This window comes from Candidatus Accumulibacter similis, assembly GCA_013347225.1.
GTDB classification, from domain to species: Bacteria; Pseudomonadota; Gammaproteobacteria; order Burkholderiales; family Rhodocyclaceae; genus Accumulibacter; species Accumulibacter similis.
Genome location: CP054595.1, coordinates 2,649,361 through 2,707,031, shown reverse-complemented (window position 1 = coordinate 2,707,031; position 57,671 = coordinate 2,649,361). Strand labels below are relative to the sequence as shown.

Annotated in this window: 42 protein-coding genes (2 of these 42 only partly in view); 17 read left to right on the top strand and 25 right to left on the bottom strand. The window is 66.3% G+C overall.

Going from position 1 to position 57,671, the window contains the following annotated elements; all coding sequences use genetic code 11:
• From HT579_12225 to HT579_12205, 5 genes are all read right to left on the bottom strand, one after another.
• Positions 1–7,315, bottom strand: partial view of a tandem-95 repeat protein gene (locus HT579_12225; protein QKS29605.1) — the start only. It extends 36,608 nt beyond the left edge of the window; only the first 7,315 of its 43,923 coding nucleotides appear in the window; it begins with the start codon at positions 7,313–7,315; the stop codon falls past the left edge of the window.
• Positions 7,316–7,678: 363 nt separating this feature from the next.
• On the bottom strand, positions 7,679–10,921 hold the full coding sequence (locus HT579_12220; GenBank protein QKS29604.1) for a hypothetical protein: 3,243 nt from the start codon (positions 10,919–10,921) through the stop codon (positions 7,679–7,681).
• A gap of 770 nt (positions 10,922–11,691) precedes the next feature.
• Entirely contained in the window at positions 11,692–12,138 is a 447-nt protein-coding gene (locus HT579_12215; GenBank protein ID QKS31629.1) for a hypothetical protein, read from the bottom strand.
• Between the two features lie 174 nt (positions 12,139–12,312).
• Positions 12,313–12,702, bottom strand: a complete 390-nt coding sequence (locus tag HT579_12210; GenBank protein ID QKS29603.1) for a type II toxin-antitoxin system death-on-curing family toxin — start codon at positions 12,700–12,702, stop codon at positions 12,313–12,315.
• Positions 12,699–12,923, bottom strand: coding sequence for an AbrB/MazE/SpoVT family DNA-binding domain-containing protein (locus tag HT579_12205; protein ID QKS29602.1), 225 nt, complete (start codon positions 12,921–12,923; stop codon positions 12,699–12,701). The genes HT579_12210 and HT579_12205 overlap by 4 nt, the downstream gene beginning before the upstream one ends.
• Positions 12,924–13,481: 558 nt before the next feature.
• Between HT579_12205 and HT579_12200 the strand changes: the two genes are divergently transcribed.
• Positions 13,482–15,668, top strand: a complete 2,187-nt coding sequence (locus HT579_12200) for an ATP-dependent RecD-like DNA helicase (protein ID QKS29601.1) — start codon at positions 13,482–13,484, stop codon at positions 15,666–15,668.
• Positions 15,669–16,019: 351 nt separating this feature from the next.
• On the opposite strand, the gene HT579_12195 is transcribed toward HT579_12200, so the two are convergent.
• The 3 genes from HT579_12195 to HT579_12185 all read right to left on the bottom strand — a co-directional run bounded on the left by HT579_12195 (position 16,020) and on the right by HT579_12185 (position 18,197).
• Complete coding sequence (locus HT579_12195) at positions 16,020–17,420, bottom strand: SEC-C domain-containing protein (protein ID QKS29600.1); 1,401 nt, start codon at positions 17,418–17,420, stop codon at positions 16,020–16,022.
• The gene (locus HT579_12190; GenBank protein QKS29599.1) at positions 17,417–17,701 is read right to left on the bottom strand and encodes an integration host factor subunit beta; all 285 of its coding nucleotides are present in this window, start codon (positions 17,699–17,701) and stop codon (positions 17,417–17,419) included. Before HT579_12190 ends, HT579_12195 begins: the two co-directional genes overlap by 4 nt.
• A gap of 154 nt (positions 17,702–17,855) precedes the next feature.
• Positions 17,856–18,197 (bottom strand): hypothetical protein, encoded by a 342-nt coding sequence (locus tag HT579_12185; protein QKS29598.1) that lies wholly within the window; start codon positions 18,195–18,197, stop codon positions 17,856–17,858.
• Between the two features lie 581 nt (positions 18,198–18,778).
• Between HT579_12185 and HT579_12180 the strand changes: the two genes are divergently transcribed.
• A complete protein-coding gene (locus HT579_12180) occupies positions 18,779–19,423 on the top strand; it encodes a hypothetical protein (GenBank protein ID QKS29597.1) in 645 nt (214 codons plus the stop codon).
• 252 nt (positions 19,424–19,675) lie between these two features.
• Entirely contained in the window at positions 19,676–19,921 is a 246-nt protein-coding gene (locus HT579_12175; GenBank protein QKS29596.1) for a hypothetical protein, read from the top strand.
• Between the two features lie 84 nt (positions 19,922–20,005).
• On the opposite strand, the gene HT579_12170 is transcribed toward HT579_12175, so the two are convergent.
• Genes HT579_12170 through HT579_12100 form a run of 15 tightly spaced genes read right to left on the bottom strand, consistent with a single transcriptional unit; the run spans position 20,006 to position 33,685 of the window.
• On the bottom strand, positions 20,006–22,828 hold the full coding sequence (locus HT579_12170; GenBank protein QKS29595.1) for a conjugal transfer protein TraG N-terminal domain-containing protein: 2,823 nt from the start codon (positions 22,826–22,828) through the stop codon (positions 20,006–20,008).
• A gap of 48 nt (positions 22,829–22,876) precedes the next feature.
• Positions 22,877–24,298: a conjugal transfer protein TraH gene (locus tag HT579_12165; protein ID QKS29594.1), complete on the bottom strand. Its 1,422-nt coding sequence runs from the start codon at positions 24,296–24,298 to the stop codon at positions 22,877–22,879.
• A 7-nt stretch (positions 24,299–24,305) separates the two neighbouring features.
• The gene (locus tag HT579_12160) at positions 24,306–25,088 is read right to left on the bottom strand and encodes a conjugal transfer protein TraF (GenBank protein ID QKS29593.1); all 783 of its coding nucleotides are present in this window, start codon (positions 25,086–25,088) and stop codon (positions 24,306–24,308) included.
• A 3-nt stretch (positions 25,089–25,091) separates the two neighbouring features.
• Positions 25,092–25,481, bottom strand: a complete 390-nt coding sequence (locus tag HT579_12155; GenBank protein QKS29592.1) for a hypothetical protein — start codon at positions 25,479–25,481, stop codon at positions 25,092–25,094.
• A 12-nt stretch (positions 25,482–25,493) separates the two neighbouring features.
• Entirely contained in the window at positions 25,494–28,067 is a 2,574-nt protein-coding gene (gene traC / locus HT579_12150) for a type IV secretion system protein TraC (protein QKS29591.1), read from the bottom strand.
• Positions 28,064–28,621, bottom strand: coding sequence for a TraV family lipoprotein (locus HT579_12145; protein QKS29590.1), 558 nt, complete (start codon positions 28,619–28,621; stop codon positions 28,064–28,066). The genes traC and HT579_12145 overlap by 4 nt, the downstream gene beginning before the upstream one ends.
• Positions 28,618–29,322 (bottom strand): DsbC family protein, encoded by a 705-nt coding sequence (locus tag HT579_12140; protein QKS31628.1) that lies wholly within the window; start codon positions 29,320–29,322, stop codon positions 28,618–28,620. Before HT579_12140 ends, HT579_12145 begins: the two co-directional genes overlap by 4 nt.
• Positions 29,323–29,343: 21 nt before the next feature.
• Positions 29,344–30,621, bottom strand: coding sequence for a conjugal transfer protein TraB (locus HT579_12135; GenBank protein QKS29589.1), 1,278 nt, complete (start codon positions 30,619–30,621; stop codon positions 29,344–29,346).
• The gene (locus HT579_12130) at positions 30,614–31,336 is read right to left on the bottom strand and encodes a type-F conjugative transfer system secretin TraK (protein QKS29588.1); all 723 of its coding nucleotides are present in this window, start codon (positions 31,334–31,336) and stop codon (positions 30,614–30,616) included. The genes HT579_12135 and HT579_12130 overlap by 8 nt, the downstream gene beginning before the upstream one ends.
• Positions 31,272–31,862 (bottom strand): type IV conjugative transfer system protein TraE, encoded by a 591-nt coding sequence (gene traE / locus HT579_12125; GenBank protein ID QKS29587.1) that lies wholly within the window; start codon positions 31,860–31,862, stop codon positions 31,272–31,274. Before traE ends, HT579_12130 begins: the two co-directional genes overlap by 65 nt.
• 3 nt (positions 31,863–31,865) lie before the next feature.
• Positions 31,866–32,156 carry a type IV conjugative transfer system protein TraL gene (gene traL, locus HT579_12120; GenBank protein ID QKS29586.1) on the bottom strand — a complete coding sequence of 97 codons (291 nt, stop codon included), beginning with the start codon at positions 32,154–32,156 and terminating at the stop codon, positions 31,866–31,868.
• A gap of 10 nt (positions 32,157–32,166) precedes the next feature.
• Positions 32,167–32,460: a hypothetical protein gene (locus tag HT579_12115; protein ID QKS29585.1), complete on the bottom strand. Its 294-nt coding sequence runs from the start codon at positions 32,458–32,460 to the stop codon at positions 32,167–32,169.
• Entirely contained in the window at positions 32,444–32,647 is a 204-nt protein-coding gene (locus HT579_12110; protein ID QKS29584.1) for a hypothetical protein, read from the bottom strand. The genes HT579_12115 and HT579_12110 overlap by 17 nt, the downstream gene beginning before the upstream one ends.
• A gap of 1 nt (position 32,648) precedes the next feature.
• Positions 32,649–33,278, bottom strand: coding sequence for an OmpA family protein (locus tag HT579_12105; GenBank protein ID QKS29583.1), 630 nt, complete (start codon positions 33,276–33,278; stop codon positions 32,649–32,651).
• The gene (locus HT579_12100; GenBank protein QKS31627.1) at positions 33,266–33,685 is read right to left on the bottom strand and encodes a lytic transglycosylase domain-containing protein; all 420 of its coding nucleotides are present in this window, start codon (positions 33,683–33,685) and stop codon (positions 33,266–33,268) included. Before HT579_12100 ends, HT579_12105 begins: the two co-directional genes overlap by 13 nt.
• Before the next feature lie 1,067 nt (positions 33,686–34,752).
• Here HT579_12100 and HT579_12095 point away from each other — a divergent pair.
• The 14 genes from HT579_12095 to brxL are packed head-to-tail and all read left to right on the top strand — an operon-like array spanning position 34,753 to position 54,608.
• Complete coding sequence (locus tag HT579_12095; GenBank protein ID QKS29582.1) at positions 34,753–34,959, top strand: helix-turn-helix domain-containing protein; 207 nt, start codon at positions 34,753–34,755, stop codon at positions 34,957–34,959.
• On the top strand, positions 34,956–35,540 hold the full coding sequence (locus HT579_12090) for a BrxE family protein (GenBank protein QKS29581.1): 585 nt from the start codon (positions 34,956–34,958) through the stop codon (positions 35,538–35,540). The genes HT579_12095 and HT579_12090 overlap by 4 nt, the downstream gene beginning before the upstream one ends.
• Complete coding sequence (locus HT579_12085) at positions 35,537–36,316, top strand: DUF1819 family protein (protein ID QKS31626.1); 780 nt, start codon at positions 35,537–35,539, stop codon at positions 36,314–36,316. Before HT579_12090 ends, HT579_12085 begins: the two co-directional genes overlap by 4 nt.
• Positions 36,313–36,891 (top strand): DUF1788 domain-containing protein, encoded by a 579-nt coding sequence (locus HT579_12080; GenBank protein ID QKS29580.1) that lies wholly within the window; start codon positions 36,313–36,315, stop codon positions 36,889–36,891. The genes HT579_12085 and HT579_12080 overlap by 4 nt, the downstream gene beginning before the upstream one ends.
• A gap of 11 nt (positions 36,892–36,902) precedes the next feature.
• The gene (gene brxC / locus HT579_12075) at positions 36,903–40,445 is read left to right on the top strand and encodes a BREX system P-loop protein BrxC (protein QKS29579.1); all 3,543 of its coding nucleotides are present in this window, start codon (positions 36,903–36,905) and stop codon (positions 40,443–40,445) included.
• A gap of 9 nt (positions 40,446–40,454) precedes the next feature.
• Positions 40,455–42,401 carry an Eco57I restriction-modification methylase domain-containing protein gene (locus HT579_12070; GenBank protein QKS29578.1) on the top strand — a complete coding sequence of 649 codons (1,947 nt, stop codon included), beginning with the start codon at positions 40,455–40,457 and terminating at the stop codon, positions 42,399–42,401.
• Positions 42,398–42,808, top strand: coding sequence for an SAM-dependent methyltransferase (locus tag HT579_12065; protein QKS29577.1), 411 nt, complete (start codon positions 42,398–42,400; stop codon positions 42,806–42,808). Before HT579_12070 ends, HT579_12065 begins: the two co-directional genes overlap by 4 nt.
• Positions 42,808–44,112 (top strand): AAA family ATPase, encoded by a 1,305-nt coding sequence (locus HT579_12060; GenBank protein ID QKS29576.1) that lies wholly within the window; start codon positions 42,808–42,810, stop codon positions 44,110–44,112. Before HT579_12065 ends, HT579_12060 begins: the two co-directional genes overlap by 1 nt.
• Positions 44,109–45,746, top strand: coding sequence for a hypothetical protein (locus HT579_12055; protein QKS29575.1), 1,638 nt, complete (start codon positions 44,109–44,111; stop codon positions 45,744–45,746). The genes HT579_12060 and HT579_12055 overlap by 4 nt, the downstream gene beginning before the upstream one ends.
• The gene (locus tag HT579_12050) at positions 45,743–48,154 is read left to right on the top strand and encodes a type II restriction endonuclease subunit M (GenBank protein QKS29574.1); all 2,412 of its coding nucleotides are present in this window, start codon (positions 45,743–45,745) and stop codon (positions 48,152–48,154) included. Before HT579_12055 ends, HT579_12050 begins: the two co-directional genes overlap by 4 nt.
• A 1-nt stretch (position 48,155) precedes the next feature.
• A complete protein-coding gene (locus HT579_12045; GenBank protein ID QKS29573.1) occupies positions 48,156–49,394 on the top strand; it encodes an ATP-binding protein in 1,239 nt (412 codons plus the stop codon).
• Positions 49,395–49,396: 2 nt separating this feature from the next.
• Positions 49,397–49,972 (top strand): hypothetical protein, encoded by a 576-nt coding sequence (locus HT579_12040; GenBank protein QKS29572.1) that lies wholly within the window; start codon positions 49,397–49,399, stop codon positions 49,970–49,972.
• Entirely contained in the window at positions 49,969–52,563 is a 2,595-nt protein-coding gene (locus tag HT579_12035; GenBank protein ID QKS29571.1) for a PglZ domain-containing protein, read from the top strand. The genes HT579_12040 and HT579_12035 overlap by 4 nt, the downstream gene beginning before the upstream one ends.
• Positions 52,564–52,565: 2 nt before the next feature.
• Positions 52,566–54,608 (top strand): protease Lon-related BREX system protein BrxL, encoded by a 2,043-nt coding sequence (gene brxL / locus HT579_12030; GenBank protein ID QKS29570.1) that lies wholly within the window; start codon positions 52,566–52,568, stop codon positions 54,606–54,608.
• A 253-nt stretch (positions 54,609–54,861) separates the two neighbouring features.
• Here the strand turns inward: brxL and HT579_12025 are convergent, their stop codons facing one another.
• The gene (locus HT579_12025) at positions 54,862–57,495 is read right to left on the bottom strand and encodes a DEAD/DEAH box helicase (GenBank protein QKS29569.1); all 2,634 of its coding nucleotides are present in this window, start codon (positions 57,493–57,495) and stop codon (positions 54,862–54,864) included.
• Positions 57,495–57,671, bottom strand: the end of a protein-coding gene (locus tag HT579_12020) for a hypothetical protein (protein QKS29568.1). Its footprint extends 7,380 nt past the window's final position; only the last 177 of its 7,557 coding nucleotides appear in the window; its start codon lies off the right edge, out of view; the stop codon is at positions 57,495–57,497. Before HT579_12020 ends, HT579_12025 begins: the two co-directional genes overlap by 1 nt.

Here is a 57,671-nt window from a genome sequence, read left to right as displayed (position 1 = left end):
TGTTGTCGAGGATTCGGGTGCTGAGGAAGACCGACTCGCCGGCCTTTACCGCACCCAAGTTATAAACATCCTCGTCGGTGTTGCTCCCCGTCGCGGCCATGATCGCTCCGGCCACCGTTGCGGTGCGATGCGTTCCCGTCACCGCTAACGTCAGCGCATTGGCCCCGCCCGTGCTGTCGTTGCTGTAGTTGGGGTCGTACTCCTGCTGGATGCCGCGTGCCCGCTCCACGTGCAGCTCGTAGGGACCGCGGTATTCGCCCACGTAGTAGTTCTTCGACACCACCAGGTAATAGGTGCCGCTGGCCTGCGCCTGGTAGTTGCTGATGAATACGTCGTAATCCGGCCCGTAACCCTGGTTCTGACCGACGTCCCAGGTCACATTGCTGCCCGCCGGGTCGTACAGCCAGATCGCCGGATACAGCTCTCTCTGCGGACTGTCGACGCTGACCGATATCCGGTCGTCTTTCTGCAGCTCGATGCGCCAGACGTCCAGATCGCTGTAGTCGTTGCCGTAGGCCGGATCGAGCCGCCCCAGCGCACGCCCGATCGCCAGCCCGCTGCCCGCCGGATCCTCGTTCAACTGCAACAGCGGCGCCTGCGGCCCGAAGCCGCCCCGCTCGAGCTGGTAGCCCGCCGGCTGCGTCACCGTGAAGTAGCGCCGATAGGCATCACCCCCGGTGCCGTCGCCGTCGCCGTCCACCGCGTTGCCTGCCGGGTCCATGACCGTGGCGGTCACGCTGAAGCGGTAGCTGCCCGGCCCCAGCGTGCCTTCGTTGATGCGCAGCGTCGCCGCCGTGCCCGTGAAGCCGATCTGGCGCACGCTGTAGAGCACGTCGTCGGCCGTGTCGAAGCTGCCGTCAGCCCCCGCCTCGCGCAGATCGAAGGCGTTGGCGGCATTGGCCGGGTACGGGTCCAGGATGTCGGGCAGCCCGTCGGCATCGCTGTCAGCGCCCGCATCGTCGATCTCGATCACCCCCCAGCCGCCGCTGCCCAGGCCGGTGTTGCCGGTGTTGTACCAGAGCGCATTCCAGTTCAGGTACGCGTAGCTGTTGCCATCGGGCTGGCCCGGTCCCCAGTTGGTGTAGCTCACTGCTTCGCCGCTGGACCAGCGCATTCCGCTCGCCGTGCGGCTCATGCCCAGCCAGACGTACCACCCGCCCCAGCCGCCGAAGGTCTCGCTCACCCACGCCTGTTCGGCCGCATCGTTGATCGTCACCAGGTGCCCGCCCAGCCGCTGCGCCTCGGCTTCGGCCTCCGTCCAGCTCATCGAGCGCGGCGTCAGCGTGTAGGTGTGCCCGCCATAGCGCCATACGCCCTGCGTCCCCAGCACCGAGGTCGGGTCCAGCGCTTCGCTGAAATTCAGCCCCAGCGTCGGACCCGCCAGGTCATTGGCCCCCGGCTGCCGGAGGGCCAGCCGCGTCAGCTCGCCACGCGCGTTAGGCCCGCGGGTGACATCGCCAAACCAGACGGAGCTCGTCCCCGAGGACTTCGACATCGCCCCCGTGGCCACCACCGCCCCGTCCACCGACAGGCTGTAGCTGCCATCGGGTGTGCCCGAGAGCACGTAGTCGTGCAGCGCCGTGGTGTCGAGCGCCACCGTCGTGTTGCTCGCTCCGACAAGCAGCAACCCAGTCGCACCGAATTGCAGGTTGACGTAGTCGCTGCCGGTAAAGACGCCAAACGCGAACCCTAGGTGGTCCGAGGCGCTGCCGCCTTCTTCCTGCACCAGGCGCGCCTGCAGCGACAACTCGAAGGGCCGAGAGCCATCGACCACGTCGCTGCGCTGGTAGTACGCGTAGTACCCCCCCGTGCCCAGGCTGTTTTGCCGCAGCATGCTGCCGTCGGCCGTGAAGACGTTGGCCTCGGTCAACCCGTTGCTGGTGTAGGACCAACCCTGCTGGCTGGGCAGCCCGTTGAATGTCAGCCCAATGTCGGGCAAGCCCGTCAGCACCGTCACTCGCGGCGGCACCGGGTCGCTGATGTCGACATCCAGAAGGTATTGCCCGCGCGAGCCCGAACCACTGTTCGACTCGACCCGGGCGTAGATCACGCCATCCTGACTCAGGATCACCTTCGCATGCCCGTCGACGGCGTTGCCGTCCGTGTCGGGAAGCATCTGCCCAGAGGCGTCGAGCAGCACGACTTTCGGCGACAGCGTACCGTCGCCCGGCAGCCTCGTGGACAACTCGATGACGTTGCCCGCATTGAACAGACCGAGGTTATAGACATCCTCATCGGTGTTGCTCCCCGTCGCGGCCATGATCGCTCCGGCCACCGTTGCGGTGCGATGCGTTCCCGTCACCGCTAACGTCAGCGCATTGGCCCCGCCCGTGCTGTCGTTGCTGTAGTTGGGGTCGTACTCCTGCTGGATGCCGCGTGCCCGCTCCACGTGCAGCTCGTAGGGACCGCGGTATTCGCCCACGTAGTAGTTCTTCGACACCACCAGGTAATAGGTGCCGCTGGCCTGCGCCTGGTAGTTGCTGATGAATACGTCGTAATCCGGCCCGTAACCCTGGTTCTGACCGACGTCCCAGGTCACATTGCTGCCCGCCGGGTCGTACAGCCAGATCGCCGGATACAGCTCTCTCTGCGGACTGTCGACGCTGACCGATATCCGGTCGTCTTTCTGCAGCTCGATGCGCCAGACGTCCAGATCGCTGTAGTCGTTGCCGTAGGCCGGATCGAGCCGCCCCAGCGCACGCCCGATCGCCAGCCCGCTGCCCGCCGGATCCTCGTTCAACTGCAACAGCGGCGCCTGCGGCCCGAAGCCGCCCCGCTCGAGCTGGTAGCCCGCCGGCTGCGTCACCGTGAAGTAGCGCCGATAGGCATCACCCCCGGTGCCGTCGCCGTCGCCGTCCACCGCGTTGCCTGCCGGGTCCATGACCGTGGCGGTCACGCTGAAGCGGTAGCTGCCCGGCCCCAGCGTGCCTTCGTTGATGCGCAGCGTCGCCGCCGTGCCCGTGAAGCCGATCTGGCGCACGCTGTAGAGCACGTCGTCGGCCGTGTCGAAGCTGCCGTCAGCCCCCGCCTCGCGCAGATCGAAGGCGTTGGCGGCATTGGCCGGGTACGGGTCCAGGATGTCGGGCAGCCCGTCGGCATCGCTGTCAGCGCCCGCATCGTCGATCTCGATCACCCCCCAGCCGCCGCTGCCCAGGCCGGTGTTGCCGGTGTTGTACCAGAGCGCATTCCAGTTCAGGTACGCGTAGCTGTTGCCATCGGGCTGGCCCGGTCCCCAGTTGGTGTAGCTCACTGCTTCGCCGCTGGACCAGCGCATTCCGCTCGCCGTGCGGCTCATGCCCAGCCAGACGTACCACCCGCCCCAGCCGCCGAAGGTCTCGCTCACCCACGCCTGTTCGGCCGCATCGTTGATCGTCACCAGGTGCCCGCCCAGCCGCTGCGCCTCGGCTTCGGCCTCCGTCCAGCTCATCGAGCGCGGCGTCAGCGTGTAGGTGTGCCCGCCATAGCGCCATACGCCCTGCGTCCCCAGCACCGAGGTCGGGTCCAGCGCTTCGCTGAAATTCAGCCCCAGCGTCGGACCCGCCAGGTCATTGGCCCCCGGCTGCCGGAGGGCCAGCCGCGTCAGCTCGCCACGCGCGTTAGGCCCGCGGGTGACATCGCCAAACCAGACGGAGCTCGTCCCCGAGGACTTCGACATCGCCCCCGTGGCCACCACCGCCCCGTCCACCGACAGGCTGTAGCTGCCATCGGGTGTGCCCGAGAGCACGTAGTCGTGCAGCGCCGTGGTGTCGAGCGCCACCGTCGTGTTGCTCGCTCCGACAAGCAGCAACCCAGTCGCACCGAATTGCAGGTTGACGTAGTCGCTGCCGGTAAAGACGCCAAACGCGAACCCTAGGTGGTCCGAGGCGCTGCCGCCTTCTTCCTGCACCAGGCGCGCCTGCAGCGACAACTCGAAGGGCCGAGAGCCATCGACCACGTCGCTGCGCTGGTAGTACGCGTAGTACCCCCCCGTGCCCAGGCTGTTTTGCCGCAGCATGCTGCCGTCGGCCGTGAAGACGTTGGCCTCGGTCAACCCGTTGCTGGTGTAGGACCAACCCTGCTGGCTGGGCAGCCCGTTGAATGTCAGCCCAATGTCGGGCAAGCCCGTCAGCACCGTCACTCGCGGCGGCACCGGGTCGCTGATGTCGACATCCAGAAGGTATTGCCCGCGCGAGCCCGAACCACTGTTCGACTCGACCCGGGCGTAGATCACGCCATCCTGACTCAGGATCACCTTCGCATGCCCGTCGACGGCGTTGCCGTCCGTGTCGGGAAGCATCTGCCCAGAGGCGTCGAGCAGCACGACTTTCGGCGACAGCGTACCGTCGCCCGGCAGCCTCGTGGACAACTCGATGACGTTGCCCGCATTGAACAGACCGAGGTTATAGACATCCTCATCGGTGTTGCTCCCCGTCGCGGCCATGATCGCTCCGGCCACCGTTGCGGTGCGATGCGTTCCCGTCACCGCTAACGTCAGCGCATTGGCCCCGCCCGTGCTGTCGTTGCTGTAGTTGGGGTCGTACTCCTGCTGGATGCCGCGTGCCCGCTCCACGTGCAGCTCGTAGGGACCGCGGTATTCGCCCACGTAGTAGTTCTTCGACACCACCAGGTAATAGGTGCCGCTGGCCTGCGCCTGGTAGTTGCTGATGAATACGTCGTAATCCGGCCCGTAACCCTGGTTCTGACCGACGTCCCAGGTCACATTGCTGCCCGCCGGGTCGTACAGCCAGATCGCCGGATACAGCTCTCTCTGCGGACTGTCGACGCTGACCGATATCCGGTCGTCTTTCTGCAGCTCGATGCGCCAGACGTCCAGATCGCTGTAGTCGTTGCCGTAGGCCGGATCGAGCCGCCCCAGCGCACGCCCGATCGCCAGCCCGCTGCCCGCCGGATCCTCGTTCAACTGCAACAGCGGCGCCTGCGGCCCGAAGCCGCCCCGCTCGAGCTGGTAGCCCGCCGGCTGCGTCACCGTGAAGTAGCGCCGATAGGCATCACCCCCGGTGCCGTCGCCGTCGCCGTCCACCGCGTTGCCTGCCGGGTCCATGACCGTGGCGGTCACGCTGAAGCGGTAGCTGCCCGGCCCCAGCGTGCCTTCGTTGATGCGCAGCGTCGCCGCCGTGCCCGTGAAGCCGATCTGGCGCACGCTGTAGAGCACGTCGTCGGCCGTGTCGAAGCTGCCGTCAGCCCCCGCCTCGCGCAGATCGAAGGCGTTGGCGGCATTGGCCGGGTACGGGTCCAGGATGTCGGGCAGCCCGTCGGCATCGCTGTCAGCGCCCGCATCGTCGATCTCGATCACCCCCCAGCCGCCGCTGCCCAGGCCGGTGTTGCCGGTGTTGTACCAGAGCGCATTCCAGTTCAGGTACGCGTAGCTGTTGCCATCGGGCTGGCCCGGTCCCCAGTTGGTGTAGCTCACTGCTTCGCCGCTGGACCAGCGCATTCCGCTCGCCGTGCGGCTCATGCCCAGCCAGACGTACCACCCGCCCCAGCCGCCGAAGGTCTCGCTCACCCACGCCTGTTCGGCCGCATCGTTGATCGTCACCAGGTGCCCGCCCAGCCGCTGCGCCTCGGCTTCGGCCTCCGTCCAGCTCATCGAGCGCGGCGTCAGCGTGTAGGTGTGCCCGCCATAGCGCCATACGCCCTGCGTCCCCAGCACCGAGGTCGGGTCCAGCGCTTCGCTGAAATTCAGCCCCAGCGTCGGACCCGCCAGGTCATTGGCCCCCGGCTGCCGGAGGGCCAGCCGCGTCAGCTCGCCACGCGCGTTAGGCCCGCGGGTGACATCGCCAAACCAGACGGAGCTCGTCCCCGAGGACTTCGACATCGCCCCCGTGGCCACCACCGCCCCGTCCACCGACAGGCTGTAGCTGCCATCGGGTGTGCCCGAGAGCACGTAGTCGTGCAGCGCCGTGGTGTCGAGCGCCACCGTCGTGTTGCTCGCTCCGACAAGCAGCAACCCAGTCGCACCGAATTGCAGGTTGACGTAGTCGCTGCCGGTAAAGACGCCAAACGCGAACCCTAGGTGGTCCGAGGCGCTGCCGCCTTCTTCCTGCACCAGGCGCGCCTGCAGCGACAACTCGAAGGGCCGAGAGCCATCGACCACGTCGCTGCGCTGGTAGTACGCGTAGTACCCCCCCGTGCCCAGGCTGTTTTGCCGCAGCATGCTGCCGTCGGCCGTGAAGACGTTGGCCTCGGTCAACCCGTTGCTGGTGTAGGACCAACCCTGCTGGCTGGGCAGCCCGTTGAATGTCAGCCCAATGTCGGGCAAGCCCGTCAGCACCGTCACTCGCGGCGGCACCGGGTCGCTGATGTCGACATCCAGAAGGTATTGCCCGCGCGAGCCCGAACCACTGTTCGACTCGACCCGGGCGTAGATCACGCCATCCTGACTCAGGATCACCTTCGCATGCCCGTCGACGGCGTTGCCGTCCGTGTCGGGAAGCATCTGCCCAGAGGCGTCGAGCAGCACGACTTTCGGCGACAGCGTACCGTCGCCCGGCAGCCTCGTGGACAACTCGATGACGTTGCCCGCATTGAACAGACCGAGGTTATAGACATCCTCATCGGTGTTGCTCCCCGTCGCGGCCATGATCGTCCCGGATACCGTCGCCGTGCGGTGCCCCTGGCCACCTGCCAGGTTGAGGGGGTTCGCACCACCCACCGTGTCATTGCTGTAACTCGCATCCGACTCGTGCTGGACCCCCCGCGTCCGCTCGACGTGCAGTTCGTAGGCACCCGGCGTCGAGCTGTTGCTGTACCGGCCGACCTGGATGTAGTAGACGCCGGTCGCCTGCACCGTGTAGTGACTGATCGACGCGTCGTTGCCTGGGCCACTGTTGTCGTCCGACGTGATGCCGCTGCCGGTGCCGTCGTTCAGCGCGAGGTACGGGTCCATGTCGCTCGCAGGGGTGTCGACGCTGACCGAGATGACATCGCCCTGCTGCAGATCGAGCCGCCACCAGTCTGGATCGGACCAGTAGTCGCCACTCACCGCCGGTTCCTGCCGCCCTTCGGCGCGACCAATGGCGAGTCCGCTGCCCGCCGGGTCTTCGCTCAGGGGCAGCATCGTCGCCGTCAGCAACTGGTTGTTGTCGGGCTCGTTCTCCTGCAGCACGCTGGAGGCCGGCAGGACGCCGCCCGACAGGAGCAGCCGCTGCTCAAGCGCTTCGAAGTGGATCCGCTTGCCGGGCTGCCGCTCCACCGCGGCGCTCGGTTTGGCCTCGCGGCCGAACGGCCATGCGCTGCGCAACGCGTCGCGCAGAGCGCTGGCGACTCGCGAGAGATGGGGAGAGGGGAAGTCAAAAACTGGGGGACGGCGACCCATGACAGTTCCTTTCCAACGACGACGCCGGGCGGCCGGCTCTGCCACCGGCCGCGGGATGTCGCGCAACGACTTGAACCACAGTGAACGGGCTGCTGGAGGAGGTTCGCGCGCCAGCGATCGGCGAGCGTGGCCCGCAACGACACGCAACGGTCGTTTCGACGACATGCACCCGTTTTGCCGACCACATGAACACGACCCCTCCCCTCATTCGGAAGCCGTCCCCCGCGAGAACACGCACAAACGCTCGCAACCTAGCACGGGTCTTCTTACAGATTGCCTACAGGCCGCGGCCTCGCTGCAAAGAGCCCGCTCTGCAAGCCACCGGCAGAACTCGGGCCAGCCAACGGAAGCCCGCTCCGCCGATCACCCGCTGGCCGGTGGATTCGCCGGCCCACCGTGGCGCAGCATGTCGAAGACCGCTTCCGTCTCGCGCGATGGCGTTGCGCCGAGCGTCGAGTGCAGGACCTCCCGGCAGCGTGCATGGACGCGCAGCGCCTCGGCGGTTTCACCCGTCCGTTGCAGCGACACCATCAGGCGCCGATAACACGCTTCCGCCAGGGGATCGATCTCGATGATGCGCCGGTAGAGCCGAATGGCCTCGCGCCAGCGGGCGCCTGTCTCGAGCTGGTGTGCGATTTCGGCGAGCGCTTCGACGACGCGCTGCCGCGAACGCTCTCGTCGGGGCAGCAGCCACGCGTGCGCAGACTCGCGTTCGAGGAAGTCGCCGCGGTAGAGTGCGAGCAGGCTGTCGCTCGTCCTTTCCAACTCGTCGGGTTCAATCGGCACGTGGCGGGCGAGTGCCTCCTCGGTCCTGTTCAGCAGCCGCTCGAAAGACCACAGGTCTACCCAGCAAAGCGTTTCGTTGAGGCTGACCCGACCGCCATCGGTCAGGATGGCATCGTCGTGGCCGAGCAGACGCCGCAAACGCAAGAGACTGGCGTCGAAGGCTCCCCGACCACCGCGACTCTCGGCGTCGGACCACAGGCTGTCGATCAGCCTGCTGATGGCGATGTGTCGGCCTCCGAGCGCGACGATCGCCTGCAGCAGATCGACGGGTTTGTGCTGCTGGCCGGACGGGACCACCGCCCGCCCGTCGACGACGATGCTCAAGCGGCCAAGGGTGTAGATCCGTACCGGCCACGGCCAGCAATCGAGGCCGACGCCGGGCGCCCTGAGGCCACGCCGGCGGATCAGGCAGCGCACGTAGTCGGGCTCGATCTGACGCGCAAGCGCGACGGCACAGAGGCGTGCCATGACGGATGGGCGGAAGCTGTTGTGGTTGAGGTAGCCGTGCGCGGCACCGATACTGAAGGCGCTGCGCAGTGCCCTGACGCCGCCTTCGTCGTCGCCGGAGTCGAGAGCCAGCAGCGCTTCGCAGAGGTCCGCCTGAAAACACAGGATGCCGCTGCGCATCGCGACGCCGATCTCGCGTCCTTCTGCCAGCAGCGGCCACGCTTCCACGGTTCGGCCGGCGGCATGCAGCGCCTGCGCGTAGAGCAGTCTGCCGAGGGCATGCTGTTGCGGGCCGCCATACTGGGTGGCAATGGCATTGGTTGTGTGGCCGTGCCTGACGGCCTGTGCACCGTCGTCGGCGAGCAGCGCGGAGAGACAGGCGAGGTAGTGATGATGGCCGACATCGATCCGGCGTCTCGGGTCGAGACACTTGGCCAGCCGCGCGAGCGCCAGGCGACCGGCCGCCGCGTCGCCCTGATTCAGGTAGGCGTAGGTCTGCAGTGCGCCGAGGAGAAAGTCCCACATCCGCACACCGTGCTGGCGCGCCAGCCGGCTGCCCGTGTCGGCGGCGGCGGCACCCTCCTTCATTTCGCCCCGACTCCAGTGATGCATCGAGCGCTCGGCCCAGAGCAGCGCCTCCACAAAGGGAGCGAGTACGCTGCCCGGTGGTGGCTCGATTGCTGCGGTCAGGCGGTCGAGCAGCGCATTGTCGCCGACGCCCACCGTGTAGTGGAGCTGCAGGTTGCAGGCGAGCAGGATGCGAACCTGGGGATCAGGGCAGTTGTCGATCACGGCCAGCAGTCGCTCGGCCCAGACGTGGATTGCCGGATCCTGTGGCCGGCGAAACAGCAACGCCCCGAACATGCTGGACGTGCAGCGGCCGACGAGTTCACCAGTCGGTGCGCCGAACTCCTGCTGCAGCGAGTCGGCTTCATCGAGCCAGCGATCGAGCTGGCTGAAATCGGACCACTCGAGACAGATCAGGTCGACGACCGCCGACCAGGCGAGACACGACCCATCGCGCGACCTGCACGCGCGGAACAGGCGGTAGGCGTCTTCGAAGCAGGTCTGTGCTGCGGGCGGATCGAACGGCAACCACGCGCTGCCACGCCAGTACTGTAGCCAGGGATTGCTCGCCAGATGGCCGGCGGGAAGGGCATCGAGCCAGGCGGAGAGGGTGCGTTGCCAGCCGCGTTTGATCAGCGGCTGCGCCTGCCCGACGATCAGCGACTCCAGTTCTGGCCAGTGGGCGCCGCCGATCAGCGTGCTGGCGGCCGCGTCGAGCTCGCCCTGTGCCGCCAGCACGGAAGCGGCCAGCAGCTCGATCCGCCGGCGTTCGTCAGGCGGCAGATCAATCCGGGCGCGGACGAGCAGGAATTGCCGCAGCAAGGGATGGAACTCGTACTGCATCTCTCCACCAACTGCGTGCAGGGTGGTGAGCAGGTTGTCGCTGTGCATGGTTGCCAGAATGCGCGAGGCATCGCTGCTCCCGGCAAGCTGGTCGGCCATTGCTGGAGCCATTCTGGGAAGGTAGGCGACGCGCAGCAGAAAGCCGCGAACATTCGGCGACTGGCGATCGAAGATCTCCGTCGCGAGGTACTGGAACAGCGCGCTGTGGCTGGCGCGAACGGTGTCGGGCACGTCCAGCAAAGCGAGGTCCTCGACCTGCGACAGGAGCTTCAACCCCGCCGGCCAACCACAGGTCAACCGGTGCGCCTGGCGCATGTGGTCGAGGCTCCGCCGGCCGCCGCCGGCAGTGCTGAGTTGCTGCAGCGCGATTGATTCGTCTTCGCTCAACAGGAGTTGATCGGGCCCGAGGACGGCGAGGCGGTCCTTGGCACGCAGGCCTGTGAAGTCGGCGGGAGGCTGGGTCCGGCTGACGATGATCCAGCTGATGCCGCTGGGAGCCATGCGAACGGCGGTGGCCAACAGCTCGCGAAACTCGGGTGCAACCAGTGCTTCCTGACAATCGTCGAGGACGATGGTGTTCGGCACGCCGATTCCATCGTAGAAGCTGGCGAGGAATTGACCGATGAACGACCTCAGGTCAGTGGTCTGTGCCGGGTTCAAGGGTAGTCGGTCGCCGCCAGGCGACGCCGCGATCCCGCTTACTGCGGCCTCGAAGCAATGACAGCAGAGCACCGGATCGCGGTCGCCGCTGTCGGTGTGATACCAGAGCGCTGGCAGCTCGCGCGCGTCGAGGTAGCTGGCCACGAGCGCCGTCTTGCCGGCTCCTGGGGGACCGCTGACCCATACGGCGCCCTGCTCCAGGCATTCGTCCAGAAGCAGGAAGAGGCGTTCGCGAGGATGAACGCGTGCCAGCCGCGGGCGGCCGAACTTCGCCGAATCTGGTGATCTCCCCCTGACCAGCATGCGATTCTCGCTCTTGTGGCTGCGCCCACATCGGCGCGTCACGATAGAAGCGCCGGATGAACGCGAAGAAAGATAGCATTCGAGGGCGTTGCGGGCAAGGCGGGCGCGCGGGCCCGCAGGTCCGGACACAATGGCTGCCTGTGGAGTTCGCCTCCGGTTGCACAGGGAGCGTGGACCTTTGGCGGCAGCGAGCCTAAGGATTGTCGGCCCGGTCGCCACGCTTGGAAGAGGAACCGATACGGCTCCACTGCCGACAGGGATTCCCGCCGCAGAAGAAGGATCACCAGACTCATCACCAACGGAAAGGAAACGACCGCACCGGGGCAGCCCGTCCAGCTGCCCGCCTGGTTACGGTCTCGCCTGGTTTCGGTGACAGTAATCCAATTTCGCGTCAGCGGTGTTGGGGGGTGCTCACATCTCCGCGCGTCAGCCCGACGTGGAACGTGGTCGCCGGGGTTCTACGGCAAGCGTGAATGGCCGTGAACCTTGATCGAATGCTGCTCGAAGCAGGCGTGAGCGCAAAGCGCCCGCATCTTCAGGGCGTGGTCGGTCCGAAGATCTCCTCCAGGCTCCCGGCATCGACGACCTGATCGAGCCAGATGTCGATCTGCTCGACGGAGGCGCCCGAGATCTCCTGCAGAACCTCCGCGGGGATCGAACCGAAGCGCCTTCGCAACAGCTTCTGCAGCGCCAGCGCTTCACCCTCGGCTTTGTAGGCATGCTCCCATTCTTCGAGTCGTTCGGCCAACATGACGTTGAGCTCCTGTAGATCATCGATCTGAGGCAAGACGATACGGTATTCCGCTCTGCGCATCAACGTCGCCCGGATCCAGAGGGCGAACATCCAGCGCAGGTCCGGCCGGTCGGCCAGCCAATCGGCCAGCAGGCCGCCGATCGCCTGCGGTGAGGCCGGATGTTCGATCCGGAAAACCGCTGCCACGACATTGCGCAGCGAGGCGAGTTCCTGCTCGCCATACGCGTTCTCGTCGATCAGCAGCTGCTTCATCCGCGGCCTGAACTGCTCGACCAGCCCCGGAACCGGCGGGATCAGTTCGCAGACATCGGTCACGGCTGACCCGCACCCGCCAGACGATGTCGTCAGAACGGCTGCGGAAGGCTTCGGTGACGTAGCTGCCGGGTACTCTCGCCAGCGTGCCGCAGTCGAGCCCCTGCAGCCATTCGTCCGACACGAACCCGAGAATCAGCTTGCGCACCAGTTCCGGACGGGAAAAGACGAACTGGTAGCCCGTGTCGTGAGCGTTTGCCGTCGGCGAATTGGCAGCAGGGGAAGGCGCGTCAGACCACTTTTCCCAGAATCCATCTGGACGATCGAGGGTCCAGGCTCGTCTTCCTCGTCGTCTGGTCGCATCGCCGTACCGCGCAAAACGCGGTCAACCCTGGCGCGCGCCGCTGTGATCGCGCAACCAGCGCGCGAACGTCGCTTCGTCGATCTCACCGGCCGCAACGGCCAGCATGGTCAGCGTCGCATCTGCCGGGTTCGCGACCAGACGCCAGCCATTGAGTGCCAGAAACAGGCCAACCGCCAGGAAAGCCACCCGTTTGTTGCCGTCGACGAAGGGGTGGTTTTTCGCCAGACCGACGCCATAGGCCGCCGCCAGATCGGCCACGTCTGCTTGCCCATAGATAGCCAGGTTCAGTGGCCGCGCGAGTGCAGATTCGAGCAAGCCTTCGTCACGCAGCCCGCTATCACCGCCATGCTCGGCCAGGCTCTCGTCGTGCAACAGTTCGATCGCACGCCGGTCGATCCAGCGCCAGCTCACTTGGCAAGCTGGTGAAACGTGTCTCGGTACTCGCGCATGAACTCGCGCCCGATCTCGAGTTGCTGGTCAAGATCGGGGTCGTACGGCGTCAGCATGACCCCATTCGCGGCATCGGTGACGAACACCGCATCGCCCTTCTGGAGCTTCAGCCGCGCGAGAACTTCCTTGGGCAGGATGACGCCAAGCGAGTTGCCGATCTGGGTCAGCTTGAGTGTGGTCATCGAAGACTCCCGGGAGGTTATAACCATCGTTATAATAGCACCGATGTCAGGCGCATCGCGGCTCCTTGCCGGGCACGCATGGACGTCGCGGTTCTTCTGATGACGTTCCACATGGCTATGGCCCGCCCAATCTGCCTACCTGCCCGCGAATGGGAACAGCGAGAAGTCAAATACCATACCAATCATATAGTTAATCGACCAGTATAGCTCAGTGCGGCGCGACAGCTCTGGCTGGGTATCGGCCGGACCTGTTCAACCGTGTGCAGGCAGCCAGCGAGACGAAAGACACTGTTGGCGTGCGCTGGGCATCAGCGCCGCACACGGAGGAACCAGAAAAGTGATCAGCTGAATCCGAAATTACGAGCGAGCCGCGTCCGCTCGCCCATCGACATTCAGATTTGGTGACTGCGCCAGATGCTGGGTGTACCCGAGAATGTATGCGAGGAAGTCGCCAAGGGTATCATCGACATGTTCGGGAATGCGGCGGTGGAGCGGATCGAAAGGATGAGTACTACCGATAGCAAGAGGAGGCGTGCGGCAGCCTGACCGCGGTCCTCCATGTCTGACGCCCCCGCTGCAGAACTCGAGCGCCTTGCCGGCCTCGTTGAGCGTGTCACCTTCCACAACGAGCAGAACGGCTTTTGCGTCCTCCGCCTGAAGGTGAAGGGTGAGCGCGAACTGATCACCCTGGTCGGCCATACCCCGATCGTTTCCCCCGGCGAATACGCCTCTGCCTCTGGGCACTGGGTCACCGATCGCGAACATGGCCGGCAGTTTCGCGCCGTGTTCGTCCGGATCTCCCCGCCGACCACGCTGACCGGGATCGAACGGTACCTTGGGTCGGGCATGGTCAAGGGCATCGGCCCGGTCTACGCGGGCAAACTCGTCAAGTCGTTCGGCGCGGCGGTGTTTGACGTCATCGAGCAAGCGCCCGAACGCCTCCGTGAGATTCCGGGGATCGGAGAAGTCCGCGCCAGAAGGATCACCTCCGGCTGGGCCGACCAGAAGGTCATTCGCAGCATCATGGTCTTCCTGCACGCACATGGCGTTTCGACGTCCCGCGCCGTGCGCATCTTCAAGACCTACGGCCAGGACGCCATCGACATCGTTCGCGAGAATCCCTACCGGCTGGCGCAGGACATTCGCGGCATCGGCTTCATCTCTGCCGACACGATCGCGCAGAAGATCGGCATTGCCAAGGATTCTCCCCTGCGCGCCCAGGCCGGCATCTCGTATGCCCTCACCGAAGCATCGGCGCAGGGTCACTGCGGTCTACCGTATGCCGAACTGGTGCCCCTGGCGGTGAAGCTGCTCGACATTCCGGAGGCCATCATCGAAACCGCCATCGCCCAGGAAATCGCTGGCGAGGTGTTGTTCCCCGACACCGTCGAAGCTCAGCCTTGCGTGTTCTTGGCACCCCTTTATTACGCCGAGCAGTCGATTGCCGCTCAAGTGCGGCGCCTCAAGACCGGGCGACGGACCCTGCCGGCCTTCGATGCCGACAAGGCGATTCCCTGGGTCGAGCAGAAGCTCTCGATTCAGTTGGCCGACAGCCAGAAGGAAGCCATCCGTCTCGCGCTGTCTTCAAAGATCTTGGTGATTACTGGTGGCCCTGGGGTGGGCAAGACGACTCTGGTCAATTCCATCCTCACCATCATGACGGCCAAGGGCGTCAAACCGCTGCTGTGTGCGCCCACTGGACGGGCGGCCAAACGTCTCTCCGAATCGACTGGTCTCGAAGCCAGGACCATCCATCGCTTGCTGGAAGTCAATCCGCTCAATGGCCAGTTCAAACGCGACGCGGACGATCCCCTCGAATGCGATCTGCTGGTTGCCGACGAATGCTCCATGATCGACGTGCCGCTGGCGAACCAGCTTCTCAAGGCGGTCGCGACTGCTACGGCGATGATCCTCGTCGGCGACGTCGATCAACTGCCCTCGGTCGGTCCCGGTCAATTTCTCGCCGATCTCATCGACTCGGGTGCGGTGCCCGTCATTCGGCTGACCGAAGTGTTTCGGCAGGCGGCCACCTCGCGCATCGTGCGCAGTGCCCACCAGATCAACCGGGGAATCTTTCCCAGCCTGCCGGAGAAGGGGGAAGACTCGGACTTCTACCTCGTCGCCGCCGAGGAACCGGACGTGATCGCGCAGACCGTGGTCGATCTGGTAAAGACGCGCCTGCCACGCAAGTTCCATGTCGATCCGGTTCGTGACATCCAGGTGCTTTGCCCGATGAACCGGGGAATCACCGGCGCCCGCGGCATCAATCACGCACTGCAGGAGGCGCTCAATCCGCCCGGCGAACACAGTGTCGACAAGTTCGGCAACCGCTTCAGCGTCGGCGACAAGGTGATGCAGATCGAGAACAACTATGACCGGGATGTCTTCAACGGGGACATCGGCTTCGTCACCGGCATGGATCGAGACGAGGAGGAACTGGTCGTGACCTTCGACGGCCGGGCGGTCACCTATCCGTTCGGCGAACTCGACGAACTGGTGCTCTGCTACGCGACGACGATCCACAAGTCACAGGGCTCGGAATACCCGGTGGTGGTCATTCCGATCTCGACCCAGCACTACATGATGCTCAAGCGCAACCTGATCTACACGGGCATCACGCGCGGCAAGAGGCTGGTCGTGCTCGTCGGCCAGAAGAAGGCGTTGGCCATGGCCGTCAAGGGCAAGCAGGTCGAAAGGCGCTGGTCGAAGCTGAAGGAGCGTCTCTTCCCCGCAGGCAGGCCGTGACGCTGTCCGAGATTTCGCGGGTGTCCTGCAGTCCGCCACCGGAAGCCGCCACGCCAAGTCTCTTGCCGTCAGCTGGTCGGGAGCGTTTCTCCTGGAGAATCGCCACAATTTCCTTCGCATGCGGGCTGCAGGTCTTCACGTCAAGGCCCAGATCAAACGTGTCATTGAGAACCCTGGCGACGAACGCGTCCGCTCTCTCGGATTGGCCTCGTAGCCTGCGCCCGAAAAGGATGTTGGCTGCCTCGACTTGCTATCCGTCAAGATCGGGCACACCGTGTGCCGCGGCACCCAGCGGGATCGAGTTCGCCAGAATATCTGCAACGGCGGTGATTTGCTCTTCGTTCATCCTCTTCACTGGCTTCCAGCGTGGCGCGAGATTCCCAGCGCCTGCCAGAGAAAGTCGAACGGAATCGTACGTCGGCCCTGCTGTGCGGCTTGCTGCTTCTCGCTCGCTTCATACAGACGGATCAGGCCCCCCACCCGCTCCAGGCCCGCGGGCGTGTTGATGGCCTGCCTGGGGGTCTTGCCAGCGAGTGCCGGGAGGGGCTCGTCTGGCCACTTGGCGTACATCCGCCGAAGCGTCTCTTCCATCATTTCGGCGAGCACCTCCGGTGACAGGCCGAGGTCGGCATCGGGTCGCTTCGCCCGTTGATCGGCCGGCATGTTGCGCAGCAGTCCCGCTGGATCGGACAACTCCCGAGACAGGAAGCGAACCGCATGGCCCGCAACGGACTCGAACCAATGACGACCTTCGTCGGCATGGCGCTGCGTCTTGTAGAAGACCGTGATCCTGTCGGGACTCTTGTCGATATTGACCGTCGCCACCGAGCGTGTCTCCCCATCCGTGCAGTCGATGAGGCGATTCCAGGCGGTCTCGCGGTCCCCTTCGACGTCGCTCTGCGCCGCCAAGGACTGCGTCAATTCCTGCCAGTCCGTCACGCGGTAATGATCCGTGATCAGCAGCATGGGTTCGCCGCAATAGGCGTCCCGGAAAGCCGGCATGGGCATCGGAGCGTAGAACTGTGCGAGCCACTGGCGTTGGAGAATGGTGCTCAGCAGGTGCGGCAGGTCGCTCGCCTGGCCCTCGAAGTGATCCATGGCCTGTCGCATCCTCGCCTGAACGACCGGTCCGGTGAAATGCGAAAACGCGTAGATGGCGCCAGACAACTCGCAGTGGCCGTCGACCTCCATGATCCGGACGCCGATCTGTACGCCCAGCAGGGAGGCCTGAGCCCCCGACCGCTCGCGGACGATGATCGGCGGCGCTTCTGCGTCGAGCGAATCGCACAGCGTCAGTTGCTGGCCCGGAACCAGGTCCGTCACGTCGTAGAGGCGCAACGGGCGCGCACCCAACTGCGTGATCCAGCGGCGCTGATCGGCCGTGAAGAGCGGCCCGCCTGGACTGAGCAGGTATTCGGATACTCGCCTGTGCTTACCCTGCACCAGAATTTCGCCTTCGGCCAGCAGCAATTCCATGACGTTGATGTGGATGATGCTCCAGGTCTCCTGGTCTTGAGCCTTCAGAGCATCCTCTTCCGCGGGGCTCAAGTCATCGAAGAGCAGTTCGGCAAGGGCGATGCTCACTGCCTTGCGATGTTTGTTCATCAGCCAGTCGATGGCACGCTCCGCGGCCCCTGCGTGGCCTTGCCTTTCTGCTTCAACGACGTCTTGGGCGCTGTTTGCACAGCACTGCTTGTATTTCTTGCCACTGCCGCAGGGACAGGGATCATTTCGGCCGATCTTGTAAGTCACTTGCTCGCCTGTACCCTTTCTCGTAGCTCCTTCCCCGGCGTGAAGTGCGGCAGCCTTTTCGCCGGTACCGACACGGTCTCGCCGGTGCTCGGATTGCGTCCGCTGCGCGCTGGCCTGTGGTTCAGGGCGAAGGTGCCGAACCCACGAATTTCGATCCGACCTCCCCGCGCCAGCGACTCGCTCATCCCCTCCAGGATGGCTTTGGCCGAGAGTTCAGCATCCTTGGCGGTGAGTTGCGGAAACTGTGCAGCAAGCCGGGTGATGAGTTCCGAACGAGTCATCCGAGCATTCTACTTGCTCTGCCGCTAGCCAATGACGCGCGACCTGTGGTTGAACCCTTCGCGGCGCACCTGTGCGCTGGGTTGTGTGGGGTGCTCGCCGGACAGCCTTTCCGCGCTGATGCAGGTTCCAGCCCGCTGGAGAAGCTACGTCGCATCACCCTGCATTGCCCCTTGCTCCCAGGGCGGCGACTGCCCGTACACACCTCCGCTTTGCGTCCGACAGACCGGTGAGATCGTCCGCCTCAATACGCTTCTCGCACAGGAGCGTTCCGAGGACGATGGGCAGTCTTGAGTAGCGAAAGTCGTACTTCGTGTCGATCCGCTGTCGGGCATCTGCAAGGTATTCCAGGACTGACCACATGTCATCGGGGTGCTCGGCATCAGCAGCCCGGCTCTTGAACTCGGCCATGACTTCCGCCAGTTCGCGTTGAAGAGCTGCGTGGGCCACGCGTCTCGCGATCTTCTTTTCCTCGTCGGTCCAGGTCGTGTGTTGCATTCCATGCCTTCGTGCTGACAGGGTAGGCGCTTGCAGCGCCGACAATGCCTTCTTCCGCAAGCCTGGCGCCGACAGACGAAGCTCGCCAGCCTGAAGCGCTCGGGGAGGCATCTCAACGAGGATTGTAAGCGACAACTGCTGTGCGGCGAATCTACCCTCACCGCCTCGCCTGACACACCGACAACGCCTTCTGCCCCGCCTGCTTCACCGAAGACCGCGCCATCGCGTCCTCGCCCGCCTGGTGCGTCGCTTTCGCCCTCCCGACCGTCTGTTCCAGGATGTCGGCGGCCACCAAGTCCCCACCGCGTGTCAGCCACGGCGGCCAGCGACCTGAGCGCCCTGCCGGCATCCGGCTCAAACTGAGAAGCGGCTCACCCGCTGCTCCTGCCCCCGCCCGCGACCGCCAGCCCCCTCGCGTGAGGATTCGTTCACACCCGTGAGCCAACGTTCACGGACCGGAATAAACGCTCCCGGTCCGTGAACAAACTGCCCCTGCGTCGCCATTGTATCTTCCGCGGCACCTCGACGACCATGAACACCGGATGAACTCGCTGACCCAAACAACCTTCTGGAGACCGATCATGCGCACTTGCCGGAAATTCAAACATCTTGATCCGCTGACGGGCGAAGTTCCGTACTGGCCCTTCCCCGAACTGCTCCGCGTGGCATGGCGGGCCCGCGACATCCTGAACGGGCGCAGCAGCGACCAGATTCACAATCTCGCGAACCGGATTCACGACCTCATCGCCGAGTACTTCGCCGCGGCCCGGCAAGACGAGGTGGGGCGCCTCATCGCCGCAGGACCGGACGATTTCCTCGAGGTCGACGAGCACGGCAAAGTCCTGGGAATCCACTTCGACCGGATAGAGGAACTGGATTTCCCGAAACCGGAGAACACCCGCGAATTCGAGGCGATCGAGGCATTCTTCGAATACTGGCCGCAGATCTTTGGGGATGGAGACCCGGTACCGGATCTCGGCGCCTGTCTGGCGAGGCTGGCCTTGTGCCACGTCAGCGACGCAGTCCGTCGCCTGCACTATGCGTATGACTTCGACCGTCTCAAGCACGTCAGACGAGGGGCGAAGCGCCTCACCGCCCATGACTGCATCGATGCCGGACGGTGTGCCATCGAGGCAGTGGAGGTCGTCTGCCGTGCGGAACGACGAATCGAGACGCACTTTCTGCGGGAGCACCTGGCCGAATGCCTCGACGCTGTGAAGCGGTAGATCAGTGCCCAGTGCCAGAGTGCCCAGCCCCTGTTGAGCGCGCCAGGAAGCCCCTCTCCCGGAACCACCTGGTTGCGTGCCCGCGAGAGCAGGTGCCCCCAGTCCGGCCAGCATGAATGCCCGCGTGCCCCTGGACCACAAGCCCCGCGCCTGCACCAGGCGGTCGGCCAGACCGTCGCGCCTCGCCGACGGCAGCCCGTATCCACCGGGCCTTCCTCCGTACTCCGACCCGCTCCTCGGTAGAATGAGCGCATGTCGCAACCGCTTCCTCCCTCAACCCCGGCGCTCAACCGCCTGCGTGCCGCGAGCGCCCTGATCCCCATCATCGAATCCGGCCTGGCCGATTCACGCATCTCCGTCGAGCGCGCTGCACTGATGGCGGCGTTCTGCGAATGGGCCGCCGAGAACCCGCCCGATGATCCCGAGGCAGCCAGGCTCGCGGAATCCGTCACTGACGGCCTGCAACGCATCAGACTCATGCTTGCGGCGGTGTCCTGAACTCGCGGGGGGGTCCCGGCAGCCGAACCCGTACTGACGCCACGGGCAGCTGCCCCCGCAACAAACCCCACAGCACGTGGCTCATCACGGCCTCTTCTTCCCGGCCAGCGTGTCGCGAACGTACTGCCCGGGCTGCTCGCCGGTCAGCCCGTCAGCGACGCGTCCCGCCGCGTTGCCCACCTCCTCGACCACTGCCGCACCCTTGCCGACCGGCGACACCGGCTTCAGCTTCCCAAAGCCAACAGGCGTCGACTCCTCCCGATGAACCTCTGCCGAACCCTGCTGCCGGTCCCGCAGTTCCTGCGCATTCGTCGAGAACTCGCGCATCGCCGTGTGCATCGTCTGGTCACTCGGGCGCCCCTGCGGCGAAACACCGCTGCGCCCCGCCCTCCCCTGCACCTCGCCCAGATAGCCGCCCGCCGCGCTCCCAACCGCAGCCGCGCCGGGCACCCCGCTGCGATCAGCCGCATGCCTTGCTCGCACCGCCTCGGCCCCCTGAACGCCACCGGCCAGTTCGCCCAACATCCGGTCGTAGTTGCCGGCGGTGTACTCGTCGAGGTACGGCCGCAAGCGATACGGGTCACCGAGAATCCCCTGCATCCGCTCGTAATGGAAATCGAGCTTCGACAGCAGGAAATCCTGGATGAAATGATCCTGCAACTGCAGGTTGGCGCCGAGCTGGCCGCTGCGCGACTGCTCCCACATCTGCCGATGCGCTTCGCTCTCCTGCAGCGATGCACTGAACGCTTCGCGGGATTGCCGGGCGCGGTCGAACGAGGCCCGGGTTCCCTCGCTGCCGGCCGTGCGGGCTTCGTCGCTGCTCCGATGGCCCCGCTCCCAGCCATTGTCGATCACCGTGCCCACTTTCCTGCCGAAACCCGACTCGCTGGCCGCCTGCGCCATCTCCTCGACCGAGCGGGCGGCGTCGGCGGAGTTCCGCAGCTTCGCCGACATCTCGACCCCGCCGCGCAGGCCGGCGATCTCGAGGAGCTTCGGCGTGCTCATGCCCATTGACGCGCCGATCATCAGCTCCATCGCCACCTTCTCGCTGACGCCGATCCGCTTCGCCCACTGGTCCACCTGGCGCAGCGCGTCGCTCGCCTCGTGACTCCGGCTCGAACCCATGCCGTGCCGGTAGCCGGTACTGTCGCTGCTGCCCTGGCTGTGGCTGTGCTCGAAGCCGGCTTCCTGCCGCAACGTCGCCAGCGCACTCTCGGCGTACTCGGCGGAGCGCTGCCGGGTGGCCTGTTCCGATCGCTCGTAGTGCGCCTTGGCGGCCGCGCCCAGCGAGTCGTTGAGCGCGAGGTTGGCGCGCAGCGCACTGCTCGCCTGCTTCACGACAAAGCCGCCGCCGGAGAAATGGCTGTAGTCGAAACCGCCGCGCGCCTGATGGTTGGTCATCCCCTGGCGCAGGCTCGGATTGAGATCGACCGCTAGGCCCTTCAGTGTGTCGTGGCTTGCATTGTTGAGCGAGGCGTTGCCCATCTGCAGGTTGCCCTGGGCGAGACCGCTGGCGATCTTCTCCGGGTCGCGCGGCGGCGCCACCAGGCCCGCGACCGCCTGCAGGCCGACCTCGCCACCGCGGACGATGGCGGCGGCGATCGCCGGGATCGAGATCACCAGCATGCCGGCGATCGCCTGATCGCTGACGATCGCACTCTGCAGGAAGCCCATCTGCTCGATCGACAGCCCGTTGCCGGCGCTGCCGCTGCTGTACTGGCTCCGCGAGACCATCGTGATGATGAAGTTCATCACCGCATAGAGCGGTGCCCACAGCTGGATCCAGAAGAGGCTCGCGGCGTAGGCGCGGATCACCGCGCCGGCCTGATGGCCGCTGATCACCACGAAGAGCAGGAACACCGGAAAGATCGCGTACTGCACCATCTCGATCGCGTTGCGCACCTTCGGCATCGTCGATTCGGCGATCCGCGCCATCAGCTTGTACGAGTCGCTGGTCGAACGCAGCGACTGCGCCATGCCGAGATTGGTCTGCGCGCTCGCCGCGTCGCCGAGCTGGGCCGGCAGCAGGTACTGCGCGTCGATCATGAAGTTGGCGACGATCGCCTGCTTGACCGCGTCCTGCGCCGCCGCCGAGACGCCGAGCAGGTAGTTGGTCGAGGTCGCCAGCGCCCCGGCAATGGCGATTCCGGCATCGGCCTGCGTCATGCGCGGGTACAGGCGCGACCCCATGAGGGTCACCTGCCGGCCCGCTTCGGCGGCGATCTGGCGGGTCAGTCGCTGGTAGGCCGCCTGGCAGCCGAGGGTGTCGAGCTGCGACGGGTCGGCCGGATCGCGCAGGGTAACCAGCCGCGCCGGGTTCGTCCGGCCATCGAGCTGCGCCCAGATGTCGTTGACTTCAAGGAGATCCTCCTTGACGCGGATGTAGCCAGTCGCCAGATCCGGCGCGACGCACTCGCGATAGAACTCGAGCAGGTTGCTGGTCAGCACCGGACTGCCGCTCTTCACCGCCAGGCGCTCGGCGAGCACCCGGTGGCCGAACAGGGTGCCGTTCTTGCGGAACCTGACGTCGTCGGGCAGCGAGAAGACCGTCTCGAAGGCGCCGGTCAGCCAGTCGCCCACCTTGCTCATCGCGTGCGCGAAGGCGCCGAGCCCGATCGGCACGTTCGCCACCGCACGCGGCGCCTCGTTGCCGGTGCGATCGACGATCAGCACCGTCACCTTCGGCACCAGCAGCAGCGCCTGGAAGATGGCCAGGAAGAACAGCCACTTCCACATGCCGTCGAGGCGTTCTCGCCCGGTGAGCGTCGCGATGACGACCACCACGATGCCGATGATCGCCATCGTGCGCAGCAGACCCCGGTAATCGCCGCTGCCCATCAGCGAAGCGACGGCGTTGAACATCGCCTCCAGTTCGGCGACGTTCCAGTAGGCATAGACTTCGTACATGTCGCTGGCTCGTCGCTGGCTCGTCGCTGGTGTCCCGCCGGGTGTGCCCTAGCGGTTGAAGACCATCATCGACTGGAAGAGGTTGGTCGGCAGGCCGGCGTTGAGGCTCTGGTGCAGGAGCTGCAGCGAACGCGAGAGTTCGGCGACCTGCATGCCCTTCTGGTACTCGGCGCGCAGCATGTCGCGCGCCTCCTGCTCGATCTCGTTCAGCCGGGCGAGGATCTGCCCGGCGGCCGCCACTGCGTCCTGGCCGTTCCGGCCGGTCTCGTTCTGCAGCGCGTGGCGCAGCGTCTTCGCGAGGTTCGTGAAGTAGGCGTGGGCGACATCCACCGCGATCAGCTGTGCGTAGTCTTCGGCGATCCGGTCGCCGCCCGGGATGCTGCTCGACACCGCGAGCATCTTCCAGACCGGCAGCGACGAAGCGCCGATCAGCGCGGTATCGAGATTCGTCTGGCCGGCCGCGTCGCGCTGGATGATCTTGTCGCGCATCGCGGCGATGCGCGTGCGCACCTGGCGGGCGAACGGGGTCACCGTGAAGGCGCTGTCCGAGAAGGTCGGACTCAGGCATTCGGCCGGATCGCTGCCGCACTTCACTCCCGGCAGCTGCACCGTCGCCGCACCGCCATCGCCGACGAACTGCCGGAAGGTGAGCTTGCCGCCGGGCAGATAGGTCCAGCGCGCCTGTTCGTCGCCGTGCTCGCCGGGTGGCGTGACCAGGATCGTGCCGGTCAGGCTCATCAGCAGTTCCTTCGTCTCGTCGCTCACCCCGGCGACCCGCGACAGCGCCCGCCAGACGATGTTGCCCGGCTCGAACAGCTCGCGGTAGCCCGCCGACGCGGTGCCCGCCGCGCTGCGGATGCTGCGCGCCGTACTGCGGTTCTTCTTCCACTCGTCCCACGACTCGAAGACATCGCCGAAGAGGTTGAGATTCGCGCCTGCGGTCTTGCCTTCCTTCTCCTGCGTCCGGTCGGTCAGCAGGCTACCGGCAGCGGAAACGATGCCTTCGGCCGCCTGGCAGGAATTGACGTTGAGCTGATTCATCTTCGCCACCTGGTCCTGCAGGTACTTCAGCAGGTCGCAGAGGTCGGGCGACATCGAACAGAGCGCCAGGTTGAAGGCGGCGCCGATCGCGTTGTTGCCGATGTTGCGCAGCAGCGCGACGAACTGCTGCTTGTTGATGAACGAGAAGGAGCCGGCGAAGAGGTCGATGCCGCCGCAACCGGCGCGGAACGACGGCGGCGTGATGCTCGCCAGTGGGTAGTTGCGCACCGGGGTGCGCAGGTAGAGGCTGCCGCCGGTATAGAAATTCATCGTCTGGCCGCGGTAGGCGTCGGCGCCGGTGACGTTGCCGTAGGCGCCGATGTCGTTGAACCAGTCCTGCATCGATTGCGAGACGTTGGCCTGCAACGACGTGCTCGCGGTCGCGAGGGCCAGCGTGATGGCGAGGATCCGTGCGCGTGCTGGATTCATGGGGCCCTCAGTACGGTTCACCCGGACGCGTCTGCGTCACGAGGTAGATGCGCTCGACGATCTCCTGCGCCGAGAGCACGCCGGAGCCGATCGGCAGCAGCCGGCGATCGTGGATGTTGCCGAGCACCAGCAGTGGCACGCTGCGCAGCCCCAGCCTCGCGGCCATGCCGTTGTCGCGCGCCGGCCGCGGAAACTCCGCCAGCCCGCCGCCGTCGAGCGAGACCGGGAAGACCGTCAGCCCCAGCTGTTCGGACAGCCACTTCAGGGTCGGCGCCAGGCGGTGGCAGTACGGACAGTCGGAGCGGAAGAAGAAGAACAGCCCCCAGTCGCGGCCGAGGCCGGCCAGCGCCGCACGTTCCTTGCCCGCCTGCTGCGCGTCGCGGACCTGGATCGCCGCGTTGTTCACCGGGTTGCGCAACTGGTAGTTGAGTTCCGGATGCGCCCAGAGGACGCGCCGCCAGACATCCGAGAACAGCGCCGCGCGATCCATCAGCGCCTCCTGGGCGGCGATGTAGCGCCGGAGATTCGCCGGCGTCGGCTGGACGATGGCGAGCGCGCGCTTGCGCTCGAGGTCTTCGCGCAGCGTCTTCAGTGCCGCGACGGCCTCGTCTTCCTCGCTGGCCGGCGCCGGCTTCTCGGCCAGCGGGTCCGGCGGCGTCTCCGATGGCCGGTCGCAATACCACTGGAAACGATCCTCGTCGCAGACCCAGACCGACGGATACTCGAGCCGGCCGGTCGCCAACGCGGCCGGGGCGAGGCAGGAGAGGACGATCAGGAACAGGATCCGCATCGCTCATTTCACCGCCGGATGCGACTGCGGCCCGACGAGCTCGGCGACCCGCGCCGTCAGGTCCGGAATCGCGCCGGCCGGAGAGGCCTTGACCAGCGCCGCCGAGTTGAGCAGCGCGCAGCGGCACTCCTGCGCCACCTGGTCGAGCGCGGCGTCGAGTTGCACGCCGAAGGTCTTCGCTTCGTCGAACAGTTTCCCCTGCTCGTCCACCGTCATCCCCGGCTGGATCCGCTGCACCAGCGCCTGCTGCTGCCGGGCGACGAGGCTGCCGATGTCGACGCGGGCGAGACGTGGACTCTCCAGGGGCCGAACCTGCAGCCACACAGCCACCAGAGCGGCGCCGGCGAGCAGCGTCGTCAGCACGGTCCACGCCGGGATCCGCAGCGGGCTCATCGCTCGTCGTCCTCAGGCCTGCCCGCGTTCGGCCAGCAGCTGCTCGATCGCTTCGGCAACCGAGAGCCCTTGCTCGCGCAGGCGCTTGATCGCCTGGAAGTCCTCGGCGCGGGTCGAGTAGACCAGCATCGAGAACGGATCAAGCAGGAGTCGCCCAAGCCCCGAGCCGACCGGCGAATGGAGGTAGATCTCGGAGAAGTGGCCGTGCTCGGTACTGACCGAGGCGAGCTGGCGCTTCAGCCATTCGTCGAGGACGAGTTTCCCTTCCTTGCCCAGCCGTTCGATGTTCTCCGGCTTCTGGCGCAGCAGGAAGAGCCAGTCGGCATTGTCGATCGCCGCACGGGTGGCCTCGTTGCGGTAGTAGTCGTCGACGGACTGGGTGATGGTGCCGAAGGCGCCGCCATACTTGCGCGCCCGGCGATAGCCGGCCTCGATGAACTGGCCGCTGGCACCGCGGCCCATCAGGTCCCAGCTCTCGTCGATGATCACCAGCTTGCGGCGCGAGCGGTCGCGGTACATCTCCTGCGTGATGCGGTACATGATCAGCTGCATCACCACCGACTGCAGGTCCTTTCTTGCCTTCAGCTCCTCGAGTTCGAGGACGACGAGATCGCGGTCGAACTCGATGTTCGCCGGACCCTCGAAGTAGCTCGCATAGACGCCGTGGCGGGTGTAGGGCTCGAGCGCGGTGGCGAGGCGGCTGAGATCGCGTTCGTACTCGCCGTCGCTCGACAGCCGGCCGGTCTGCAGCAGTTCGTAGATGTCGGTGATCGTCGCCGAGCGGCCGCGGGCATCCCAGACGCGCTTGATCGCCGAGCCGAGCGCCGTGTAGGCGTAGTTGTCGAGCGGTTCGCGCGGGCTCGCCATCTGCGCGAGCAGCGGCAGAACCATCTCCATGTCGGCGTGGATGTCGATGATCATCGAGAACGGGTTGAGGCACAGCGTGTTCCGCTGCTCGTCGGAGCACTCGATGAACTCGCCGTCGAGCAGCTCGCAGAGGTTCTTGTACGACCGGCCGACGTCGAGGATCCAGACCTTGGCGCCGGCGCCGAGGTAGCGATAGGTCAGCTCGTTCACGAACACCGACTTGCCCGACCCCGACAACGCCGCCACCGCAAAGTTGAAGTTGCCGCCGGTGTTGTCGAAGAGGTCGAAGCCGAGGATCTGCCCGCGGCGGCCGAAGAGGGTCATCACCGGCGTCGGCGTGCCCTTCCACTCGGCGATCAGCGGCGACATCATCACCGCGTTGTCGGCGGTCTTGGTGCTGATCCGGCCGAACTGGCGCAGGTCGGCCTGCAGGGCCGGCGTCAGGGTCATCGGCAGGGCCGCCGCGAGCGCCTGGTGCTGCAGGTAGAAATCGCGGGTGAGGTCGAAGCCGCGGGCGCGCCAGACCGCGCGCACGGCATGCTCGCAGCGCGGCGCGTCGTCGACCCGCGACAGCAGGCACATCTGGTGGACCATGCCGACGACCGTGCGCCCGCTGTCGAAGGTCTTCAGGACCATGTCCCAGTCGCGCTTGCGCTCCTGCAGGTCGGGCTGGAAGTGCGCCATGTACGAAGCCGCACTCTGCGTCGCACGGGTGGCCTTCATCTGCGCCCGGGCACGCGCCGACTCGTAGTCGAGGGCGATCGCCCCCATGGTGATGAGGAAGGCGCAGGGCATCGACAGGGCGAGCTGGTAGGGGTCGCCGATCAGCGTGTTCATCCCCGCGAGGCGGAAGTAACGCGGATATTGCCGCACGGAGAAGAGCTGCAGCACCGATTCGTCGCCGCCGGCTTCCCGAAAGCGGATGTCGGCGTCGCCGAGGCGTGCGGCGATCTCGCGATGGGCCAGCTGGTCGCGCAGCGGGCGGGCCTCGTTCCACGCGACCGGGCGCCGGCCACGGCCGCTGAACAGCGCCGAGTGGTCGAAGAAGTCGCCGGCGAAGGCCAGGAGGTCGTCCGGCGTCCAGTCCTCGCCCGGCAGGTGCGCGGACTGCAGGGTCGCATGCACGCTCTCGCGCAGACGCAGCGCGGCATCGACGTCGGCCGGCAGCTCCGGGTCGAGCGGCAGCGTGATCGAGATCACCAGGCGATAGTCGCGCAGCAGGTAGGTCTGGTGGCTGAAGAGCGACTGCCCGGTCCCCTTGAGGTAGTGATCGATCCGCCGCCGCGCCAGCGTGCGAAAGATGTTGGGATGGCGGCGCTCGTCGAAGCCCTCGCTCGCCGCCGGAACCGTACCCGGCAGCAGATTGGCCTGCGCGCGCAGCAGCGGCAGGATGTTCGGGCTGCCGTAGAGGCTGACCTGGATGCCGGTGCCGGGCGGGCAGGAGACGAAGAGGCTGGCGAGGACCTTCTCCATTTCCTCGCTGGCGCCCGTTTGCGGCTGGGCCTCGATGCAGAAGCCGATGGCGCGCGATGCCCGCTCGCCGAAGCCGCCCTGGTCGAGCGCGAAGAGTCGCGCGTCCTCGATCCAGGCGAGGTACGGCAGGATCCCGGTGAGCCGCGGCAGGCGGGTGATCTCGCGCAACAGCCGCCGCGGCAGACGATCGGCGGCGGCCGATCGCTCCGGCAGGAACGCCGCGCGGAAGCGATCCGACAGGCTCACGGTTCGCCCTCGATGGCGGGCGGCAGCAGATCCCGGCCTGGCAACGGCGGCGGTTGCGCGCCGGGGGCCGGCGTTCCCCGCTCCATGCGCAGCGCCGGACGCTCGCCGGATTGGGGCAGCGCCGGGACGAAGGCGGCGGGCGGCCGCACCGGACGGTAGCGCTCCCCCGCCTGCCGCCGCGCGTGCTCGACCTGCCAGCGGCCGGGATCGACGACCAGATAGAGGTACGACTGGTCGTGTAGCACCTCGTCGTCGTCCTCCCACGGCGCGAGCCAGACGCGCCGGACCTGCTGCGCGCTGCGCACCGGGTCACCGGAGCGGGGCAGCGCACGCACCGGCGCGGCGCCGCGCACGTTCGTCGCCGCGTCGGTCGGGCCCGCCTGACCCGGCAGGTGGTTCTGCAGCGCGTTGGCGTAGACCCCCGAGAGCGAGGCACAGGTGATGCCGTCTGGCGCCTGGCACGAGAACCGGCCGGGACCATCGAGGCCGGACATCGTGCTGGCGCAGCCGGCCAGGGCGAGCAGCAGTGAACCGCAGAGCGCGGCCCGCTTCATGGCCGGCGCTCCGCCAGCCACTGCTCGATGCGCTCGCTCGTCGCCGCACCGGGCAGCAGGCGCCCGTCGGCGGAGAGCAGCGTCGGCGTGCCCTGGATGCCCAGGCGCTGCGCGAGCGCGATGTTGCGCTCGATCGGGTGCGCGCACGAGCGCTTCGGCGGGACCTTGCCGGCCTGCATCAGCTCGGCCCAGGCGCGCGCGCGATCGGCGGCGCACCAGACCGCCACCGCCTTGTCGCGGGCCTGCGGATGCAGGCTCTCGAGCGGATAGGCGAAGGTGTAGACGGTGAGGTTGTCCACCTTCGCCAGTTCGTCTTCGAGCCGGCGGCAGTACGGACAGTCGGGATCGGAGAAGACGGCGAGCACGCGTTCGCCCGCGCCGCGAGTCGTCTTGATCGCATCCGACAGCGGCAGTTCGGCGAAGGCGACGCGCTGCTGTGCCTGCAGGCGCTCGGCGGTCAGGTCGCGCTGCGTCTGCAGGTCGAAGAGATGGCCGAAGACGAAGTAGCGGCCGGTCGCGTCGGTGTAGGCCGGATTGCGGCCGATCATCACTTCGTACAGGCCGGGAATCTCCGAGGGCTGGACGCGCTCGATCGGCGTCGCCGGGTAACGTTCCTGCAGGCGTTGCGCGAGGGCGGTGCGTGCCTCATCGGCCTGTGCGGCGACGGACAGGGTCAGGGCGAGCAGGCTCAACGCGGCCATACGAGGTGGGTACGGCATGACTCACTCCTTGTAGGGTTCGAGGGGTTTCTTCTGCACTTCGCGGCCGCGCCGCCAGATGTCGGTGTAGCTGTCCGCGTCGCCGGCGGGCTCGCCGTCGAGCGAAAAGCCCTTGGTGAACACCACCTCGACGGTGCGGCCGGCGTCGATCTCGATGATCGGGAACATCTTCTCGGCCAGCGTGATGTAGTACTGCGAGAGCCGGTCGAGAGCCTTGCCGACCCCCGTCCCGAGCCCAGCCTGGAGCTGTTTGCCCGGCTCGATCGTGCCGACCGATCCGAGCGGATTCGTCGACACCGTCGTCGCGCCTTGCTGGAAGGCCTGGCCGATGCCGGCGCCGATCCCGGCCAGCAGCGCGTTCGCCAGGACCTGTCCCTGCTTGCTGACGAGGCGCCCGCGCATGCCGGCCTTGCCGTCCTCGCCGACGACGTAGCCCTTGACCGGGGCGTCGATCGCGCGGCCGTCATGGCGCACGCAGGAGAGCGACTCGAGCCGGATGTAGGCCCGCTCGGCGCTGATGTCGCCGTAGCTCGCGCCAAGCGCGAAGCACTCGCGGATCCGGAAGCGGTAGCGGTTCGGCAGGAAGGCGTTGTCCTGCACGCGCATCAGCACCGGATGGGGATTGCTCTGCGCCTGGCCGCCGGTGGGCGCATCCAGTCCGCCAAGCAGCGCCGCCCGAAAGAACGAGCCCGAGGGGACGTAGCTGCGGGCATCCGGCTTGTCGGCGCCCTTCCCGGTCAGCGGTGCGCCGGCTTTGGCGTCACTGACTTCGAACGCGGCGATGCCCGGCGTGCGGGGCGTGGCGGGAATACCCGCCGGCGGGCTGGCGAGGCCGGCGTTCGCCGGGGGCATGGGCAGCGGCGGCAGCGCCGGCGCCCGCGTTTCGGGCACCGCTGGCGCCGGCGGCGGCAGCGGGGGCAGTTGCGGCACCGATGGTGCCGGCGGGGCCACGCCGTTCGCTGCCGCCGGTTTCCGGTCGAGGCTGTCGACCTGCTGGCGCAGCCCGTGGATCATCTCTTCCATCTGGCGCATCTGCTCGCTCGACTGGCTCATCCAGATGTCGCGCGGATCGGCCTGCGCGCCCGGGGGGTTGATCGGCAGCGGCTGCGGGCGTGCGGTCGGCGCGCCCGCGCCGGGGGCCGGCTGGTCCCAGAGTGCCGCACCGCCGAAGACGAGCAGCGTGAAGGCGGACACACCGATGCCAAGCATCAGATACTGCCGATGCTTCGGCGACAACCGGGCGATCGCCCCGGACATCCGGTTCCCGGGCGACTCAGGCATCGGGTGCCTCCAGGACGATCATCACCTGCGTCGCTTCGCCCGGATCGAGTTCGAGCGCATCGATCATCACCGCAAGCACGCCGCGCCGGTGGAACTCGCGCTCGTCGAGCACCATCCGGGTCGCCGAGACATTGGTGAGCTGGTACTTCTCGCCGCGCAGGGCCCCTTCGAGGGTCCGTACCAGGACGAAGCGGCTCTCGTTCCACAGCGGGACGATCTCGAGCCGCTCGCTGGCGCTCATGTCTTCCGGCGTGGTGTCGCGGGCCAAGGCCAGCAGCACCCGGCGGATGGCGGCATGGCGCGGATCGTCGGCGACGAGCGCCCTGCCCGCTGCAGCCGGCCGGCCGCGTTCGCGCAACACCAGCGTTTCGGCCGGGACGTCGGCGACCTGCAGCAGCAACTTCCAGTGCCGGCCGGCGTCGTCGGCGACGAAGACGGTCAGCCGCGGCTGCTCGGTCGTCGGCTTGAGGTAGGCGATGCCGCTCTCGCGATCGGCGCTGACGGCGAACTCGCCCTCGACTCCGTGGATGCGGCGAATCCTGCGCCCGTCGACGCGGATCAGGTTGGGCTCGGTGCGCGAGACGGTGGCGGCCAGCCCGTCGTCGGGGTGGCCTTCGACGAACTGCGCGGCAACCCCCGGGGACGCGAGGCTAGCGAGCAGCAGCGCCTGCGCCAAACGGGTCCTGGTCGCTGGTTTCACGAAACTCGGATACATGCAGTCTCCCATTGAGGTAGCGAAAGCCGACGAGCCAGGTGGCCTGCTTCTCGGCGGCCTTCTTGTCGCCGACCCAGGTCATCAGCACCCCCGAGAGCGCGACCTGCATGGTCGCTTCGTTGGGCAGCACGGCCTGGGCGGAGAACTGGGTCGAGGCGTTGTTCTTGCGGATGAAGTCGCTGCGCGCGCCGAACTCGGCCTGCAGGCGGCCGTACTCGGCCGGTGCGGCGTACTTCAGGAAGAGGTGCTTCTGGTAGTCGGCGACCTGCGGCGTGATGTTGAGCGCAAGGCCGGCGTACCAGTAGGCCATCTCCTGCAGGTAGTCGGCCGACACCTTGCGGCCGCTTACCCAGAAGGTCCTGTGGACTTCCGGCGGGATGAGGACGGTGCGCTCCGACCCGGCGACGCTGAGCAGCGCGGCCGCGTTGGCCAGCAGCGCCAGGGCGAGGCCGCCGACGGCGAGGCGCATGAAGGTGATCTCGGCACGCTGGTTGTCCCGCTCGGCGGTGAAGATCCGCAACTGCATGGCTCAGCCAAGGAAGAAGCGGTGATGCGAGGCCGGCGTCGCCCGCACGCGGACGATGAGCCCGCTCGGCAGCCACCAGTAGAGGGCGTGCAGGGCGAACTTGGGGTGCTTGCCGGTCTTGAGCCGGCCGTACTGCCAGGCGAGCAGCGCGCCGCAGAGCAGGCTGGCGAACAGGCTGCCGGCGATGACGCCGGTGCCGAGGACGAGGAGGAAGACGATGGCCTGGTCGAAGTCCCACCAAAGGAAGCGTTCCTGCGCTTCGAGCGACTTCGGGATGTAGCCGGTCTCGTCCATGGCGTCGGCCTCAGATCGTCGCGGTCAGGATGCCGGTCGAGATGGTCGGCGCGTACTGCAGGAAGACGGCGAAGGCGACTCCGGAGAGGATCGGCATCGGATTGAGCCGCGCCAGCGAGAAGAGTGCGCCCAGCCCGATCGCGGCGACCGCGGCGGCTTTGCCGAAGTAGCCCTGCACCATGCCGGTGAGCCAGTTGTAGAGGCTCTGGAACTCGGTGCCGGTGGTTCCGGCCAAGGCCGCGGTGGCGCTGGTGAAAAGGACGAGCGCCAGTGCGCCCGTGATCCAGTTACGACTGCGGTGCATGACGGCTCCCGTGGAGATCGATGAAGGACTTGATGAGCCATCCGAGGCCGAGGCCGAGCGAGATGCCTCCGAGGTGGGCTTCGAAGCCGCCTTCGATGGGCGACCCGGGCGCCAGGATGCCAATGGCGACGAATCCGCCGGCGACGACGACATCGCGGACGAAGCTGGGGGAATGCGGCAGGTTCATGTCATTGGGCTCGCATGGGGTTGGGGATGGCGTCCCGCCGGCCGGCGAGACGGACTTCGACGCGCCGGTTGTGTGCGCGCGCCGCTTCGGTCGCTGCCGGGTCGAGGTAGCAACAGCGACCCTCGGCACGCACCGTGATTTCCGCTTCGACTCCCCGGCGGAGCAGCCAGGACCGGACGTACTCGGCGCGCTGCCGGGCGAGGCGGTCGTTGGGTGCCTTGCCGCCGACGTCGTCGGTGCGGCCGGTCAGTTCGATGCGCTGGTAGTGAGGGGCGATCCGGGTCAGGCGCTCGAGGCGCTGCTGGCCTTCGGCGGTCGGGCGGCTGCTGGCGAACGGGAAGCGGATGATCGCGGCCGGCGGATCGGCCTCGGTCGCCGGGGGAATGGTGGCCTGCGGCATCTCCGGGAGCGCGGAACGTGCCTCCGGGCGTGGCGGGAGCACGTCGACGAGCGCCAGTGCCTTGCGCGTCGGCGCCGGGCAGTCGTTGCCGCCGCAGATCCGGAACTGGCGGTCGATCCAGCCGATGTCCGGCGATGCCGCGGCACTTCGGGTGGGCAGGGGCGTGCCGGCACAGGCGGCCAGCAGCATGATGGGCAGCAGCAGGCCGGACCTGGTTGTCAGGAGCGCCATGCGTCGATCCTGGCGGCAACCTTGCGGGCGTAGGCCGCGCGTTTCTGCGGGCTGCGCGCGTTGTAGGCGCCGACCGCCTCCCAGCCGTAACCCAGTCGCCGGATGTTCTGCGCGAGAATCCAGGCGCCGACGTGCGTGTTGGTGCACGGGTCGAAGAGTTCATCCCGGCCGATGCCGTGCGACGACAGGGTGGCCAGCCAGCGGCTGTTGATCTGCATGTGGCCGAGGTCTTCGGAACCGTCGCGATTGCGGTTGCGGGCGCCGGGGTTGAAGCCGGACTCGACGGCGGAAATGGCCTTGAGCAGCGCGGGCGCGATGCCGTAGCGCAGGCCGGCCTGGTCGAAGCACGCGGCCTGCGCGGAGAGGGCCACGAGCGAAAGGAGGGTGACGAACAGGGTGCGAATCATGGCTGCCATGGTAGGAAGCCAGGGATTCGGTGCGGCGGCGAAAAGTGGACTTCAGGGGCGGATTTCGGGCAGCGGAAGGTGGGTGATCGGGCTTGTGTTACGGCTGAGCCACGGCATCATCCGCTTCTGGAGGTTTGCTTCTCTGTTCGCCACATTGGCCGCTACCAATGCTGACCCAACGGTCGAGTTCTCTTGAAGCGGCCATTCATCACAACCACCGACGAGGCGAAAGCCGCCGTTCGATACTCCGCAGTGCTATTCCTGTCGGACCGGCGGCTTTGAGGGGCGAGCGGTCAGTGGGTGTCGGATGGCGTCGGTCGGCTACCGGCCAGAAGCGGCCGGACGCGGCTTCCGACAACCGACCACCTGAGTGTCGGCAGGACTTCGAAACCTGCCGTTGGAATTAGTCACACAACTCGGCAGTTGCGGTACTTGAGGGCGAGTTGCCTACGCGACATCTGCACCTCGCTTCACCGCCATACGAACCCAGCCGACGAAGACAAGCCTGGTCCGTGCTTTGGTTCGACGTCGGCGTCGTGCAGCGCCACTGATTCCGTCGCCCTCGGGCCGATGACGGCGAGCATATCGCACGGCGTTCCATTGGCGACCGGCCCAAGCCCCTTGGCGGCCAGCAGATCGACGATCTTGCATTCTCCGAATATCTGCGGACTCGGCTGCTGTAGGCGTAGGCCGGAGATCACGTCTTTGGGGACGTGCGCGGGTCGACCCGCAGCAGCCAACGCGTGAGCGGGCGTGAATGCTTGGAGCCGGCGCACCCACGTGGCGGATCCCCGTTGGCACCGCAATTGCGGTGCGCTCGGTCGGCCATGACCTCCATGGTCAGCTGGCTCGCCGACCGAAAAGCCCGAACATGGCGGGCAATACCGGGGGAGCTGCGAGCCGCGGCGGGTTGAGGAGCGGCCGACCCATTGCCATACCGATCCTCAACGATCTTCTTAGATCTACGTCGGGCTTGAGCACCTTGATCCGCCTGTGTTAGGGTATCCCCGTGCCTGACTTGAGCGCAATCGGCACTTCTGTGTATTTCGCCATGCTGGAGCTGATCAATGCAAGAGCAAGAGCCCTGGGTGTCGGTGGATGAGGTCGCCAAGCACCTCGGGATCGCCAAGGACACGGTCTACCGCTGGATCGAGTCGAAGTCCCTCCCAGCGCACCGAGTCGGGCGCCTGTGGAAGTTCAAACTATCGCAGGTCGACGCGTGGATTGAGGCAGGCGGTGCTGCGGAGCCCGAAGACGCCAAGGAGAGCGAGTGAGCACGGCCACCCCGGACATCAACTTCGACCGGCTGCTTCGGCTGCGCCTCGTCGTCGCGCGCTACGGTGAGATGGACGCCGCGCGGTGGTGGAACACGGGCGACGCCGCACGACGGACCGCTTTGCTCGGGCGCGCTGGCTCTGTTCTCATGAGCCGAGGCTTTCCACGCACCCATCGCTTTGCACAAGCACGCCTCGTCTTCGAGGTCGCCCGAGCGCGGTGTGCCGAAGTCTTCGATCCCCCAGGATGCATCACCCTCTGGAATCTGCCACCGGCGATCGAGGACCAGTTCGATGCCCACTGGGCGCGCTGGCTCGAGGACCGCGATGCCTGGACCGCGTTCTTCGCGTCCATCGAGCCTCCATTGAGCGACCTTCTCGACGCCCTGAAGAAGCTCGACCTCGCCAGTGATGGCGACCTCGATGCGGTCTCGAAGCTACGCAGGTCCGCCGAGGGCCGCGCCGTGCCGTTGCCTGGCGTCCATGCGGCGACCGACGCCTTGATCACCCAGCTGGCCGCGGGCTTCTCGCGCGGAGAACCGGGCAAACTCGCAGTGCCCTACGCGCGGATGGAGGACTGATGGGCGGCAGCCGAGCATCCGTCGTCTCCTCTTTCACAATCAAGGGAACCCTGATCGAGGAGACGTACACGGTCTTCCGGGAGTGGGACTACGCGAGGTCGCGCAAAGAGAACCTCGATCTCTTGCGACGCAAGAACTCCGTGGGCGCCACGAGCGCGAGCTGGCTGAACGACATCTGCAAGATCCTGCACCGCCGCTTCGACCCGGAAGGCCGCGACCGCAACCTGGTCGACCTGGCGCAGCGGGGCTGCCCGCTCGAACTCTGGAGGCCGGTGCTCCTCTGGCACGTAACGCGGGGCGAGTTCCTTCTCCGCGACTTCCTCGTCGAGTGGCTCTATGAGCAATTCACCATTGGCGCGCTGCGCGTTCGAGCCGAGGACCTCTGGCCCTACCTACGAGCGCTCCACGACAAGGGCCTCGTGGCCGAGCCCTGGAAGGAGAGCACACTCAAGCGCGTCGCCTCGGCGCTCTTGAAGATGGCGGTGGACTTCGGCCTCATGCGCGGCACGGTCACGCGCGAGTTCGCGTCGTACCACCTGCCGGACGAGTCGTTCCTCTACCTGCTGCACGCGATGATCGAGCTACAGCCGAACGCGCGCGAGGTCGTGCACTCGACCGACTGGCGCATGTTCCTGATGGACGCGGCCGACGTGGAGCGGGAGCTCTTCCGCCTCCACCAGTTCCGCCGCGTTCACTACGAAGTCGCAGGGTCGCTCGCGCAGCTCAAGCTACCCTGCGACTCCGCCGCCGACTACGCACGGGAGATGGTGGCATGAGCGACTGGAAGCAACGACTCACGAGGGACCTCGAGCCCGTGCTGCGCGAGACGGACCCGCGAGCGCGGATCAGCGCGTACCACAACATGCCGTACGCAATCTTCCACTACCCGCCGGAAGAAGAGATCCCGCTTCGCGCCGAGCTGGCCCTGCTGAGCACGCGCCTCGAGCAGATCGGCAAGCGCGTCACGAGCATCTCGCTCGCGGAGTGCCTGGCCGACGCCCTCGCGGCCGAGGGTCTGACGACCGAGCGCATCGCGAGCGCCGAGAAGCGCACCGGTACCGAGAAGATGCTCGACACCATCCATATGGTCATCAGCCGTCGTCGGCCTCTCGATGACCTCGTCGCCGCACGGCTTCCACAGGATGCCGATCCCGCCAGGGATATCGTGTTCATCGTGCGGGCAGGCTCGCTGTTCCCGTTCTACCGCACGTCCTCACTGCTCGAGCAGCTCAAGGGCAAGCTCGAAGTACCGGCGGTGCTCTTCTACCCAGGAGAGCTCGATGGAGTGGCTGGGCTGAAGTTCATGGGCGTGCTCGAGGCCGAGCACAATTACCGACCGAAGATCTTCTAGAGGCGCGACCGATGGCCAACACGCAGATCAAGGAGCTCTTCGCTGGCGACATCTGCCGGCGCATCGAGGAGGTCATCAAGGTCGACCAGACCGACGAAGCCATCCTCAGGGAGGAGATCGGCGAGTACGTTCTGACGGACGCCATCCGCGGCCACTACAAAAACATCCTCCGCAGCTACTGGGAGACCCCCAACAAGCCGCACGAGGGCATCGCCATCTGGGTCTCGGGCTTCTTCGGCTCGGGCAAGTCCAGCTTCGCGAAAATGCTGGGGCTGGCCCTCCAGAACCGCCAAGTGCAGGGCGAGGCGGCCGCCGAGATCTTCGCGGACCGCGCAAGCGACACCGAGCTCAAGGTCCTCCTCAAGCAGATCTCGGAGCACATCCCGACCGACGCCGTCATCTTCGACGTCTCCACCGACCGCGGCATCAAGAGCGGCAACCAGACGCTCACCGAGATCATGTACCGGCTCTTCCTCAAGAGCCTGGGCTACGCCGAGGACCTCGACCTCGCCGAGCTCGAGATCACGCTGGAACAGAAGGGCGAGCTCGAAGGCTTCGAGGCAACCTACCGGGAGATGTTCGAACAGGAGTGGGACGCCAACAAGGACCTCATCGCCTTCTCCCTCGGCGAGGCGAGCGCGGTCATGCACCGGCTCTTCCCGAGCCGCTACCAGACCCAGGATTCGTGGGTCCAGGCGGTGCAGGACCGCGCCGACATCACCGCCGGCCGCTTGGCCGAGCGGTGCAAGGACCTGATGGGCCGCCGGCGCCCCCAGAAGAACCTCGCCTTCGTCGTCGACGAGGTCGGGCAGTTCGTGGCGCGCGACGTCCAGAAGATGCTCGACCTGCAGGCGGCCGTGCAGAGCCTGGGCCGGGTTGGCCGCGGCAAGATCTGGATCGTCGTCACCTCCCAGGAGAAGCTGACCGAGCTCGTCGGTGGCCTCGACGACAAGCGGGTCGAGCTCGCTCGCTTGATGGACCGTTTCCCGTTGCAGGTCCACCTCGAGCCGTCCGACATCTCCGAGGTCACGAGCAAGCGCGTCCTCGCCAAGAACGCCGCCGCGCTCGACACCCTGCGCGACCTCTACAGCAAGCACAGCGGGCGGCTCACGGCGAACACGCGGCTCACCGCTGACATCCAGCTGCCCGAGCTCTCCACGGACCGCTTCCAGGACCTCTACCCGCTGCTGCCGTACCAGATCGACCTGATCATCCAGGTCGTCTCTGGGCTTCGCACCCAGGGCGGCGCGACAAAGCACGTCGGCGGCGCCAACCGCACCATCATCAAGCTCGCGCAGCAGCTCCTGATCCACGAGGGCGTGAAGCTCGCCGAGCAACCGGTCGGCAAGCTGGCGACCATCGACCAGATCTACGACCTCATCGCCAGCAACATCCCGAGCGAGATCCGCGGGAAGATCGCGGCGATCAAGACCGAGGTCCCGCACCCCTTCGCACAGGCCGTGGCGAAGGCCATCTGCCTCCTCCAGTACGTCAAGAGCATCCACCGCACGGCCGAGAACATCGCCTCCACCTTGCATCCCGCCGTCGGCGCCGACTCGGTGCTGCCCGAGGTCAAGGAGGCCCTTCGGCAGCTCGTCGACGCACACAAGGTGCGCGTCTCCGACGGCCAGTACCGCATCCCGACGCCCGCCGAAGACGACTGGGAGGTCACGCGCGCCAGCTTCCAGCCGAAGCCAGGCGACATCAACCGCATCCACGCCGACGCGGTCATGGCGCTCTGGGAGCCCAGGCCCTCACACAACCTACAGGACGCCCGCACCTTCAAGGGCGGGCTCACCTTCAACGGCCGGTCCGTCTTCGACGAGGACATCGCGTTCCACGTCACGCTCGCCGAGCGCGGGGCGGAGCTCGAGCGCCAAGCCACCGAAGCGCGCTCGCGCTCCCAGGCAGAGCGCAAGGCGGTCTTCTGGGTCGCGGGCCTCGACGAACACGTCGACCGCGAGACGGTCGAGGTCTTCCGCTCGCGCGAGATCCTCGCCCGCAAGGAACGCGCGGCCAAGACGAAGGATGAGACGTCCCTCGTCGCCGAAGAGAAGCTGCGCCTCCGGACGCATGAGACCGAGCTGCGCCGCCTCCTCCGCGAGGCGCTCCTCGCCGGCTCCATCTACTTCCAGGGCAACGACCGCAGCCCGGGCGACTCGGTCACCGCGGTCAGCCAGGCCGCGAGCCGGGTCCTCGGCCAAGTGCTCCCCGAGGTCTACGACCGCTTCGCCGAAGGTGCAGCGCGCGTCGCGTCGAAGGACCTCGACACCCTGATGACCAACGAGAACCTCCGCGGCCTCACACCGATCTTCGCGCAGCTGAACCTCGTGCGCGACGAGAAGGGCCAGACGGTCTTCCACACCGAGACCGGCGTGCTCAAGGAGGTGATGGACCGCATCGAGAACAAGACGAGCTACGGCGAGACGGCCACCGGCCGCTACCTCGCCGACGAGTTCGAAAAGGAACCCTTCGGCTGGAACCTCGACGTCGTCCGTCTCTTCGTCGTGGCCCTCGTGCGGGCCGGCAAGGTCAAGGCCACCAGCAAGGGCACGACCATCGACTCGGCGCTCTCCGTCGAGGCGCGCAACACCTTCTCGAGCAACAACCTCTTCCGGGCCTGCTCGTTCCAGAAGCGCGTCTCGGGCACCGACATCAACGACTGGCTCGAAGCGGAGGCGGCCTATCGCGACGTGTTCGGCAAGCAGCTTCCCGAGCTTCAGGCGAGCGTGATCGCCGAGGCGATCCGCCGGGAGGTCGGCGAGGCCGAGGAGAAGCTCCACGAGGTGCACACCACCTTGCTCACCCACGGGCTCCCCGGCGCCACCGTGCTCCAGGAAGCCATCGACCAGATGCGGGCAATCCGCGGGGGCAACGAGGACGACGCCATCCTCACCTTCAACGGCGCGCACAAGGCCCTCAAAGAGGCGGTGAAGCGCGCAAGCGAGCTCGCCGCCGCGCTAACGGAGCCGCGGCTCCTCGACCTCAAGCGGGCACGCCGCGCGCTCGACAGCCACTGGGCCTTCCTCGACCAGGAGCCGGACCTGCCCGACGGTCTGCGGCCGAAGGCCGAAGCCCTGGCCGACATGATGGCGCGCGAGACCTTCTACCGAGACATCGCTCAGATCGACCAGCACGCAACCGCCCTCGAGGCCGAGTACCAGGCGCGCTTCCAGGCGGCCGCTGCCGCGCGCACCGAGTGCTACCAGCAGGCGCTGGCGACGCTTCATGGCAACCCGGCCTGGACCGAGCTGAACGAAGAGCAGCAGTTGCGCGTCGCTGCGCCGCTCACGAACCGTGCCTCGGCCACGGTGCCGGCCTCCGCGACCATCCCGTTCCTGCGCTCTGAGCTCAGCGCGTGCCCGCAGCACCTCAAGGCCGCGGTGCAGCAGATGATGGAGCTCATCGAGGGCAGCCGCCTCGTCACCATCAACGTCGGCGACTTCTTCGCCGGACGCGTCGAGACCCCGGAGCAACTCGAAGCGGCCATCGGCGCGCTCCGCCAGCGCATCGAGAAGCTGCTCGGCGAGGGCAAGAAGGTCTGGATTCAGTAGGAGCAACGCGTGGAGAAGGAGACACGACAGAGGCTGGAACGCCTCACCCAGCAAGCGCGACGGCTCCTCGAGCAGGAGTTCCGGGAGCAGCTCGAGGGCCGCTACGACATCCTCCTGGATGGGCGGATTCCGCTCGCCCCCGGCGCGCACCTGTCTCCTCGCGAGCGCGTGCTCTGGGACAAGCTCGTGGCCGCCGTCGCCCACAAGCGCTCGCAAGGCATCACCGCCGCGGCCGCCGTCGCTGCCTACCTGCGTGAGGCCGCTTTCCACACGCTCAACCGGTTCGTGGCGCTCAAGATGCTCGAGGCCCGCAAGCTAGTGCAGGAGTGCATCTCGCGCGGCGAGGACTCGGCCGGCTTCAAGGAGTTCATCGCGCTCGCGCCCGGCCTCGTCGCGATGCCTGACAAGGGCTACCGGCTCTACGTCGAGACCATCTTCGACGAAATCGCGCAGGAGGTCCGCGCGCTCTTCGATCGCCGCGACGCGTCGACGCTCCTCTGGCCCAGGCGCCAGGCGCTGCTCGACCTCCTGGCCGCGCTGAACGATCCCGAGGTCGCGTCGGTCTGGGGCGAGGACGAGACCATCGGCTGGGTCTACCAGTACTTCAACGGCGAAGACGAGCGCCGGCAGATGCGGGCCGAGAGCCAGGCCCCACGCAACAGCCGCGAGCTCGCCGTTCGCAACCAGTTCTTCACGCCGCGCTACGTCGTCCAGTTCCTCACCGACAACTCGCTGGGCCGGACGTGGTGCGAGATGCGCGGAGCCGACACGCAGCTCGCCCACCTCGACTACCTCGTCAAGCCCGAGGAGGGCTTCGAGGAGCGCACTCCCAAGGACCCCCGCGACCTGCGCGTCCTGGACCCGGCGTGCGGCTCCGGCCATTTCCTGCTCTACGCCTTCGACCTGCTCGCGGGCGATCCGACGCGCAGCTTCTTCGGCATCTACGAGGAGGCCTGGCGTGCAGGGGCGGCGGCGAAGTCCGAGGTCACCGGCCGAACCCTCAAGGAGGACTACGACTCCGAGCTGGCCCTACGCCGTGCCGTCCCGGAGCTGGTCCTCAAGCATAACCTCCACGGTGTCGACATCGACCCGCGCGCGGCGCAGATCGCCGGCCTTGCGCTCTGGATGCGGGCCCAGCGGTCCTACCACGACCACAAGGTCGCGGCCCAGGACCGGCCCCTCATCGGACGCACCAACATCGTCACGGCTGAGCCGATGCCCGGCGACCGGAGCATGGTGGCGGAGTTCGCCTCGACGCTTCGGCCCCAGGTGCTAGGCGATCTCTTCCAGCGGATGGTCGAGGAGATGCGCCTCGCTGGCGAGCTGGGATCGCTGCTCAAGGTCGACCGTGCACTTCAGAGCGCGGTCGCCAAGGCCCGCGAGCAGTTCCTGCGCGAACAGCGAGAGCCGCAGAAGTTCCTGCCTGGCTTCGACCGCCCACGAAACCCCCAGCTCGAGTTCGACCTCTCGGGCGTCTCGGACGAGTCCTTTTTCGACTCGGCTGAGGAACGGATCGTCGAAGCCCTCCAGGAGTACGCCGCTGGTGCGCCGGCCTCGCTGGGCGTGCGTCGCCAGCTCTTCGCCGGGGACGCCGCGCAGGGCATCGCGTTCATCGACCTGTGCCGGAAGCGCTTCGACGTCGTGCTGATGAACCCGCCCTTCGGCGCGGCGAGCCTGGCGGCGAAGAAGGAGTTCGAGTCGGCCTATCCGCGGACCAAGAACGACGTCTACGCCGCCTTCGTGGAGCGTGGCATCGAACTCCTGCACCCGACGGGCTACCTGGGCGCCATTACCTCGCGCACCGGCTTCTTCCTGTCGAGCTTCCAGCGGTGGCGTGAGGAGATCCTGCTCAAGGAGGCCCCGCCCACCGTCTTCGCCGACCTCGGCCAGGGCGTTCTCGACAGCGCGATGGTCGAGGTCGCGGCCTACTGCCTGCGCAAGGAGGCTGCCGTATGAGCACCGACTTCCGAGATGCCTCAGCACGCCACTTCGAGGACGCCGAACTCCTCGAAGCGCAAGCGCGACCGCACAACGCGGACCATCTGTTCGGCTTCTCCGCAGAGTGCTCGCTGAAGGCTGCGATGGTCGGGATTGGGCAGCCGGTCGGGCCCGACGGCGCTCCGATTGGGTACAAGAACCACATCGACGCGCTGTGGGCGAAGTTCCAGTCGTTCTCCAGCGGCCTTCTCGACGCGAAGTACTTGGCCTATGTGCCGCCGATGAACCCGTTTGCGTCCTGGCAGGCAGAGCAGCGCTATTGGGGGCGGGCTTCCTTCAGTGCACCTAACCTGACCAGCCACCGGGCGGCAGCGCACGAGTGCCGCCTGCTCGTTCAAGAACTCATTCTCGACGGGGTGTTCTGATGATGTTCAATGACGCCCTTACTAAAGCCGCCGAGATCGTGCTCCAGCATCTGGCCGATCCGAATCGGCCTGCGGTTCTCGTTCGCGACCTCTTCGGCAAGTTCCGCGTGGTCCTCCCCGAGGATCGTGCCGACGCAGCGGGCGCTCTGGCGGCCGAATTGTCAAGTGCGCTCGGAGTCTACGGGTATGCGCCGACGTCGACCTTCCTTCGAGCCTCCGATGTCGGAACCGCAGTGGCGTCCGCACGGGTGGTTCTCGCGCGGAAGGATGGTGCCCAAGTGGTCCTCGTCGATCGGCTGCTGACCGGTACCGAATGGAGCGCGTCTCTGAACACCGAACCGGGCGGAAGGAAGCGATTCACGCTGTTCTCGATGAAGGGGGGGGTAGGTCGGTCTACAACCGCAACAGCACTCGCCTGGCACCTCGCCAAGAAGGGGAAGCGGGTGTTGGTTCTGGATCTCGACTTGGAGTCGCCGGGTGCGGGGACGACGCTCTTGGGCGGGAGCCTGCCTCGCTTCGGCATCGTCGACTGGTTCGTGGAGGACGCGGTCGGGCAAGGAGGTCTCGTGCTGCCGGACATGGTTGCCGAGAGTGACCTCGGTCTCGCCACCGATGGCAAGCTGAGCGTGGTGCCCTGCTTCGGAACGGATACCGGCTTCCGCGGCGCGAGCATCCATCCCGATGACCAGGGCGACTACCTGCCCAAGTTGGGCCGTGCCTACCTAGAGCGTGGTCCCAGCGGGCATGAGCCTTGGCCGCGCCGGTTGCTGCGGTTGGTTGGCAATCTCGAAGAACAGGAGCAACCGGACATCGTGCTGCTCGACAGTCGCACCGGCATCCACGACACGAGCGCTGCGCTGATCCTCGCGATGGGCGCCGATACGTTGATGTTCGCGGTCGATACGCGGCAGACCTGGACCGCGTATCGCTTCCTGTTCGAGCACTGGCGCTTCCATCCCGATATGCGGAATTTCCGCGAAAGACTCTGGGTGATCGGTTCGATGGTGCCGCGCAAGGATGCCGAGAAGTACGTTGAGGGTTTGCGCGACGGCGCGTACACGCTCTTCTGGGAAACCCTCTACGACCAGCCGCCTGACTCGACAGAGGACACTGCCGAATCGGCGACCGTATTTAATTTCCAGCTGACTGACGAGTCGGCCAACCACTATCCTCGCGAGGTGCTTTTCGACGAAGCGCTCGTGGCCTTCGACCCACTGAGCGCGCTCCAGGAAGGCCCGCTTACCGCGGCCTATGCCAAGCTCTTCGACTGGTTTGACCGGACCTTCTTATCGGAGGCGCCGTGACAACGCGCATGCGCACGGCCGACCTCCGCGAGCTGATCCGCGACGCCCTCCCGGTCGAGAGCGCGGAGTACGGTGCGCCTCCGCCGAGGCACCAGTTCTTCGTCCCCAAGACCCACGCGCGGGCGCTCCACATCAACATTCCGGTGGTACTCGGCGACCGCGGCATGGGCAAGAGCTACTGGTGGGCCGCGCTGCAGTCCCGCGAGCACCGCGGGCTCCTGGCCCGCGCGGCGCCCGATGTCCGAATCCGCGAGGAGACGCTCGTCTTCCCTGGCTTCGGCAAGACGCCCGACCTGGCGCATTACCCGAGCAAGGATGTGTTCGCCCGCCTCCTCGACGCCGGGCAGAAGTCGCGCGTCGTCTGGAAGGCGGTCGTCGTTTGGAGCGCGGGGCGCTTCGCAGCCGAGCGTGGTCTCGGTCGACATGTGGGCAACGGCGGGGGCCAAGGAGACGGGACGGGCTTTGGCGGTGGGAGCGGCTACGGCTCGGGACTGTGGGATGGGTCGGGCTTCGGCGATGGCCGCCACATCCCGCCGGTCGATCTGGTCCTGCCGGCAATCGACTCCTGGGAGAAGCGCGTCGCCTGGACCGTGGACAACCCCGAAGCGGCCGATCGGCTCCTGCAGCAGTTCGACGCGACCCTGCACGCCATCGAACGCGACAGCATCTGGCTCTTCGATGCGCTCGACGACGCCGCGGACGACCCGGCCGCCTTCTACACCCTGGTGGAGGGCCTGTGTCAGCTCGCCCTCGAGCTCCGATCATTTCGCCACCTGCGTGCCAAGGTCTTCCTGCGGACGGATCAATTCGAGGATCGTCGCGTCGGTCGCTTCCCCGACGCATCGAAGCTTCGCGCGTCGACGGCGTCGCTGCGCTGGCTGACGACCGAGCTCTACGGGCTGCTCTGGCAGTTGCTCGGCAACCACCCGCTGCGGGGCACGGAGTACCGCCAGGACCTCTACACGACGCTCTTCGAGCACAAGCTCAAGGGTCGTGGCCTCGGCAGGGAGGAGAAGCAGGAGATCCTGAAGCTCGCCCAGGCCGCTGACTGGACGCCTCCGCCGGAGTCGCAGTTCGAGCCGGCCATGCAGGAGCGGCTCTTCCATCGGCTCACCGGACCTTTCATGGGCGAGAGCGCGCGCAAGGGCTTCCCCTACCGATGGCTGCCTACGCATTTGGCCGATGCCCACGGCGACATTAGCCCGCGCAGCTTCCTCTCGGCTCTGGCTACGGCGGTGGTGCATACGGCCGATCATCACGCGGATCATGACTACCCCGTGCACTTCCGCAGCCTGCATGCCGGTGTGTACGAGGCCTCGCGCATTCGGGTCGGGGAGATCGCGGAGCACCCGTGGGTCCAGCCGCTGATGGTTGCGCTCGCCGGGCAGGTCGCGGTGCCCTTCGAGTTCGCGGATGCGGAGGCGCGATGGCGCGAGGCAGACGCGCTCGCAGACTCGGATGTCGTCGCAGCCGAGATCGACTCGACCGACAGCGCGCGCAAGCGCCTCGCAGAGCTCGGAGTCTGGCGCGAGATGAAAACCGGGCGCATCGACGTGCCAGACATCTTTCGGCTGGGCTTCAGGCTGGCGCGGCGGGGCGGGGTTCCGCTGAAGCGCGATGGGGAGGTGCGATGATGAAGACGGTGTTCATCCGCGCCATCGAGGCGCCGGTCGATGAAAAGGCGGCACTGATCCGGGACGCCGCCCGCGGTGCAGGTCTGGCACGATTCGAAGCCGACCTCTCGACCTTCAGCCAAGTGCCTCGTTCGCCATTCGCCTACTGGGCTGGCGACGCTGTACGCGCATGTTTCGAGAGATACCCCCGCTTTGGGCGGACAGGTCGCACAGTGAAGCAGGGCCTAGCGACGGCAGACGACTTTCGTTTTGTGCGACTCATGACGGAGGCTGGCCCTCCTGCAGTGCAGTGCCGGTGGTTTCCGTTTGCCAAGGGCGGGGCGTTCTCACGGTTTTACGCAGATGTGTACCTACTGGTGGACTGGAGCGATGACGGCGCGCGAATCAAGCACAATCTGAACGACGCCGGAAAGGTGCGCTCCAACGTCTGGATGTTGCGCGATACCGCAGCCAATTTCTTCTTCCGTCCAGGCCTAACTTGGCCGCGAAGAACCAACGGCCTATCACTCAGGATGCTGCCAGCGGGCTGCATCTTCGCCGACAAGGGACCTGCGATCTTCGACGACGGGGATGATTCCCGAGTGCTTCTGGCTCTGTGCGCGACGCTGAATAGCGGTGCGTTTGGTGCGCTCGTGGCAGTTCAGCTCGCCAGGACCGAGCTCGCGCAGTCGTTTGAAGTTGGGCTCATCCAGCAGACGCCCATTCCAGGGTTGCGGACTGAGGACACGATCGAGCTCGCCCAACGAGCCCTGCGAAGCTGGTCCCTCAAGCGGAGGCTCGACACGCGTACCGAAACTTCGCATGCGTTTCTACTCCCAGCCTTGGTACAAGCAGACGGCAACACCTTCGTCGACGGTGCGCTTGAGTGGGGACAAGTCACGGCATCCGCGCACGCACAACTCGACGCGCTCGCGGCCGAGATTGATGAGCATGCCTACCGCCTCTACGGGATCTCCGCCGAGGACCGCCACCGCATCGAGCAGGGCTTCGGCACCAGCGGCGAGCCTGAGGAGAGCCCAGATGATGACGACGGTGACGACTCCGATGAAGAGGTCGCCGAGGTCGACGCCACGCCGCTGGTCACCTCGCTCCTCTCCTGGGCGCTGGGCGTAGCCTTCGGCCGCTTCGACGTTCGCCTCGCGACCGGCGACCGCGGCACTCCGCCCGAACCGGAGCCATTCGACCCGCTGCCCGTCTGCTCCCCCGGAATGCTGACCGGAGACGATGGCCTTCCGGTAGCCGGCCCGCCATCAGACTACCCGCTGGCCTTCCCGACGGACGGTATCCTCGTCGACGATGCCGGCCACCCGCGCGACGTCGTCCGCGCCGTGCTGTCGGTGTTCGAGACGGTCTTCGACGACGCCAGCGCCCGCTGGCACGAGGCCGCGGACCTCCTCGGTGCGCCCGACCTGCGCGCCTGGTTCGCCCGCGACTTCTTCGAACCGCACATCAAGCGCTACAGCAAGAGCCGGCGCAAGGCGCCCATCTATTGGCAGCTCGCAACGGCGTCGGGCTCGTACTCAGTTTGGATCTACATCCACCGCACGACCGGCGACACCCTCTTCCGGGTTCTCAACGACTTCGTGGGGCCGAAGCTCGAACACGAAAAGGCCAAGCTCGACCGGCTCACCCAGGAAGCGGGCGGGAATCCCTCCGCCGCCCAGCGGCGCGAGATCGAGCAGCAGGAAACCTTCGTCGGCGAGCTGCAATCGCTCAAGACCGAGGTCGCCCGCGTCGCCCCGCTGTGGAAGCCGAACCTCGACGACGGCGTCATCCTCAACTTTGCCCCCCTGTGGCGGCTGGTGCCGCAGTGCCGCAGCTGGCAGGGCGAGTGCAAGAAGGCCTGGGACAAGCTCGTCGCCGGCGACTACGACTGGGCGCACCTCGCCATGCATCTGTGGCCCGAGCGGGTGGTGCGCAAGTGCATCGGCGACCGCAGCCTCGCCATCGCCCACGGGCTTGAGGGCGTGTTCTGGCACGAGGACGACTCGGGAACCTGGCAGGAGATCCGGATCGACGACGCAACCGTCCAGAAGCTCATCCAAGAGCGTACGTCCACCACGGTCAAGGCCGCGCTGAAGGACCTCCTGTCCGCCGCGACGCCCATGGCGAGCAAGGGGCGCAATGCGAGGGGCCGGAGCGCCTCACCGTGGACCTCGGCACCGAAGCCTGCTCCCGCCGCGGTGCGGGCCACCACGCCTGAAACAGCACTCGACGAGGCGACGCTCCGGGCGGTCAAGGGCGCCATCGCCAGCGTGGCCGACGGCGCCTCCAAGGCCGACGTGCTCGCCGCCACGGGCCTCTCGGACGGTGACTGGAACAAGGCCATCTCCACCTTGCTCGAGCGAGGCGACGTCACGCGCACCGGACAGAAGCGCGGCACGCGCTACCACGCAGGAGAACCCTGACATGCTCAAACGACTCGAGTTCCATGCAGTAGGTCCTGCACCCGACATGAAGATCGCGTTCGGACCGCGACTCAACGTGATCGCGGGCGACAACGGGCTCGGGAAGAGCTTTCTGCTGGACACCGCTTGGTGGGCACTCACCCGGACCTGGGCTCGCCGACTGGTCGTGCCGCATCTCCCGCCCGCCGTGCCGAACATCAAGTTCGCGTACACGACAAGGACGGCAGGGGATTACGAGTACACGAGCAAGTTCGACCGCGCGAGCGACACATGGGGCGTCAACGCCGGCCGGCCGGCGATCCCTGGTCTCGTCCTGTACGCACAGGTCGATGGCGGCTTCGCGGTGTGGGACCCGGCCCGCAACTACTGGAAGAAGGAAACGCCCGACCGGCCGCAGGCCTACCTGTTCAATCCGGAGGAGGTCTGGGAGGGCAATGCGCTCTGCGAAGGACTCGTGCGCGACTGGGCGTCTTGGCAGCGCGAAGGTGGTGACGCCTTCACCGCCCTAACCAATGTGCTCCACACGCTATCCCCATCGGCGTCAAGCCAGCTCAAGCCCGGTGATCGCCGGAAGATCGCGCTCGACGACCCGAAGCAGTACCCCACGCTGCGCATGCCCTACGGCCAGGACGTTGCAGTGGTCCATGCCTCGGCCGGCATGCGTCGGATCCTCGCGGTCGCGTACTTGCTGGTCTGGGCGTGGCGAGAGCACGTTGCGAGCTCGCAGCTACTCGGTACCGACCCGACCAAAGAAATCATCCTGGTTTTCGATGAGATCGAGGCTCACCTCCACCCGCAGTGGCAGCGCCGGATCGTGCCGGCGTTGCTTCAGGTGATGGACGTGTTGACCGGTGACCACGACGCGTCCGTTCAGCTCATCGCCGCCACGCATTCCCCCCTGGTCCTGGCATCCGTGGAGCCGGTCTTCAACGAGGAGCAGGACAAGCTGTTCGTGCTCGAGGAAGTCAACCAAGAGGTCCGCCTTCGCGAGCAGGCCTGGGCGAAACAAGGCGATGTCCTGAACTGGCTGGTGTCGGACACGTTCGGTCTGGGCCAGGCACGCTCCATCGAGGCCGAGCGCGCAATCGAGGCGGCAGAGTCTCTAATGCGCGGTGATGCTGCGCTACCCGAAGAGCTCGACACGAAAGACGCAATCGACGCGGAGCTCAAGCGCGTGCTGCCTGGGCACGACCCGTTCTGGCCACGGTGGGTCGTGTGGGTCGAGCGCGGGGAGACCTAGGCATGATTAGATTCGAGGCCGTGGAGAAGCCAGTCGACTTCGCGGAGAAGGTCGAGGAGCCTGGGGCGATCTGGCTTGCGGATCACGCGAGCGGCCGGCCAAGGGATCTGTGGAGTCCGTTCAAGCCCCAACTCGCCGACGCATTCCGCAACCTCTGCGCGTACTCCGCCATGTTCGAGCCTGTGGGGACCGTGGACCACTTCGTGAGCTGCGACGAGGACCGCACCAAGGCCTACGCCTGGTCGAACTACCGGTATGCCGCGGGATGGATCAACTCGAGCAAGAACAGCTTGCTGTCTTCCGAGATCTTCGACCCATTCGAGGTGGGGGACGGGTGGTTCGAGATCCTGCTTCCGTCGCTCCAGCTCGTGGCAACCGATCGCGTTCCCGAGGGTCTGCGCGAACGGGCTAAGTTCGTCCTCAAGAGGCTTCACCTCCGGGATGACGAGCGTGTGCTGCGGCAACGCCGCGAGTGGTATCGGATGTACCAGGATGGCGAGCTGACGCTCGATGGGCTGCGAAAGAAGACTCCACTGATCGCCGCTGCAGTCGCCAAGCAGCAGGGGAATGCCGCATGACCCACGGCCTGCACCAGCACATCGCGTCGACGCTCGACCGTCTCCTCCGCGAGCGGCGCGTCGTCGTGTTCTACGACCTGCGTGAGGAGTTCCGACCCTTCCTCGATGAGCTCGACGTCGTCGGCACGGGCGTGGGCGACCTCCCGCGCGTCTGCATCCACGACACGCTGACCCATGTGGCCCGCTTCGAGGGGTCGTTCTTCGCGCTCAAGGCCGCCGTGGAGCCCATCCTCGCGGCGCCGCGCCCGGAGCCGGTCCTCGTCTACGTGCCGGGCTACGCCAAGGAGCGGCTCGGCAAACTGCGGGCTCCGGCGACTCCCAACACGGCGCAGGGCAAGGACGTCTGGAACGTGCTCTTCGAGCTCGACTGCGCCGGCAAGTCCTACGAGCCGACCCTTCGCGGCCTGGCGCGGAACGAGCTGCGGCGTCGCTGCACGGACGGCGACATCGACGAGATGCTCGCGCCGGAATCGCTCACGTACCACGACGTCGTTCGCTTCCTGCTCGACGAGGGCGGCGCTGCGGGCGGGTCGGGCTCGCTGGTCAAGCTGGTGCTGGGTAACGGCTCGAGCGAGGAGCTCATCTGCCGATGGCTTGCCAACGAGGCCCGCGACGGCGAGCTCGAGGCCAAGCAGGCCACGCCGGAGCTGCTCAAGCTCATCCAGGCGCGCCTCGGCCTCTCGCTGTCCGACGTCAGCCTGGCGAAGGCGCGGCACCAGACCCTCCGCTATGTGCTCGTCAACGAGTTCCGCTCCGACCTCGGGGGCAAGGTGCCCGGCCAGCTCGACGTCGTCCCGGTCCAGCCGACGAAGGAGGAGCTGCAGCGCATTCGTGATGTCGCCGAGCGTCTGCGCCGCGAGCACCCCGACGCCTACAGCGACGTCGCCGACGGCATCGAGCGCGAGCTCAACCTCCCGGCGCTGAAGATCGACGCCGACGCGCTCGGCACCACAGACACCTTCCGCTTCGAGGAAGCGGTGCTTCTCGATCACGCCGCGAAGCTGATCGCCGACACGCACTACGAGCGCGCCCTCGAGTTGGTGCTCGCCCGGCGGCGGAGCTTCTGGGTCGACCGCAGCCTCGGCCGACTCGGACAGTGGGAGACCTGTCGTCTGATGGCGGAGCTGGGACGCGAGGTCGCCAGGATCCGTCCGCTGTTGAAGAAGGGCAACGGGACACCGAAGAGTTGGGTCGAGCGCTACGCGAGCGACTGGTACCGCGCAGACCGCGCTCAGCGCGCGCTCGAGTCCTGGTTCGCGAAGCTCGAGGACGAGCCCGCGCCCGGGCTAGAGAAGGCATTCGGGCTGGTGCGCCGCAACCAGGAAGCGCTCCTCAAGGAAATGACCCAGGGCTACACGGCTACGCTTGCCGCAGCCGGCTGGTCGGTCAGCGGTGTGCTCCACCAAACCCGCATCTACGCGGAGCTGGTCGAGCCGGTGCGTGGTCGAGTCGCCTACTTCTTCATCGACGCCATGCGCTTCGAGATGGCAGCCGACCTGATCCAGCAACTCGAGGGCGCACAGGAGCTGCGCCTGGTGCCCGCCGTCGGCGCACTCCCCTCGATCACGCAGATCGGCATGGCCGCGCTGCTGCCGGGCGCGTCGTCGAGTTTCTCAGTGGTCGACCACAAGGGAAAGCTCGCCGCGCGCATTGGCGACACGACCATGCCGGGGCTCGCCGAGCGGATGAAGTACCTCAAGGCCGTTCGCCCCGAGGCCGTCGACGTCGACCTTGGCGAGTTGCTCCAGAAGTCGACCCGCTCACTCGAAAAGCGGCTGGCCGATGCGCCACTGGTCATCGTGCGCTCGCAGTCGATCGACGGCCTGGGCGAGATGGACGGAGGGCTGCTCGCCCGGCAGATCATGGACACCGTCATCGGCAACCTGGCCCGCGCGGTTCGGAAGCTCGCCCGCACCGGCATCGAGCACTTCGTCATCACCGCGGACCACGGACATCAGTTCTGCATCCGCAAAGAGGAGGACATGCTCATGGACAAACCGGGCGGCGACACAGTGGACCAGCACCGGCGCTGCTGGGCCGGTCGCGGTGGGCAAACTCCGGCAGCGGCGACCCGCGTGTCGGGGACGAATCTCGGCTACGACACGGACCTCGACTTCATTTTCCCGAAGGAACTGGCCGTGTTCCGCGCCGGTGGGGACCTCACGTTCCACCACGGCGGCCCGAGCCTTCAGGAGATGATTGTCCCGGTGGTCACCCTTCGGATCCCGTCCGCGGCAACCGAGACCCCGTCGGCCTCGAAAGTCACGCTGGAGGGCTACCCGAGCGTGCTCACCAACCGCACCTTCGGCATGCGCGTTCTGGTGGCGGCCGACCTCTTCTCGAAGGAACCGATCGCGGTCCGCCTCGTCCTCCTAGCGGAAGGACTTGAAGTGGGCCGCTGCGGTATGGCTTTGGATGCAGAGCTCGATCGGGCTTCTGGCGTCCTTATGGTGCAGCCCGGCCTGCCGGCGAACGTGGCGATGATGCTCACTCGCGACGAGTTCAAGAAGATCCGGATCGTCGCGCAGGACCCCACCACCGATGCGGTCCTGGCGCAGACTGGCGATATCGACGTGAAGCTGGGGATGTGACCATGACGAACGAAACGGCACCGAGGCGAGACGACCTCGACGACAAGGTCAACCGGCTGTTCGCGGGCAAGGTCGTCCGCAAGGACCTCGTCCGCAAGGTCAAGGTTGGCGCAAACGTGCCGGTGTTCGTCCTCGAGTACCTGCTCGGGAAGTACTGCGCGTCGTCGGACGAGATGGCCATCCACATGGGGCTGCAGGTCGTCAACGACACGCTCGCGGACAACTACATCCGCGCCGACGAGTCGATGAAGGCGCAGGCGATGGTCAAGGATCGCGGGCGGCACACCTTCATCGACAAGGTGAAGGTCCGCCTTGTCGACTCGGACTACTGGGCCGAGGTCACGAACTTCGGCCACAAGAACGTCCACGTGCCCGAGCACTACGTGCGCGACTACGAGCGTCTGGTGATGGGCGGTGTCTGGTCGCAGGTCGACATGCGCTTCGAGTACGACGAGGAGTCGCGAGGCAAGAACCCGTTCTGGATCGACAAGCTCACGCCCATCCAGATCGCCACCTTCGATCTCGAAGAGTACCGCCGCGTCCGGGGCGAGTTCACGACCGACGAGTGGCTCGACCTCCTCATGCGGAGCATGGGATACGAGCCGGGCGAGATGTCGCGACGCTTGAAGCTGCTCTTCCTCGTGCGCCTCATCCCGCTCGCTGAACGCAACTACAACATGGTCGAACTCGGGCCTCGCGGTACGGGCAAGAGCTACGTCGTTCAGGAGGTCTCGCCGTACTCGGCCCTGCTCACCGGCGGCACCACGGTCGCGAACCTCTTCGGCCACATGAGCGGCCGCCAGAAGGGCATGGTGCAGATTTGGGACGTCGTCGGCTTCGACGAGGTCGCCGACCTCCAGAAGATGCCGAAGGAGGTCATCACAACGATGAAGACCTACTGCGAGTCCGGCACCTTCCAGCGTGGGCAGGAGGCCGTCTCGGGCGATGCGAGCATCGCGATGTTCGGCAACACCAACCAGCCCGTCGACGTGATGGTTCAGACCGGCCACCTCTTCGCGCCGATGCCAGACATCATCCGCGACGACATGGCCTTCATCGATCGCATGCACTTTTACCTCCCCGGGTGGGAGATTCCGAAGATGCGGAACGACCTTTTCACGAACCATTACGGGTTCGTCGTCGACTACCTCGCCGAGGCGCTCCGGGAGATGCGGAAACACAACTTCACCGAGGTCATCGACCGCCACTTTTCGCTTGGTGCGCACCTCAACGCCCGCGACCGAAAGGCCGTGCGCAAGACGGTCTCGGGCCTGATGAAGATCCTTTTCCCGCAAGGCAAAGTGACCCAAGACGAACTCGCAGACGTCCTCGAGCTCGCCATCGAGGGCCGGCGGCGCGTGAAGGAGCAGCTCAAGAAGATGGGCTCCTTCGAGTACTATCACACGTCCTTCAGCTATACGCTGCAGGAGACCGGCGAGGAGAAGTTCGTCGGCGTGCCCGAGCAGGGCGGCCGCGATCTCATCTCCACCGAACCGCTGGCCCCTGGCACCGCCTACAGCGCGGGCGTGACGTCCGACCACACCGTCGGCCTCTACCGCGTCGAGGTCTCCGTCTCGAGCGGCACCGGCAAGCTCAAGCTCGCAGGCGGCGTGGCCGGCGCGATGAAGGAGTCCGTCCAGCGCGCTTTCAGTTTCGTTCAAGCGAGGAAGACGGAGTTGGGCATCGCGCGCGACCTCGACGTCTCCGATATCCACGTGGAGGTGATTGACCTCTTGGCCAACCGCGTCGAGGCCGAGCTCGGGGTGGCCTTCTTCGTCGCCACTTACTCCGCGCTGCGAAAAGCGCCAGTCAGCCCCGCGCTCCTCATTCTCGGCGACATGAGCGTCCAGGGGAACATCAAGCCGCTACGCTCCCTCGCTGAGCCGCTCCAGGTTGCGAAGGACAACGGCGCTCGGCGCGCCCTCATCCCCATTGAGAACAAGCGTAACTTTCTCGATGTGAGCGCCGACATCATGGAGCAGGTCGACCCTGTCTTCTACGGTGACCCGAAAACGGCGGCAATGAAAGTTCTGGGGCTTCCGTGATACCGACTGTCATGGCAGTCCATTCACCCGCCGACAGCTGTTCGAATCGGTTCCCCCTCGACCGATATTGCAGGCCGACGGGCAAGTGGCGACAGCCAGACGGCCTTCCGTGTGCAGCACGGTCGGAAATGCCGCATTGAGTCGCTGATGGCACTTGCGCTTGGCGAAGGAACGAGGGGCCCCCGCTGCCGCGGTGCCGGTGACTCCTTTTTTGCCAGCCTGTCACCTTGGTGGTGGCATGCCCAGATCGGTCTTAGGCTGGCCACACCAGCGCAGATTCCTTCGCGATGCGCGAACCGAACGGCAGGTCCAGCTTGTCCAGGAGTTCGTCGGCCGCAGCCGTGGCGGCTCCGCGCCATTGCGTCAGCAGGTCTACGTCAATGGTTCTGACGACAGACTCCGATCTGACGTTGCAGCGGTTCAGTAATCGTAGCACCTCCCAGTCGCGAAGGACGGTGAAGCTCCCTATCGATCCAGTGAGCCCCACGATAGCCCGTCGAGAGGAAGTCGAGACGTTGGTGATCCTGCTCGACACCTCAAGCACCATCAGCGGCGCATCCATGCCTTCGACCACACACAAGGCACCCTGCAAGCGAGCCGACTGGTGCAGGGCCTTTTCCAGAACGGGATGGCCAACACCCATCAAGTCCGCGGTGTTCGGGGCACTTCGATCGAACACCAAGTTGTCGTAGGACTTGCGTATCGCGTGACTGCTCAGCCAGCCCTCCGGTGTCTTGAACGATAAGAAGTGGCCTTCGACCTTCGGCCGCCTACGGTTCAGAGTCAGTGCGTTCTGAAAGAACGGCATCAGGTCAGGGAGATCCACCGGCGGTACGTCTTTCAACTCCGACAGGTCGAAGCTCTCTGCATGGCCGACTAGGTCTCTCACGGTCTTGATAGCGGATTCGCCTCCAAGCGTGCCGGTCTCACCATCGAACCAGGCGTCGAGCCTCTCCCTTGGGACGTTGACTGCCTCCGAGAACAGCTGGTCGAACATGCTGTCGCTACTCATCCCGAGTACGAGCTGCATCAAGTCCTCGGGCTCATCCATCGCCGATCCAAGGGCCCACATGATGCTGTTCAGCTTCTGCTCCAGCTTTTGCCAGATCATGGCCTCGACAGTGTCAGGATTACGAAGCGACACCACTTGGACTGGGCGCTGTTGCCCGTATCGGTTGAGTCGGCCCACGCGCTGGTGGAGTCGCATCGGGTTCCAAGGCAGATCGACGTGAATCAATGCACTGCAGCGCTCCTGGAGATCGATACCCTCCCCGCCGGCCTCTGTGGAGGCGAGGAAGCGAATGCGACCGGCGTTGAACGCATCACACACGTCTTCACGCCGACCCGCCATCTGGGTCACGCGGCCATCCGGAAGCCTGATGTCTTCCAGGCGATCGTCTCCGTTCATGAACCCGACCGAGCCCTGACCGAACTCGGCCATCAACGCACCGACCACGAGCGACTGGGTCCGCTTGTACTCGGTGAACAGCAGGACCGGCTCTGTGGGGAAGCGAGCCTTGATGACCTCGACGATCCGACCTATCCGGGTCTCGGCAGTCACTTGGCCCGCCGCGGCGATGAGATCGGCGAGATACCGTCCCTCGTTCTCCATCAGCCTGAGTCGAGCCTGCTTCTCGTCTCTGAGCCAGCGCTGAAGCGCTTGATCGACCTCATCGCTGTCATCGACCTCCAAGGAGTCAAGCTCGGTCCTCGACTTGGCAGCCTCCGCGCTGAGTCGCTTCAGCCTCGTGCGTAGCGCGGCTACCACCGCGGCGACGGAACTCGAAGCCAGCTTCTGAAGTGCGATCAAAACGAGCATCACCTGGCCGCCTTCCGTACGGCTAAGCGATGTCGCATACGCCTTGCCAGCCAAGATGAACTCAGACATCAGGTCGTAAAAGCTCTCCTCCGCTGGCGAGTAAGTGAAGGTTTCCGGGTGCTGAACGACGGGCTTGAACAGCAGTTGGCCTTTCATGTCGGTAGCCTGTTGCTTGGCGTTCCGGATCAAGAAGCGCGGCAGCGCCTGCAGCATTCCCGCTTCGTTCTTCCTTGGACCGAACTGCTCGGCATCCAGCAGGCTCATCAGAGACCAGAAGCCGAAGCTCTTGCCACGGTGAGGCGTACCCGTGAAGAGGACACAAGATGCGATCTTCCCCGCCATGTTCAATCTCTCGACAAGCTCGAAGCCGAGCGTCTTGCCCGTCTCCTCGTCCGCGTAGAGATGGTGCGCCTCGTCGACCAGCACCATGTCCCATCCTGGCGCATCCAGGAGCCGCTCATGCCGACCGTTTCGATCCGCGCGCAGCGTCGGCAGGGACGCAACGACGATCTGGTGGATCCCCCAGAAGTCAGTCCGATCCGTATCCAGGTCGCTGTGATATGTGGCCGCACGGATGTCGAACATCCGCTTCAGCCGCATCTGCCACTGACTCACGAGCTTCGCCGGCGAGAGAATGAGGACTCGCTGCACCTTGCGATTGGCGAGCAAGGGCCACAGCAGCAGTCCAGCCTCGATGGTCTTACCCATCCCCACGTCGTCGGCGACCAGTAGACGAATAGGCCAGGTCCGAAGCGCACGGTGGCATACCCACAGCTGATGAGGCAGCAGCGATATCCGCGATCTGGTGAACACCCCCCAGGCCTCGTTCACCGACGAGATCACGTCGCCCTGGATGCGCAGGGCAACTTCGATGGAGGGTGCGATCTGTCCCGTGGTTACGGCCTCGGAAACCGAGGTGACGGACGTCAGCTCGTTCGTCAGGACCTGCTCGATCCCGTGGGCGAACCGGACGACGGTTGTGTCGCGCTCCGTGAGCAAAACGGTGCCCTGTCCATGTCGAGGATGCAGCACCAGCGCACCTGACGGGCGTCCAGTTCCAGTTGTCATCACAGCGCTGCCTCCCGGTTCTCTGCGTCATCATCCGACTCACTGTCGGCCCATCGCTCAACATCCCTGGCGGCAGCGGAGTCGGTTGCGAAGAGCTGAAGGGGAATGTCGTAGGCGCCCCCAAAGCAGGCACCCTCCTCACCCAGCTCGTCAACGAGCACCCTAAAAATGCCGCT

Excerpts from the sequence above, each read along its gene's own strand:
- HT579_12220 (QKS29604.1), bottom strand. The coding sequence starts at position 10,921 with ATGCTGGTCAGGGGGAGATCACCAGATTCGGCGAAGTTCGGCCGCCCG.
- HT579_12205 (QKS29602.1), bottom strand. The coding sequence starts at position 12,923 with ATGACCACACTCAAGCTGACCCAGATCGGCAACTCGCTTGGCGTCATC.
- HT579_12200 (QKS29601.1), top strand. The coding sequence starts at position 13,482 with ATGTCTGACGCCCCCGCTGCAGAACTCGAGCGCCTTGCCGGCCTCGTT.
- HT579_12190 (QKS29599.1), bottom strand. The coding sequence starts at position 17,701 with ATGACTCGTTCGGAACTCATCACCCGGCTTGCTGCACAGTTTCCGCAA.
- HT579_12185 (QKS29598.1), bottom strand. The coding sequence starts at position 18,197 with ATGCAACACACGACCTGGACCGACGAGGAAAAGAAGATCGCGAGACGC.
- HT579_12180 (QKS29597.1), top strand. The coding sequence starts at position 18,779 with ATGCGCACTTGCCGGAAATTCAAACATCTTGATCCGCTGACGGGCGAA.
- HT579_12175 (QKS29596.1), top strand. The coding sequence starts at position 19,676 with ATGTCGCAACCGCTTCCTCCCTCAACCCCGGCGCTCAACCGCCTGCGT.
- HT579_12170 (QKS29595.1), bottom strand. The coding sequence starts at position 22,828 with ATGTACGAAGTCTATGCCTACTGGAACGTCGCCGAACTGGAGGCGATG.
- HT579_12165 (QKS29594.1), bottom strand. The coding sequence starts at position 24,298 with ATGAATCCAGCACGCGCACGGATCCTCGCCATCACGCTGGCCCTCGCG.
- HT579_12160 (QKS29593.1), bottom strand. The coding sequence starts at position 25,088 with ATGCGGATCCTGTTCCTGATCGTCCTCTCCTGCCTCGCCCCGGCCGCG.
- HT579_12155 (QKS29592.1), bottom strand. The coding sequence starts at position 25,481 with ATGAGCCCGCTGCGGATCCCGGCGTGGACCGTGCTGACGACGCTGCTC.
- HT579_12145 (QKS29590.1), bottom strand. The coding sequence starts at position 28,621 with ATGAAGCGGGCCGCGCTCTGCGGTTCACTGCTGCTCGCCCTGGCCGGC.
- HT579_12140 (QKS31628.1), bottom strand. The coding sequence starts at position 29,322 with ATGGCCGCGTTGAGCCTGCTCGCCCTGACCCTGTCCGTCGCCGCACAG.
- HT579_12135 (QKS29589.1), bottom strand. The coding sequence starts at position 30,621 with ATGCCTGAGTCGCCCGGGAACCGGATGTCCGGGGCGATCGCCCGGTTG.
- HT579_12130 (QKS29588.1), bottom strand. The coding sequence starts at position 31,336 with ATGTATCCGAGTTTCGTGAAACCAGCGACCAGGACCCGTTTGGCGCAG.
- traE (QKS29587.1), bottom strand. The coding sequence starts at position 31,862 with ATGCAGTTGCGGATCTTCACCGCCGAGCGGGACAACCAGCGTGCCGAG.
- traL (QKS29586.1), bottom strand. The coding sequence starts at position 32,156 with ATGGACGAGACCGGCTACATCCCGAAGTCGCTCGAAGCGCAGGAACGC.
- HT579_12115 (QKS29585.1), bottom strand. The coding sequence starts at position 32,460 with ATGCACCGCAGTCGTAACTGGATCACGGGCGCACTGGCGCTCGTCCTT.
- HT579_12110 (QKS29584.1), bottom strand. The coding sequence starts at position 32,647 with ATGAACCTGCCGCATTCCCCCAGCTTCGTCCGCGATGTCGTCGTCGCC.
- HT579_12105 (QKS29583.1), bottom strand. The coding sequence starts at position 33,278 with ATGGCGCTCCTGACAACCAGGTCCGGCCTGCTGCTGCCCATCATGCTG.
- HT579_12100 (QKS31627.1), bottom strand. The coding sequence starts at position 33,685 with ATGATTCGCACCCTGTTCGTCACCCTCCTTTCGCTCGTGGCCCTCTCC.
- HT579_12095 (QKS29582.1), top strand. The coding sequence starts at position 34,753 with ATGCAAGAGCAAGAGCCCTGGGTGTCGGTGGATGAGGTCGCCAAGCAC.
- HT579_12080 (QKS29580.1), top strand. The coding sequence starts at position 36,313 with ATGAGCGACTGGAAGCAACGACTCACGAGGGACCTCGAGCCCGTGCTG.
- brxC (QKS29579.1), top strand. The coding sequence starts at position 36,903 with ATGGCCAACACGCAGATCAAGGAGCTCTTCGCTGGCGACATCTGCCGG.
- HT579_12065 (QKS29577.1), top strand. The coding sequence starts at position 42,398 with ATGAGCACCGACTTCCGAGATGCCTCAGCACGCCACTTCGAGGACGCC.
- HT579_12060 (QKS29576.1), top strand. The coding sequence starts at position 42,808 with ATGATGTTCAATGACGCCCTTACTAAAGCCGCCGAGATCGTGCTCCAG.
- HT579_12050 (QKS29574.1), top strand. The coding sequence starts at position 45,743 with ATGATGAAGACGGTGTTCATCCGCGCCATCGAGGCGCCGGTCGATGAA.
- HT579_12045 (QKS29573.1), top strand. The coding sequence starts at position 48,156 with ATGCTCAAACGACTCGAGTTCCATGCAGTAGGTCCTGCACCCGACATG.
- HT579_12040 (QKS29572.1), top strand. The coding sequence starts at position 49,397 with ATGATTAGATTCGAGGCCGTGGAGAAGCCAGTCGACTTCGCGGAGAAG.
- HT579_12035 (QKS29571.1), top strand. The coding sequence starts at position 49,969 with ATGACCCACGGCCTGCACCAGCACATCGCGTCGACGCTCGACCGTCTC.
- brxL (QKS29570.1), top strand. The coding sequence starts at position 52,566 with ATGACGAACGAAACGGCACCGAGGCGAGACGACCTCGACGACAAGGTC.
- HT579_12025 (QKS29569.1), bottom strand. The coding sequence starts at position 57,495 with ATGACAACTGGAACTGGACGCCCGTCAGGTGCGCTGGTGCTGCATCCT.